Consider the following 46591-nt stretch of genomic DNA (forward strand, 5'->3'; position numbering starts at 1 on the left):
GCGGCGGGCATCGTGTCGCCTCATAATTAACACCAGAAACACAAGTAACATCAGCTGGTGTCGTCCCGCAGTCGCGCGCCCACGACGTTGCTCACCGCCATCGCGGCGACGGTCGTCATCGTCTCGTGGGTGGGCGAAGCGACACACGACCGCGGCGCGCCGCAGCCGCCGCGGGTACAGGACACCCAGCTGGCCGAGCAGCCGCTGATCGGGCTCGCGGGCGGCGTCACGGTTCGCGAACTCACGCAGGCCACGCCGTTTTCGATGGTCGCGCTCACCGGCGACCTCGCCGGCACGTCGACCCGCGTCCGCGCGAAACGCCCCGACGGAAGCTGGGGGCCCTGGTACCAGACCGAGTATGAGACCTCGGCACCCGACGCCGGCCCGGCCGGCGACGACGAGTCGGCCGGGCCGTCGGAGGGGCCGCGCAGCACCGACCCGGTGTTCGTCGGCGCGACCACGACGGTGCAGGTAGCCGTCACCCGCCCGATGGACGCGCCGCCGACGGGCTCGAACCCCCCGGCGGCCCACGACGGGTTGGGATACAAGCCGGTGAGCAGGGAACAGCCCTACGGGCAGAACATCTCCGCGATCCTCATCTCCCCGCCGCAAACGCCGGCCAGGACGCACTGGACGCCGCCGAGCGGGGTGATGATGCCCGGGCAACCGCCCCCCATCATCAGCCGGGCCGAGTGGGGCGCCGACGAGTCGCTGCGCTGTGGTAGTCCGCAGTACGACAACGGGATTCGCGCCGCGGTGGTCCACCACACCGCCGGCAGCAACGACTACTCGCCGCTGGAATCGGCCGGGATCGTCAAGGCGATCTACACCTATCACGCCAAGACCCTGGGGTGGTGCGACATCGCCTACAACGCGCTGGTCGACAAGTACGGCCAGGTGTTCGAGGGCAGCGCCGGGGGGCTCACCAAGGCCGTGGAGGCCTTCCACACCGGCGGATTCAACCGCAACACGTGGGGCGTGGCGATGATCGGCAACTTCGACGACGTGCCGCCCACGCCGATCCAGCTGCGAACCCTGGGCAGGCTGCTCGGCTGGCGGCTGGGCATGGACGGCGTCGACCCCAAGGGCACGGTGGCGCTGGAGTCGGCCGGCAGCCACTACACCACCTTCGCGGCCGGAACCATCGCCAACCTGCCCACCATCTTCACGCACCGCGACGTCGGCAACACCGACTGCCCGGGCAACGCCGCCTACGCCTTGATGGACGAAATCCGGGACATCGCATCGCATTTCAATGATCCGCCCGAGGAGCTGATCAATGCGCTCAAGGGCGGGGCAATTTACGATCACTGGCTGGCGATGGGCGGGATGAACAGCCCCCTGGGCGCGCCCACGTCTCCGGAAGACAGCGCCGAGGGCGGCGCCCGTTTCGTCACCTTCGCCAAGGGCGCGATGTACTGGTCGCCTGAGATCGGCCCGCAACCGGTGACCGGTGCGATCTACGACGCCTGGGCGTCGCTGAGCTACGAGAGGGGCCCGCTCGGATTGCCGACGAGCGCGGAAATGCAAGAGCCGCTGCAGATTACGCAGAACTTCCAACACGGAACCCTGAACTACGACCGGCTTACCGGTAACGTCACCTCGGTCATCGACGGCGTCACGACGCCGCTGTCGACACAATCGCCGAGCGGCCCCGAGGTGCCACCCGAACACTTCTCGCTGCCGAGTCACCCCACCGCCACCTGACGGGTTTCCGGGCGTTTCGCGCTCGGTGTGTCCGCCGTCACAGTAGGCTCGACCTGCCTGGGGTTGGGATCGAGGGGAGGCGGTCGTGTCATTTGTGATCACAGAACCGGAGCTGGTAACGGCCGCGGCCGAACAGCTGGCGGGTATCGGCTCGAATCTGGGCGACGCGACAGCGGCGGCCGCGGGTCCCACGACCGGTGTGGCCGCGGCGGCGTCCGACGAGGTGTCGATCGCGATCTCCGAGGTGTTCGGCAGGATCGGCCGGGAGTTCCAAGCTCTGGGCGCGCAAGCCGCGGCGTTTGAGGACGAATTCGTCGCGCTCTTGAACGGTGGCGCGACGGCGTACCTCGGCACCGAGATCGCCAACGCCGAGCAGAGCCTGTTGTCGACCGGATTTCCGGCCGCGTCCGGCCTGGCCGCCGCGTCCCCGGGCGGCGCGTACGGGCAACTGATCGCCACCACGTCGGCAAACCTGCAAACCCTCTTCAACGCCTGGTCCGCGGACCCGTTCCCGTTGCTGCGCCAGGTGCTGGTCAACCAGCTGGGTTACTGGCAGCAGGTCGCGACGTCGCTTACCAACACCATCGAAAACTTCCCCACGTTCCTGGCGGGCCTGCCGGCGGCCATCCGATCCGGCATCCAGCAACTCCTGACATTCCCCGCCGCGTACTACGTGCAGCAGTTCATCACCACACAGATCGGCTTCGCCCAGCAGTTCGCCACCAACCTCTACGCCGCGACAACCGGCATCGTGGCCGGCCTGCCCGCGTTCGGCGCTCAGCTGCAGGTGGCCCTGCAGGCCGTCCTGGCGGGCAATTATTACGGCGCGGTGCAGGACGTCGCGCAGGCCTTCGCCAATCTCGTTGTCACGGGGGCCAATCCGGGCACTCCGGTGGTCACCATCACGGGTGGCCTACTCAACCCCACCTTGAATGCCACGGTCACCCCGACACTGCTCGGCCCGCTGGGAAATCTCTTCGCCCTCGCGAACATCCCCGGGCAGGAGGCGCAGTACTTCACCAACCTGATGCCGCCGTCGATCCTTCGACAGATGTCGCAGAACTTCACCAATGTGCTGAATGTGCTTACGATTCCGAGCATTTCGGCGACCGCCACTGTCCCGATCCTCAATCCCACGACCGGATCGCTCAGCGCCTTCTTCGGCTTGCCATTGGTGGTCACCTACGCCGTGGCGGGCGCGCCGCTGGCGACGCTGGGCGGGATGGCGAACGCGGCGACGGCGGTTCAACAGGCGCTGTTGGCCGGCAACGGCGTCGGAGCGCTTGGTGCACTGATCAACAGCCCGGCCGTCGTGGCCAACGGGTTGCTCAACGGCGAAACCATCGTGGATATGACGATCCCGGTGCCCGTCAACGTCACCATTCCGGTCATCGGCCCCGTCAGCACCACCGTGCCGATCACGTTGCACCTGCCCTTCGACGGCATTCTCGTTCCGCCCCACCCGGTGACCGCGACGATAGATCTGAGCGGCATCGTCCCGAATACGCAAATCCCCGTGACCATCTTCGGCACGCCGTTCATGGGACTGGCGCCCTTGATGCTCAACTACCTGCCGCAGCAGCTGGCGGCGCACATCGCACCCGCGGGTTAGCTAAAGCCACCAGCGTTCCAGCACCCGGCCCACCCCGTCGTCGGTGTTGGGCGCGGTGACTTCGTCGGCGGCGGCCACGACGTCGGGATGCGCATTGCCCATCGCCACGCCGTGGCCGGCCCACCGCAGCATCGGGATGTCGTTGGGCATGTCGCCGAACGCCACCACCTCGTCGCTGGTGATCCCCTGGGGTTTGGCGATCTCCTCCACCCCGCTGGCCTTGCTGATCCCCAGCGGCACGATCTCGACCAAACCGTTATTGGTGGAGTAGGTGATATCGCCTTCGATGCCAACGTGTTTCGCCAGTGCCGCCGCCATGTCCGCGCTGCGGGCGCCGGTCTTGCGGATCAGCAGCTTGATCGCAGGCGCACTCAGCAGGTCTTCGATCGACACCTCGGTGTTGTCCGGATTGAGCCAGGCATGCTCGTAGCCCGGCGAGCTGATGAATTGCGGCGTGGCCGTGTCATGGGCACGTTCGCCGATCCGCTCGACGGCCAGACCCGCGCCGGGGATGACGCGCGTCGCGAGCTCGGCCAATTCGGCCAGGGTGTCGACGGCCAGCGTTTGCGACGACACCACACGATCGTTCGCGGGGTCGTAGAGGACGGCGCCGTTGGCGCACACCGCGATCGGCGCGAAGCCGAGCGCCTCGACGACGGGACGGATCCAGCGCGGCGGGCGGCCGGTCGCGACGACGAATTGCGCGCCGGCGGCGACGGCCGCGCGCACGGCGTCGCGCGTGCGCGGGCTGACGGTCTCGTTTTCGTCGAACAGGGTGCCGTCGACGTCGCAGGCGATCAGCGCCGGCAAGGTCATGGAGGCGATCCGCCCTCTGCAGTCGTCAATGCAATCCGCTTTGGCCCTGCCCCGGTCGGGTCACGCCGTCGCTACCGTACCTTTGCACCCGCTCCTGCAGTTCGGCCAACCGGATCGCACGGGAGTCGTCTTGGCTCGGCGCGGTGCCGCCCAGCCGCCGCGGCACCCAATACTGGCCCTCGGGGTGCGGATACTCCTCCTGCACCCGGTACAGCAGCGCATTCATCGCCTGCCGCAGCGTGGCGTTGAGCTGATCGGCCGTGCCCTGCGGCTGCAGCGGGCGGCCGACGGCCACGGTGATCGGAACCTTGTTGCGGAAAACCTTCTTCGGGTGGTCCTTCGGCCAAATCCGATGGGCGCCCCAGACGACCACCGGGATCAGCGGCACCTGCGCCTCGACGGCCATCCGCGCCGCCCCGGTCTTGAATTCCCGGAGCTCGAAGCTGCGGCTGATCGTCGCCTCGGGATGCATGCCGATGAGCTGGCCCTCGCGCATGCGCTGCACGGCCACCTCGAGCGCGCCGTGTCCCGCCCGGCGATCCACCGGGATGAGCCGCGCGTGCTTGATCACGTAGTTGACCGCCTTCACGTCGGCCATTTCGGCCTTGATCATGAAGTACATCCGCCGACCGCGCTCCTTGACGGCCAGCATCGTCGGGAGCCAGTCGAGGTAGCTGGTGTGGTTCTGGGCCAGCAGGGCACCGCCGCGCGTGGGGATGTTCTCCAGCCCGTGGTAGGTGAATTTCGTTCCCTGCATGGCGACGACCGGCGGAACGACCCACTCCGCAAACCGGTAGAACGGCTCTGCCATCTCCTTGCTCCTTCCCCCTAACGCGACTGATGCGGAGTGCGGTTGGCGGCCTTCCTCGCCGACCGTGCCGCGACCTCGTCGGCCTCTATCCGGGCCGCCTCGGCCAAAGTCGGTGCGCCTCCGCCCAGCCGGCGCGGCACCCAGTAGGCGCCGGCGGGGTGCGGATAGGCGTGCTGCGCCCGGTGCAACAGCGCGGTCATCGATTCGCGCAGGGCGGCCGTGGTGGACGCGACGTCCGCGGCCGCGCGCAACGGCCCACCCACCTCCACCGAGATCGGCACCTTCTTGCGGCCGACGTTGCGGGGATGGTCCTTGGTCCAAATGCGGTGAGCCCCCCACACGACCACCGGCACGATCGGCACGTCCGCCTCGACGGCCATCCGGGCCGCGCCCGTCTTGAAGTCCTTGAGCTCGAAACTGCGGCTGATCGTGGCCTCGGGATAGACGCCGACCAGCTCGCCCTCGCGCAGGCGTTGGACGGCGACCGCATAGGCGTCCGCCCCGGCGCCGCGGTCCACCGGAATGGTGCGGGTGCGCTTGATCAGGAAATTGACCACCTTCACCTGTTGCATCTCGGCTTTGATCATGAATCTAAGCCGACGACGTCGCCGATGCACAGCCAATGCGGCGGGCAAAAAGTCGACGTAACTGGTGTGGTTGATCGCGATCACGGCGCCGCCCCGATCGGGGATGTTCTCCTCGCCCCGGTAGGTGATGGGGGTGCCGGTGGCCAGCACCACGAGGCGGGCCAGGATCTCGAGGGCGCGAAAGGTCGGCTCCGCCATCGGCTACTGCTCCGGCGGCCCGGTGGCTCTGGCGCGACGGGCCGCCCGCTCGGCGGCCTCCTCGGCGTCCATGCGGGCCGCCTCGGCGAGCGACGGTGCGCTGCCGCCGAGCCGTCGCGGCACCCAGAACTCACCGGCCGGATGCGGCCCATACATTTCTTGGGCCCGTTCCAGCAGGTGCTGCATCCGCGAATGCAGCAGCCCCTTCAACTCCTCGACGGCCAGCGTGGGTTCGATCGGTTCACCCGCCAGGACGACGATCGGCACCTTGGGGCGCAGCAGCTTCTTGGGGTGGCCCTTGGTCCAGATGCGCTGCGCGCCCCAGACGATGTGCGGAACGATCGGCACCCCGGCCTCGACCGCCATCCGGGCCGCACCGGACTTGAACTCCTTGATTTCGAAGCTGCGGCTGATCGTGGCCTCGGGGTAGACGCCGACCAGCTCGCCGTCCTTGAGGTTCCGCACGGCGGCCTCGTATGACGCGGCCCCGTCCTGGCGGTCCACGGGAATGTGCCGCAGGCTGCGCATGATCGGCCCGGTGATCTTGTCGTCGAACACCTCTTGCTTGGCCATGAACCGCACCTTGCGCCCCAGGCCCTGCTTGTACGCGGGCAAACCCGCGAAGGTGAAGTCCAGGTAGCCGGTGTGGTTGATCGCGATGACGGCGCCGCCGCTTTTCGGTAAGTTCTCGACGCCCGAGACAGTGATCTTCAGACCCTGAATGCGCCAGACCAAGCGGGCGAGCTGAATGACTGTCCCGTATACCGGTTCCACAGCACTTCAGCCTAGTGCTCCCGACTGTGAGCCGCCCGAAGTGCCGGAAGTGCCGAGGAGAGGCCCCGTGTCCGTCCCCGATCCCCCCGCCACCCGTGCCGGCGGTCGTGGGCCGCTTCGCCGCGGGCAGGCCCGTGCGCGCGGTCTGGGTCAACGAGCTCGGTGGGGTCACCTTCCGAGTGGGCGCGGGGTCCACCGGGGCGGAGTTCATCAAGGTGGCTCCCGCCGAAGTCGCCGACTTCGGCGGTGAAGCGCAGCGGCTGTGCTGGGCGGGCCGCTATGTGACCGTGCCGCCCGTCCTGGGCGGGGGCGTCGACGGGCACCGCGCGTGGCTGCGCACCGACCCGGCGCGCATCGGGTTTTACCGGCGGTTGTGGCGGGCCGAGGATGCGGCCTCGCGCTAAGCTCGGGGGCTGGCAAGCCGTCAACCGGCGGCGGGCCCCGATTTCCCAGGAAAGGCATCAGTGCAGGTCACGAGCGTCGGCCACGCCGGATTCCTGATCGAGACCCACGCGGGCAGCATCCTGTGTGACCCCTGGGTCAATCCGGCCTACTTCGGGTCCTGGTTTCCGTTCCCGGACAACAGCGGGCTGGACTGGGACCGGCTGGGCGACTGTGACTACCTGTACGTGTCGCACCTGCACAAGGACCACTTCGACGCCAAGAACCTGCGCGAGCACGTCAACAAGGACGCGGTGGTGCTGCTTCCCGACTTCCCGGTGCCCGACCTGCGAAACGAGTTGCAACTCCTGGGCTTTCACCGGTTCGTCGAGACCACGGACTCGACCAAGCACCGGGTCGGCGGGCCCAAGGGCGATCTCGACATCATGATCATCGCCCTGCGCGCCCCGGCCGACGGCCCGATCGGCGACTCCGCGCTGGTGGTGTCCGACGGCACCACCACGGTGTTCAACATGAACGACGCACGGCCGGTGGAAATGGAGGTGCTGGCAACGGAATTCGGCCACGTGGACGTGCACCTGCTGCAGTACTCCGGGGCGATCTGGTACCCGATGGTCTACGACATGCCGGCCCGGGCCAAGGAGTCGTTCGGGATCCAGAAGCGGCAGCGCGGGATGGATCGCGCCCGCCAATACATCGCCCAGGTGGGGGCGCGCTGGGTGGTGCCGTCCGCGGGGCCGCCGTGCTTTCTGGACCCGGAGTTGCGCCACCTCAACGACGACCACGGCGATCCGGCCAACATCTTCCCCGACCAGGTCGTCTTCCTGGAGCAGATGCGCACGCACGGCCACGACGGCGGCCTGCTGATGATCCCGGGGTCGACCGCCGACTTCACCGGCGCCACGCTGAACTCGCTGCGCCATCCGCTGCCCGCCGACGACGTGGAGGCCATCTTCACCACCGGCAAAGCGGCCTACATCGCCGACTATGCCGACCGGATGGCCCCCGTGCTGGCCGCGGAACGCGCCGGCTGGGCCCCGGCGACCGGCGAGCCACTGCTCGACCAGCTGCGCGCGCTCTTCGAGCCGATCATGCTGCAGAGCGACGAGATCTGCGACGGCATCGGCTACCCCGTCGAGCTGGTCATCGGGCCCGAGACGGTGATCCTCGACTTCCCGAAAAGATCAGTGCGCGAACGGATTCCCGACGAGAAGGTGCGTTACGGCTTCGCGATCGCGCCGGAGCTGGTGCGCACTGTGTTGCGCGATCACGAACCCGACTGGGTCAACACGATCTTCTTGTCCACCCGCTTCACCGCGTGGCGGGTCGGCGGCTACAACGAATACCTGTACACGTTCTTCAAGTGCCTGACCGACGAGCGGATCGCCTACGCGGACGGGTGGTTCGCCGAGACCCACGACGACTCCGCGTCGATCACGCTGGACGGCTGGGAGATGCAACGCCGTTGCCCCCACCTCAAGGCCGACCTGTCGAAATTCGGCGTGGTGGAGGGCAACACCTTGACCTGTAACCTGCACGGCTGGCAGTGGCGGTTGGACGACGGCCACTGCCTGACCGCGCGGGGCCACCAACTGCGCAGCTCGAAGAAATGACCGCGACCTACGATGACGGCTTGGTTCAGCTGGACCGGGCGGCGATCACGTTGCGCCGCTACCACTTTCCGTCCGGCACGTCGAAGGTCATCGCGCTGGAAGCGATCCGCGGTTACAGGACCGAGTCGCTGGGCATGTTCGTGCAGCGCTTCCGCATCTGGGGCAGCTCCGACCTCCGCCGCTGGCTACCCCTGGACATCCAGCGGCCCTTCAAGTCCAAGCTGATCACCCTGGACGTACCGGGGACCTGGCCCAGCCCCGCGTTGACCCCGGCCCGCCCGGACGAGTTCACGGCGTTGCTGGACGAACTGCTGAGCCAGCGCGGTTAGCGCCCCAGGTCACGCAGCGCCGCGCGGGCGGCGTTGTAGCCGGGGATGAACGTGATCCCCGGCCCGCCGTGGCAGCCCGCCCCGCCGAGGTACAGCCCCTCGATCGGGATGGGCTGGCCGCGAAAGCCTTTCGGGCCCGGCCGGTTCGGCCCGATCTGATCCGAGCTCAACAGCCCGTGGCAGTAGTCGCCGCCCGGGGCGCCGAACATCACCCCCATGTGCCTGGGCGTGAAGGTGGTGTGCCGGATGATGCTGCGCTCGAAGTTCGGCGCGAGCCGGGTGATCTTGTCGATCACCCGCTGGCCCATCTCGACCTTCGTCTGGCCATAGTCGGCACCGCCCTCGATCGGGAACCACAGCGCGAACGCCGATGCGGCGTGCTTGCCCTCGGGCGCCAGGTCCGGATCGTTCTGTGACGGGATCTGCAGCACCACCGTCGGGTCGGCCGGCACGATCCCGCGCCGGGCGTTCTCCCACTGCTGCTGGACTTCCTCCGGCGTGCAGAACAGGCCGATGGAGGCCTGCATGGCCGGCTCGTTGAGCGCCTCGTAGGGCGCGGCGAACTGCGGCGCCTCCTCCAGCGCGAAGTGCATCTGCAGGTAGCTGCCACGATGGTCGATCCCCGCGTAACGCTCGCGGATGTCGGCGGGCAGCGCGGCGGGATCGACCATCTCGTTCAGCGTGACGTCGGGCGCCAGGTTGGAGACGACGATCGGCGCGGTTAGCGTCTCGCCGGCCTCCGTGCGCACGCCGGTCACCCGGCCCCCGGCGACCAGGATTTCGGTGACCTTGGTGCGCAGCCGCACCTCACCGCCCAGGCTCTCCAAGAGTTCGGCCAGGTGCGCGGTGAGCGCGCCGATGCCGCCGCGCAGCTTCTTCATCTGCATGGTGTCGCCGTCGGGAACGCCGAGCCCGAAGGCGAGTGCCGCGGCGCTGCCCGGCGTGGCCGGCCCGCGGTAGAGGGTGTTGACGGCCAGCACGGTCATCGAGCCGCGCAACGCGCCGTGCTTCTCGCGGTCGGGCAGGTAGCGGTCCAGCACATCGGTGACCGAACCGAACAGCATGTCGTCGATGGCCGAGCGCTCGAATTCATTGGTGGCGCAGGCGTACATCTCGTCGAAAGTCTTGGGCTCGGTCCCCGCCTCGAACCGGCCCAGGGCCCGGGTCGGCGCCTGGCTCCAGGCCATCAGGCCCGCCATCCCGTTGACGGCGTCCGCGCCGTGCACCTCGTTGAGGTGCGTGAACAACTTGATGGGGTCGCTGTACTGGATGAGCGGATCGTCGCCGACGCCGCGCACCGCGACCGACATCACGTCCAGGTCGATCGTCTCGAGGGTGTCGAGGCCCAGCTCCTCGACCACCACCGACGCCGTCGGGAACTGCACCGAGCCGGCGATCTCGAAGCGATAGCCGTCGAAAAGCTCGACCGTGGAGGCCATCCCACCGGCATACAGCTTGGCGTCCAGGCACACCGTTCGCAGGCCGGCCTTCTGCAGCAGTACCGCCGCGGCCAACCCGTTGTGTCCCGCACCGATGACGATCGCGTCGTATTCAGTCATGTCCCTGCCCTCCGGAAAGGAGGCTGACACGGCCGCGAAGTTTTGTCAATTATGACGAAACGCGGCGTCAGGCGCCGGCGGCCCAGGCGTCGGTGATCCCGGCGCGCAACGACTCGAGCGCCGTGTGGCACATCCGCGCCAGCTCCCCCAGCGAGCGATCGTCGCCGATCATCCAGAGTTCCATCGCGCCGAACACCGCGGCCGCGACGCAGCGGGCGGTCACCGCGGCGCGCAACCGCGCGTCCGGGTCGTGCATCGCCGCGCAGCTACGCCGTTGCAGTTGCTCTTGGATGGCGTCGGCGAAGTCGGCCTGGACTTCCTGGATGTGGCGCACGATGCGGCCGGGGTCGAGCTCACCGCCCCGCAGCGCGGCGATCTTCGTCACGGCCTCAACGTCATAGGGAAACGAGAAGACCGCCGACTGCACGGAATCGATGATCGGCTCCGCGGCGGGCCGGGCATCCAACGCGGCGCGGAACCAGGTCAGCCCGGTGTAGTCGGCAAACAGCAAGTCGTGCTTGGACCGGAAGTGGCGATAGAAGGTCCGCAGCGACACCCCCGCGTCCGACGCGATCTGCTCGGCCGACGTCTCCTCGACGCCCTGGGCCAGGAACCGCACCAGCGCGGCCTGGATCAGCGCCTCCCGGGTGCGCTCGCTGCGCGCCGTCTGCGCGGGCCTGACCATGGGAGTAAGGTACCTCAGAATCTTTTGTCACTATTGACAGAACTTTGGCCGGGGGGTGAGACTTCGCCCATGATCTGGCTTTACATCCACGCAATACTCGGGATCGCCGTCGTCGCCTGGATTATCGCGTCGAACCCGAAGATCTACGCCAAACCGGCCGACGGGCCGTGGCTGTCGGCGCTGGAGTGCGTCTACTACGCGGCGGGCATCGCCTCGGTCGTGCTGGGCTGGTATTTCAACATTCACTTCGTGCTCGCCGCGCACGGCGAGGGCAGCATCGTGTCGGGGCCGGCCAGTTATCCGCACTTCCTGGCGGAGCAGTTCGCCAACCCGGCCGCGGGTTCGGGCGACCAGGACTACATCATCGCGAATGTCATTCTGTTGCCGGTCTTTACGATCGTCGACGGCTACCGGCGCGGGATCCGGCGGCCGTGGCTGTTCTTCCTCGCGAGCTTTTTCACCAGCTTCTCGTTCCCGCTCGCCTTCTACTTCGCGACCATGGAGCGGATGCGCCGGCACGCGAAATCCACGCCGACACCCGCGACCGTGGACGCGTAGGCCGGTCTCAGGCCGCTCTCAAGCCGGCTTGGTGACGCGCCAGCGCTGTCGCCCGCCGCTGACGTCGACCGCGACGTGGACGAATCCGGCCGCTTGAAGCCGCCGACGCAGGTCCGCCGGTGGAATCGGGTTGTAGGTGTCGGCGATGTGGAGGAGCCGGAAGGACAGCGACGGCACGCCGTCGCTGCCGGCGAACACGCCGCCGGGCCGCAGCACCCGGAACGCCTCGCCGAACAGCCGATCCTGGAGCTCTGCGTCGGGGACGTGATGCAGCATCGTGAAGCACACCACCGAGCTGAAGTGGTCGTCGGGCAACCCGGTGTCGGTGCCGTCGCCGTGCATGATGCGGGCCCGATCGCCGTAGCGGCGATTCAGCCGATCGGCCATCGCGGCATCGACCTCGACGGCCGTAAGTGCCTCGGCCCTGTCCAGCAGGGCGCGCGTCGTCGCCCCGTAACCGGGCCCGATTTCCAGTGTGCGAGAACCCAATTCGACGTCGCCCAGCACCCAGGGCAGCAGCCGGTCCGCCACCGTCTCCTGCCAGCCCGTCGAACTGCACCGCCACCGGTGCAACAGATTCATCGCCATCTCGCCAACGCTAGGCGCCGAGCCGCCTTGCGGGCTTCCGATATTCTGCCTTGATATGTCGGAAAGCGGCCACAACGGCCTGGCGACCTCGTCCCAGTCGCTGCCGCCGGGCGCGCGGATCCGGCGGCACCGGCATCGCCTGCACCAGATCGTCTACCCGTCCGCGGGCGCGGTCTCGGTCACCACGCCCGCGGGCACCTGGATCACGCCGACGAATCGGGCCATCTGGATACCGGCGGGCGTGTGGCACGAACACAGGTTCCACGGCCACACCCGGTTCCACGGCGTCGCGCTCGACCCCGGACGCTACCGTCGGGGCCCCGCGACACCGACGGTGCTCGCCGTCAATCCCTTGATGCGAGAACTGATCATCGCGTGCTCGGAATCCGAGGCGCTCGACACCGGCGAACACCACCGGATGCTGGGCGTGCTGCACGACCAGTTGCAAACGACGAGCGCCCGCGAGCCACTGTGGATCCCGACCCCCGCCGACAGCCGGTTGCGGCAGGCGTGCACCCTCATCACCGACAACCTGGCGGCCCCGCTCACGTTGCGCCAGCTCAGCAACCGGGTCGGCGTCAGCCAGCGCACCCTGAGCCGCCTGTTCGGCGACGAGCTGGGCATGACCTACCCGCAGTGGCGCACGCAGGTCCGCCTCCAGCACGCGCTGATGCTGCTCGCCGAGAACCGCGGTGTCACCGCGGTGGCGCTGGCGTGCGGCTGGGCCACGCCCAGCGCCTTCATCGACACCTACCGGCGCGCCTTCGGCCACACCCCGGGCGCCCGCCGTCTCTAGCCAATGATGGCGACCCGTCCCCCAGCTCCGCGGGGGTACCCCCAGCGCCCGGCTACGCCGCGCTTGCGATCGCCACTAGCCGGCCGGCTCCAGCAGGTCGGTGCCCACGAACGGCGCCAGCGCGGCGGGCACCCGCACGCTGCCGTCGGGCTGCTGGTGGTTCTCCAGGATCGCCACCAACCACCGGGTGGTGCCCAGGGTGCCGTTGAGCGTGGCCGCCACCTGAGGCTTGCCGTTCGCGTCCCGGTAGCGCGTGGCCAGCCGGCGCGCCTGGAACGTGGTGCAGTTCGACGTTGACGTCAGCTCGCGGTAGGTGCCCTGCGTGGGAACCCATGCCTCGCAGTCGAATTTGCGCGCGGCAGACGAGCCGAGATCGCCCGCGGCGACGTCGATCACCCGGTACGGCACCTCGATGCGGGCCAGCATCTCGCGCTGCCAGCCCAGCAGCCGTTGGTGTTCGGCCTCGGCGTCGGCGGGCGCGCAGTAGACGAACCCCTCCACCTTGTCGAACTGGTGCACCCGGATGATGCCACGGGTGTCCTTGCCGTAGCTGCCGGCCTCACGCCGGAAACACGACGACCAGCCCGCGTAGCGCAGCGGCCCGCCGGACAGATCGAGGATCTCGTCGGCGTGGTAGCCGGCCAGCGGCACCTCCGACGTCCCCACCAGGTACAGGTCGTCGGCCTCCACCCGGTACACCTCGTCCGCGTGCGCGCCCAGGAACCCGGTGCCGGCCATCACCTCCGGGCGCACCAGCACGGGCGGGATCATCGGGATGAAGCCGTTGTCGACGGCCAGCCGCAGGGCCAGCTGCAACAGGCCCAGCTGCAGCAGCGCGCCGCGGCCGGTGAGGAAGTAGAACCGCGAGCCGGACACCTTGGCACCGCGTTGCATGTCGATCAGGCCCAACGCCTCCCCCAATTCCAAATGGTCCCTGGGGTTTTCGATTGCCGCGGGCTCGCCGACGGTGTCGAGGACGACGTAGTCGTCCTCCCCGCCGGCGGGCACGCCGTCGACGACGACGTTCGAGATCGCCATGTGCGCCGCGGTGAACGCCGCCTCGGCCTCGGCCTGGGCGGCCTCCGCGGCCTTCACCTGCTCGGCGAGTTCCTTGGCGCGCGCCAGCCTGGCCGGGCGCTCGTCGGGTGACGCGGCGCCGACGCTCTTGCTGGCGGCCTTCTGTTCGGCGCGCAAGTCGTCGGCGGCCGAGATCGCCGCGCGGCGGTTGGCGTCGGCACTCAGCAACGCATCCACCAGCCCCGGGTCTTCGCCACGGTTGACTTGGGAGCGGCGCACGGCGTCGGGGTCTTGCCGGAGCAATTTCAGGTCGATCACGCGCCTGAGACTACTTTCGCGGACCGCCCCGGCCGTCAGAGCACCCCACCGCGTTGATCCCAGAAGTTGACATCCGCAACTTTCGTCACGCCACTTCGCCGGCCCTGTCAGAATGGAGCCGATGTCGGAAGCGCCCGAGAAGGAAGTTCCGGAAGCCGGTACCCCCGCCGGCTCCCCCGACGACCCTCGGAAACGGGCCGGCTTCGCCTGGCCGCGCGGGTTGCAGGCGACGGCGACCAGGCGCGCGCTGCTGCTCACCGCGCTGGGCGGCCTGTTGATCGCCGGGCTGGTCACGGCGATCCCGGTCGGCAGCGGGCCGGGGCGGCTGGCCGGCTACATCAACAGCGAACCGGTGCCCAGCACCGGCACCAAGAGCGACGCCGCGTTCAACCGCGCCAAGAGCGGCGACTGCCTGACATGGCCGGACGCCACCCCGGAGTCGGCCACCATCGTCAACTGCGCCGACGACCACAAGTTCGAGGTCGCCGAGTCCGTCGACATGCGGACGTTCCCGGGTGCCGAGTACGGGCCCGGCGCCGCTCCGCCGTCGCCGGCGCGGGTCCAGCAGATGACGCAGGAGCAGTGCGAGCCCGCGGTCCACAACTATCTGGGGCCCAAGTTCGACCCGGCCAGCAGGTTCATGGTCAGCCTGCTGTGGGCCGGCGACCGGGCCTGGCGCCAGTCCGGTGACCGCCGCATGCTGTGCGGCCTGCAGTTGCCGGGGGCCAACAATCAGCAAGAGATCTTCAAGGGCAAGGTCGCCGACGTCGACCAGTCCAAGGTCTGGCCCGCCGGCACCTGCCTGGGCATCGACTCGACGACCAACCAGCCCACCGATGTCCCGGTCGACTGCGCGGCGCCGCACGCCATGGAGGTCACCGGCACGGTGAACCTGGCCGAGAAGTTTCCGGGTGCCGTGCCGGCCGAGCCCGACCAGGACGGCTTCATCAAGGACTCGTGCACGAAGATGACCGACGCCTACCTCGCGCCGACCAAGTTGCGCACCACCACCCTGACGCTCATCTACCCGACCGTGTCGCTGCCGAGTTGGTCGGCGGGCAGCCGCCAGGTCGCCTGCAGCATCGGCGCGACGCTGGGCAACGGGGGCTGGGCCACGCTGGTCAACAGCGCCAAGGGGCAGCTGCTCATCAACGGTCAGCCCCCGGTGCCGCCGCCCGACATTCCGGAGGAGCGGCTGACGATGCCGCCGATACCGGTCCAGGTGCCGAGCCAGCAGAGCCAGGCCGGCAACCCGCCGGACGCCATACCGCCCAACAACCAGCACCTGCCGGGACAGCAGCCGGTCGCGACGCAACCGCAGGCGCCGGCCCCGCAGCAGCCTCCGGCCCCCCAAGCGCCGCAGGACGTCCCACCGCCGGCCGACGCCGGCGCACCGCCGGCGCCGCCCGCACCTGAAGCGCCCCCGCCTCCGCCGCCCCCGGGCGGCTAGCCGGGTGGCCGTGCGGATGGACCCGCAGCGGTTCGACGAGCTGGTCTCCGACGCGCTCGACCTGATCCCGCCCGCGCTGGCGGCCGCGATGGACAACGTCGTCGTCCTCGTGGAGGACCGCCACCCGGACGACGCCGAACTGCTCGGCCTCTACGAAGGGGTGGCGCTCACCGAACGCGACTCCGACTACGCCGGGTCGCTGCCCGACGCCATCACCATCTACCGCGAGGCGCTACTGGACGCCTGCGACTCCGCCGACGACGTCGTCGAGGAGGTGGCGATCACGGTCATCCACGAAATCGCCCATCACTTCGGCATCGACGACGACCGGCTGGAAGAACTGGGCTGGGCCTGACGCCCCTGAACCCCTTGTGCGGGCGCGGCAACCCCATTATGTCCGGGCCGGGTGCTATGAACGGCTTATGAGCGCTGAATGCCGCGAGTGCCGGGCGGGCTTGGATCACTGCCACGGCACCATCATTCGTCATTCGCTGCGCCGGTGGGAATGCACGGAGCCGGACTGCGACAGCCCCGAGCTGTTGGTACACACCTTCGTGATCGACTGCGATGCCGTCGGCTGCGCCTGTGCCGACGAGTCGCTAGCCCATCGGATCGGTGCCTGAGCGCACGGCGTCGGCGACGGGCGTCGCGTCGGCCTGGGGGTAGAACGGCGGCGTCAGGTTTCCCCACCGCACGCAGCTCCACCTCCCGTCGGTGATCGGGGCCAACACCACCGATTCGGCGTTGTCGAGATGGTTGTCCAGCGCGAAGTTGCCGTCCACCCCGGCCAGCACCGCCGAGGCCAGCCGGATCGCCGCGCCATGGCTCACGACGACGATGTCGCCGTTCCACTCGTCGTCGTCGAGATAGCGCATCCGCAGTTCGGTCAGCGCCGGCACGTAGCGGTCCAAGACGTCGTTGCCGGTCTCCCCGCCGGGCAGGGGCACGTCGAGGTCCCCGCGGTGCCACTGTTCGTAGATCGCGTTGAACTCGGCGACCGCCTCGTCGTCGCTGCGGTTTTCCAGCCGCCCGACCTGCACCTCGTGAATCCCGGCGACTTGCCGGGCGCCCAGTTCGACTTCCACGCCGATCACCTCGGCCGTCTGCCACGCCCGGGTGGCCACCGAGTGCGCCAGCAGCGCCGGGCGTCCCGAATCGCGGGCGAACGCGCGGGCCTGGTCACGGCCCAACGGCGTCAGCTCCGCGCCGGGAGGCCGGGTGTCCAGCCTGCGCTCGACGTTGCCGTAGGACTGCCCGTGCCGCAACAGCACCAAACGACCGCCCATCGCTCCCTACCCCCCCGCCCCGGACGTCTGGTCCGGTTTGCCTTCCCGCAGTCGCGCCAACCAGCGCGAGGCCTCGTCCGCCGGCGGTGGCGGCACCCCGACGGCCGACCCCGTCGGCCAGGAACCCAGATATCTCACATCGGCACAACGACGGTGCAACGCCTTGAGTGCCTCGGCGACGGCGCCGTCGTCGACGTGGCCGACACAGTCGGCGAAGAACAGATAGGTTCCGAGTTCGGTTCTGGTCGGCCTGGACTCGATTCGGGTCAGGTCGATGCCCCGAATGCCGAATTCGGCCAGCGCGGACAGCAGCGCACCCGGCACGTTGTCGATCCGCAACACCACCGCGGTGCGATCGGCTCCGGTGCGGGCCGGGGGCGGACCCGGCAGGCCGATCAGCACGAAGCGGGTGCGGGCGTTGGGTTCGTCGACGACGCCTTCGGCCAGGGCGGTCAGTCCCCAATGCGCGGCGGCCAGCGGGGAGGTCACCGCGGCGTCGGCCTGGCCCTCGGCCACCTGCCGCGCCGCGTCGGCGTTCGAGTACGCCGGCCGCAGCTCGACGCCCGGCAGCTGGGCCGCCATCCACTTGCGCACCTGCGCCACCGCCACCGGGAAGGCGGCCAGCGTGCGCACGTCGCGCGCGCCCAGGCCCGGTTTGACGACGATGCTGAACGCCACATCGAGGGTGGTCTCGGCGAACACCTGCAGAGGCGAACCGATCGCCAGGCTGTCCAGCGTGGGGCTGACCGAGCCGTCGATCGAGTTCTCGATGGGCACGCACGCGTAATCGGCGTTGCCGTCGCGGACCGCGTTGAGCGCCGCCGGGGTGCTTTCGAGCGGGATCCGCCGCACGGGCCCCGGCTCCTGACCGGGCACCAGGCCGGCGGCGGTGATTTGCAGGAGCGCCGCCTCGGTGAAGGTCCCTTCGGGACCGAGGTATGCGATGCGGACCACGCCCCAACCCTAACGGCGCTCGACGCCGCACGAACCTTGCGACGCGGGCGACCGTAAGTTAACTTAGGCTTACCTAATTAGCGGAGGAGAACTATGGCACTGCCGAGCGGCCGGGCACCGACGACCCCGGAACGCATTCGCAGCGCCTGCGCGCGGGCCGGTGGCGCGCTGCTGGCCTTGGAAGGCGGGCCGGCGCGACGGGACCCGTTCGCTTCGCCGGTCCACCACCTGCTGCCCGACGGTTCCTTTGCGCTGGCCATCCCCGTCGACGCCGGCGAACCCGTCGCCGGATCGCAGGCGCTGCTGGAGCTGACGGACTACGCCCCACTGCCGTTGCGGGAACCGGTGCGTTCCCTGGTGTGGGTGCGCGGCCGCCTGCAGCGGGTCCCGGCTGACGCCGTGACCGACACGCTTGACCGGATCGCCGCCGCGTACCCGAACCCGGCGTTGCTGCAGGTCGAGACCCCGCGGTCGGGGCCGTCCGGCGGAGAGCCGCGGTACGCGCTGTTCCGGCTGGAGATCGCCTCCGTCGTCGTCACCGACGCCACCGGCGCCGAGCCCGTCAGCGTCGCGGACCTGCTCGCCGCCCGGCCCGACCCGTTCTGCGACGTCGAGGCGAGCCTGCTGTGGCACCTGGACACCGTGCACAACGACGTGGTCGCGCGGCTGGTGTCGAAGCTGCCGGCGCCGCTGCGGCGGGGGCAGGTGCGCCCACTGGGGCTCGACCGGTACGGCATGCGGTTCCGCGTCGAAGCGACCGACGGCGACCACGACGTCCGGCTGCCTTTCCACAAGCCGGTGGACGACATGACCGGGCTGAGCCAGGCGATCCGGTTGCTGATGGGTTGCCCGTTCATCAACGGACTACGAGCCCGCAGGTAGCCCGCGTACGTTAGCCGGGTGAACGGCGACCGAGCACCGCACCGGCGCGCGCCCCGACCGCCGCGGAGGCCGGAGCCGCCGCAGGTGATCGCCCGGGCCGATCCGCCCACCGCACCGCTGCGACGCCCGGTGCCCACACCACCAGCGCCGAAGCCGCCGCCGCCCCCGAGGCCCGTCGGCCCGAGGGCGCGCCGCAACCGCCGCTGGGTCCGGGCGGTGGCGCTCACGACGTTGATCGGCGCGCTGCTCGCCGGCGTCGGTGTCGTGGCCGGGGCGGCTTGGTTCGACGCCGAGCTGCACCGCGAACAGGCGCTGACCGACTATCCCGACCGGCCCGCGGCGGGCCGCGGCACGAATTGGCTGATCGTCGGCTCCGACAGCAGGCAAGGCCTCACCGCCGAGCAGCAGCGCGACCTGGCCACCGGCGGCGACGTCGGCAACGGTCGCACAGACACCATCCTGCTGGTGCACGTGCCCGCGCCCGGATCGAGCACCCCGCCGACGGTGGTGTCGATCCCGCGGGACTCGTACGTACCGATCCCGGATCACGGCAAGGACAAGATCAACGCCGCGTTCGCGATGGGCGGCGCGCCGCTGCTGACCCGGACGGCGGAGCAGGCCACCGGGCTGCGCCTCGACCACTACGTCGAGATCGGCTTCGGCGGCTTCGCCGGCCTCGTCGACGCGCTGGGCGGGATCACCGTGTGCCCGGCCGCGCCCATCGACGACCCGTTGGCCGGCATCGACCTGCCGGCCGGCTGCCAGAAACTCGCGGGCCGCGACGCCCTGGGCTACGTCCGGACGCGCGACACACCGCGCGCCGATCTGGATCGGATGGTCAACCAGCGCGAGTTCCTGTCGGCGCTGCTGCACCGCGCCACCAGCCCGGCGGTGTGGCTGAATCCCCTGCGCTGGTACTCGGTGCCGCGCGCGGCGGCCGACGCCATGACCGTCGACCGGGGCGACCATGTGTGGGATCTCGCCCGGCTCGGCTGGGCGCTGCACGGGTCCACGACCTCGATCACCGTTCCGATCGGCGAATTCACCGATAGCGACGTCGGCTCGGTGGTGGTGTGGAACCACCAGGTCGCCGGCAAGTTGTTCGACGCGCTCGCCACGGACGCGCCCGTGCCCGCCGCCGCCCTCGAGGGGCCGCGATAGCGCGTCTAACCGCTGCCGTCCCCGGCCCGCGCGTTCTGCAACCACGCCTTGGTGCGACCTGGGTGATGGGTGGCGAGCCAGGCCACGCCGACGTCCCGGCAGAAGTCGATGTCCTCGTACTCGTCGACGTTCCAGCAGTAGACGGCCCTGCCCTGCGCGACGGCGCGGTCCACCAGTTGGGGATAGTCCTTCAACGTCGCCAACGAGGGTCCGACGGCGGTGGCGCCGACGGCGGTGGCCGCGCTGCTGGCAAGATAGCGAGCGGTCTTGCCGAGCAGCACCGTCGGCAGCAACGGCGCGGCTCGCCGGATCCGCCAGACCGCGGCCGCCGAGAACGACATCACCACGGCGCGGGACCGGTCGGCCGAGGCGGGCGCCGCGATGCCGAAACGATGCAACGACGCGAGGAGCTTGCTTTCCACCAGGGAGCCGTAGCGCACCGGGTGCTTGGTTTCGATGAAGAGCTTCACCGGCCGGTGCCAGTCCAGAACCAGCGACACCAGGGCGTCCAGGGTCAGCAGGCTGGTGTCGCCGTGCGTGCCGTCGGCGCGCCAGCTGTCGTGCCACGCACCATATTCGAGCTCGCGCAACTCGGCGAGCGTCATGGTGCTGACCAAACCGGCGCCCGTCGATGTCCGGTCCAGACGGCGGTCGTGCACGCAGACCAGGTGGCCGTCGCGGGTCAGGCGCACGTCGCATTCCACGCCGTCGGCGCCCTGTTTGAGCGCGAGATCGTAGGCAGCCAGCGTGTGTTCGGGCCGAGCGGCCGAAGCCCCTCGATGGGCAACGACATAGGGATGCCCGGCGAGCACCTCGTCGGCCCACGTCATATCCCTATGCTGCCGGTTCCTGCCCCTCCAGCTCAACCGGACCGCCGGATGCGCGGCCGGCGCCGCGGTCCGGGCCGTCCCGCTCGACCACCACCCAACGGTGCGCGGGCCGCTGCACCGGTTTGCGCTCGAAGCCCTCGAACACCCGGGCGACCGCGGCCACCGTGACGGCGGCGAGCAGATAGGCGAACACCATCAACACGGTGTTGTTGGCGATGCCCTGGGCATCAGTGGCGAAGCCGGTGAAGATGGCGAAGATCGAGACCAGGTAGCTGAAGACCCACGCGATCCACCACTCGAGGATCGGCCGTCGCAGCCGCGCGTAGTGCTCCTCGACGGTTGCCAGCTCGATGACGTACACGGGAGCCCACAGCAGGTTTGCCAGCGGCACCACGCATCCGGCCCACAACGCGCGAACGGAACGCGACTCCGGCAGGCCGTGATGGGCGAAGACCGCGGCCCTGCGTGCGATCAGCCACCGGATCAACATCACGCCGGAGGTGAACACCGCCGCGATCGCCCCCACGCTGGCCAGCACCCCGATCCAATCCGCGACGATGGCCACGACCGAATTCAGCAGCGTGTTCCGGTTGAACACCAACAGCGCGTATCTCACGACATACACCAGGGCGGCCATGCTGAGGATCAGCACGGTCAGGAACAGCGTGGTCCGCAAGACCGGCGCGGAAGGCCCGGTCTGGGAAGGCTTTTCGGCCGCCGTCGGGGTCTGCTCAACGCGGTCGGCCAAACCCCAGCGCGGAATCACGGCGTAGCGCGGGGTGGGGCCCAGGGACCGGTGACCTCGGCGCGGAGGCGGCGCTGCGCCCGGGCGCACCGCGATCCACCGGAAGCCCGGCGGCAACCGCGGCGCGCTGCGCTGCCAGCCGGGGCCCGCGGGTCCGGCGGTCTGCCCGGCCGGTGCGTTCCATCGCGGGTCTGCCACCGGCATGTCGGGCAGAGGAGCCATCAGCGCCCCGCGGCAGCGGGGACACCAGTCACGTCGCCGCTCGCGCACGTTCCACCGCGTGCCGCACTGGGAGCACACCTGGATCACCGGACCAGCCTAGCCCCGGCGACGAGGCGGGCCGCGGTAAGCGGCCCGGTGAGAAGCGGGGCAATCCGGCACCGCCCCGGCTTGGCGGCGGTCCGCGCTAAGCGACGAGGCGGCCCGCGGTGTGCGGCGCGGGCCCGCGCATCCGGCGGTCCGGCAACCCAACACTTTCTCAGGGCTATCCACAGTTTGCACAGGTTTATCCACAGTTGCTGAGCGGGTAGCCACCGCATCAACACAGCCTCTTCGAGTCACCCGGTCCGCAACTGTGGATAACCCCCGGGTGGTACGGCTGTACCATAAACAGCCCTAACTGGTACACGAGCGAAATGAATTGCCTCGCTAACTGCTCGCAGCTGAGCCCGCCGGGACACCTGACACCGGCCGGATCCCGCCTACGTCGGTGTCGCGCGGCAATCTCCGGAAACCCCGCGCCGGCGCGCCGTCAGCCAGCGCATTTTCCAACCTCGGCGCGAGGGGTTATGATCACCGTCACGAAAAATCGTTGTGACTCACCTCACTCGAGCGGGGTGGGCTTGCAGGTGAAAGGCGCTTGATGGCCACGCATTCGTTCGGTCCGGGTTCGCCGGCCGCGTCGAACTCGTATTCCGGCTCGCCTGCCTGTAACCACAGCTATAGCGTCGCCGCCCTTCGCGCCGCCCTGATTGCGCTGGCGTTGCTCGCGGTTCTCGCCATCATCATCCTGTACTGACACTCACACCCCGGCGGGTATCCCCTCACGGCGGTCGTCCTTGCGGCGCGCGCGCGCATGGAGCAGGGTTGATTATGGCTGGCCGCCGCGTGGCAGCCCCGCGCGATGAGCGTCCGATCATCACCAACGATGCACCGAAGAAAGGAATGCTGTGGCTGTATACACCCTGCCCGACTTGGACTGGGACTTTGGAGCGCTGGAACCGCACATCTCCGGCCAGATCAACGAACTGCACCACGACAAGCACCACGCCACCTACGTCAAGGGTGCCAACGACGCCCTGGAGAAGCTGGAGGAGGCACGCGCCAAGGAGGACCACTCGGCGGTGCTCCTGAACGAGAAGAACCTGGCGTTCAACCTCGCCGGCCACGTCAACCACAGCATCTGGTGGAAGAACCTGTCCCCCAACGGCGGCGACAAGCCGACCGGTGAGCTCGCCGCGGCCATCGACGACGCCTTCGGTTCTTTCGACAAGTTCCGTGCGCAGTTCCACGCCGCCGCCACCACCGTGCAGGGTTCGGGCTGGGCGGCGCTCGGCTGGGACAGCCTCGCTCAGAAGCTGCTGATTTTCCAGGTGTACGACCACCAATCCAATTTCCCGCTCGGAATCGTGCCGCTGCTGCTGCTCGACATGTGGGAGCACGCGTTCTACCTGCAGTACAAGAACGTCAAGGTCGACTTCGCCAAGGCCTTCTGGAACGTCGTCAACTGGGCGGACGTGCAGGACCGTTACGCGGCCGCGACATCAAAAACTCAGGGATTGATTTTCGGCTGAAACCGTCTTTTTCCAGGCTGGGGCGTCACGCGTATCGCGTGGCGCCCCAGCTGTTTGCGCTGCGCAAAATCGGGGCATCTTGAGAACATGTGCGTCAGTGGCCGTGTCGGGTTGCACGGCGCCTAACCCGCAGGCATGCTTAATCATTCGAGCTACCAGTGTGGTTAGGCGAAGCCAGGCGTCACACGGAGGTCGAGATGGAAGCTGGGTCCGACCGCCCCATCGGGGTTTCCCCCTTCCATGCCCGCGGTGCCCTGAAAGGGTTTGTCATCTCGGGGCGTTGGCCGGATTCGACGAAAGAGTGGGCCCAGCTCCTGATGGTCGCGGTCAGGGTCGCGTCGTTGCCCGGATTGCTTTCCACCACAACGGTCTTCGGGGCGCGCGAGGAGTTGCCCGACGAGCCCGAGCCCGGCACCGTCGGCCTGGTGCTGGCCGAGGGCACTGTCTTTGGTGAATCGGCAATCCAGCCAGGGTATTTCGCCGACCATCAACCGCCCGCGCTGCTGATGCTGCATCCGCCGTCGGAAACCATGCCCTCGTTGCCGGAGTGCACCGGGGCCGCGTCCGGGTGCGTTCTGCTGCCGGGGCTCCCGTATCTGGGATTGGAGCACCGGGCCGCGTGGGTCGAAGCGGAGGCGGACGGGACGATCACCTCGATGGTGAGCCGCGTCGGCGTCGACCCGATCAGCCACCCCGACACGGCGATACTGGCTATGCTGCTTGCCGCGTAAGGGAATTCAAACGCGCTGATTCGGACGGCGAATCTACAGATACGGGCGTCCGAACTTGCCCGGTCGCCTGGCGCGCGGCCTCCCCACCCGTTAGCGTTGGCACCGTTAGCGAAGGGGAGTAGCCCCGAATCGCCGAGTCGACACACTGGCGCACAGCCCGGCCGGCGAACCGATCCCGACAGGGGCGGTGGGCGAGACCTTCGACCGGGTCCGGTGACCGATGCGGTCACGGACGACGTGTCGAAAGGTCGCCCGCCATGCTCGCCGCCACACTCCTCACCTTCGGGGTGGTTTTCCTCGCCGAGCTCGGCGACAGGTCCCAGCTGGTCACCATGACCTATGCGCTGCGCTATCGATGGTGGGTGGTGTTGGCGGGGGTGGCGGTGGCCGCGTGCCTGGTGCACGGGGTGACGGTGTCGATCGGCCACTTTCTGGGCGCCACGCTCCCGTCGCGTCCGATGGCCTTCGCGTCGGCGATCGCTTTCCTGGCCTTCGCGGTGTGGGCCTGGCGCGCGGACGCCGGCGGCGACGAGGGAGCGCCGACCGATCGGCAACCGCGCTTCGCGCTGCTGACCGTCGTATCCACCTTCGTCCTCGCCGAGCTGAGCGACAAGACGTCGCTGGCGACGGTCACGCTCGCCAGCGACCACGATTGGACGGGCGTGTGGATCGGCTCCACGCTGGGCATGGTGCTGGCCGACGGATTGGCGATCGGTGCGGGCACGCTGCTGCATCGGCGCCTTCCGCAACAGCTGCTGCACGTCATGGCCAGCCTGCTCTTCCTGATCTTCGGGCTGTGGATGCTGCTCGACGCCGCACTGGGGTTGCGCTCGGTCGCCGTCGCGGTAACGGCGGCGGTGCTGCTGACCGCCGCGACGGTGGTGGCCGCGCAAACTCGGCGCCGGCGCAAGCAGGAGGCTGCGCCCGCCCGGCGGTTAACCGACATCGGCTAGAGTGCCGTCGGCACCCCCCTTCTTCCCGCCGTCTCGACCCGACGTCGCCCCCGGGGTATCTCCGGGGGCCATTAAGTGCACCCCGAGCCCGTTTTCCGGGCGTGTCTCCGACCTGACAGCAAATGTTGTCGCGGACAGCCGTTCGTTGCCTGCCAGTTGCGGTGCAAGTGCCCAGCATCCTCCCCCGAATCGAGGCGCCTTTCCTGATCCCAGTCGCCCGCCACCCTCGCGGTGAACCCGGATTCTGCGGATAACCTGTGAAGTTGGCCGATTTAGTGGACACCTCAGCGAATTAGTTAGACGCTCGTTCAGTGGGTATTCGGCAGTCGCCAGCAACGTCGGCCCCGAACCACAGCGGGTTTGCACCTGGTTGCGGACCCGATCCGTCGCTACCATTGTCAGCAAATACACCTCGGCAACAGTTCACTTCTACAGCCCAGTGGAGGTCATATCGATGAGCACGACGTTCGCCGCCCGCCTCAACCGCTTGTTCGACACGGTGTATCCACCGGGGCGCGGGCCGCACACCTCGGCGGAGGTGATCGCGGCGCTCAAGGCGGAGGGCATCACGATGTCGGCTCCCTACCTGTCCCAGCTACGTTCGGGCAACCGCACCAACCCGTCGTCGGCGACCATGGCCGCCTTGGCCAACTTCTTCCGCATCAAGCCGGCGTACTTCACCGACGACGAGTACTACGAAAAGCTCGACAAGGAGTTGTCCTGGCTGGCGACGATGCGCGATGACGGCGTGCGCCGCATTGCCGTGGCCGCCGTCGGATTGTCTCCCCAGGCGCAGCAGGACGTCGTGGAGCGGGTCAACGAGCTCCGCCGGGTCGAGCGCCTCGACGCCTAGCTTGCCCGCCCCCACCTGACCGGCTGCCTTCGGTGCATTCCGATTAGGGTTGGCTCTCGGAGAGCGATCGTCCACGAGAGACCGGGAGGCGGCCGGGAATGGGCCTGTTCCGCAAGCGAAAGAGCCGCGCGACGCGTCGGGCGGAAGCCCGCGCGATCAAGGCCCGCGCCAAGCTCGAGGCCAAGCTGGCCGCCAAAAACGATGCTCGCCGGCTCAAGGCCGATCGGCGCGCCGCCGAAAAGGCTCTCAACGCGCAGATCAAGTCGCAGCGGGACAGCGACCGGACGGCCCTGAAGGTCGCCGAGGCCGAGCTCAAGGCGGCGAAGGAGGGCAAGTTGCTGTCGCCGACACGGATTCGCCGGGCGCTGACGGTGTCTCGGCTGCTGGCCCCGGTCCTCACGCCGTTGATCTATCGCGGCGCCATGGCCGCCCGCGCGGCGATCGACCAGCGGCGCGCGGACCAGCTCGGCGTTCCGCTCGCCCAGATCGGCCAGTTCTCCGGGCACGGCGCCCAGCTGTCGGCCCGGATCGCCGGGGCGGAGAAGTCGTTGCGGGTCGTGCAGGAGAAAAAGCCCAAGGACGCCGAGACCAAGCAGTTCGCCGCCGCCATCAGCGAACGGCTCGCCGACCTGGCGGCGGCCGTGACCGCCGCGGAGAACATGCCGGCCGCGCGCCGCCGGGCGGCACACGCCGCGATCACGTCGCAGCTCGACGGTATCGAGGCGGACCTGATGGCCCGCCTCGGATTGACGTGACCGCCGTACGCGTCCTGATCGCGGCCGTCGCGCTGTATCTCGGTTCGGCGCTGGGCATCCCGACGGCATGGGCGCACGTGCACGCCACCAGCGACAACCCCGTGCGCGGCGCCATGGCCATCGTCACCTTCCAGGTACCCAACGAGTCCAACACCGGCGCGGCGACCACCGCGCTGAGTGTCGGCCTGCCCAACGTCGCCGCGGCCAGCACCGAAGCCATGCCCGGGTGGACGGCCAAGCTCGACCGTGACGCGGCGTCCGGCAGCGTTCGCTCGGTGACCTGGACGGCCGCGCCGAACGGCGGGATCGGGGTGGATCAATTCGGGCTGTTCCGGGTAGCGGTGCAGTTGCCCGACACCGAGACGGTGAGCTTCCCGGCCACGCAGACCTATTCCGACGGGACCGTCGTGAAGTGGGACCAGCCGCCGTCGCCCGGCGGCGGCGAGCCGGAACACCCGGCGCCGGCGCTGACCCTCACCGCGGGGGGCGGGGCGCCGCATGAGCACCATCCCGGCGGCGGCGCGCAATCACCGAAGCCGCCGGACAACACCGCCCGTCTACTGGGCGGGGCTGCGCTGGTGGTGGCCGCCCTCGGCATCGCGCTGGTGCTGTTGCGCCGACGCGGATGAGGCGCGTCCCGGTCGCCGCGGCGGCGGGCCTGCTGCTGGCCGCGATGGTGTCGGCCGCGATCCTGCACGCACAACCGGCGTGGGCACATGCCGCGCGGGTTTCCACCGACCCCGCCGACAACGCGGTCCTCACCACCGGTCCCGACCGGGTCAGCGCGACCTTCAACGAGAGGCTGCAGACCACGTTCGCCGCCATGACGGTCGTGGGGCCCGACGCCAACGTGTGGTCGGCCGGGGCGCCGACGGTGCAGGGCGCGATCGTCGGCGTGGCCCTGCGCCCCCTCGGCCCGGCCGGCACCTACACGGTGAACTACCGCGTCACGTCGGCGGACGGCCACGTGGTGTCGGGGTCCTGGTCGTTTCGGCTGACGGTCCCGGGCACCGGAACCCCCGGACCGCCGGCCGCCGGGCCCGGCGGGGACGGCGGCGTCCCGGTCTGGCCGTTTGCGGTGGTGGCGGTGGCGCTGGTCGCCGGGGGCGGCTGGTGGGCGCTGCGGCGCAGGCCCTGAGCGCCCCGGTCGCCGGGAGCCCGCCGCGCCTCCTGGCATGATGGGACGCGAGGAAACGGCGCGCGAGACGCACCCGAGACAGCTGCAAAGGAGCGGCCGCATGGCAGACCCGCAGGACCAACCCGACCGCGAGCCCGACGGCCCACCGCCCCCGCCGGAGAAGAAACCTCCCGGCGAGGCCGCCAAGAAGGCCGCCAAAGCGCCCGCCAAGAAGGCACCTGCGAAGAAGGCCCCCGCCAAAAAGGCGCCCGCCAAGAAGGCCCCGGCCAAAAAAGCGCCCGCCAAGAAGGCGCCGGCCAAGAGCCCTGCGCCCGCGCCCCCCAGACCCGCCGAGCCGCCGCTGGGTATCCAGCAACGCATCGAAACCAACGGTGAGCTCGCCGCGGCCGCCAAAGACGCTGCCGCACAAGCCAAATCGACCGTCGATGCCGCGCCCAACCCGGTCTCACCCGAGGTCGCGCCGGCGGCATCCGGGCAGTCGCCGGTGCCGCTGATCGTCGCGGTGGCGCTCAGCCTGTTGGCGATCGTGCTGATCCGGCAGCTGCGGCGCCGCTGAGGTGGCCGTGCCGTTCCGGCCGACCGCCGACCTCGTCGACGACATCGGCCCCGACGTACGCAGCTGCGACCTCCAATTCCGTCAGTTCGGCGGCCGCCCCGAATTCGCCGGTCCGATCAGCACGGTGCGCTGCTTCCAGGACAACGCGCTGCTGAAATCGGTGCTCTCGGGCCCCGGCGACGGCGGCGTGCTGGTGATCGACGGCGCCGGCTCGCTGCACACCGCGCTCGTCGGGGACGTCATCGCCGAATTGGCCCGATCCAACGGCTGGGCGGGAGTGATCGTCAACGGTGCGGTGCGTGACGCCGCCGCGCTGCGCGGCATCGAGATCGGCATCAAGGCGCTGGGCACCAACCCGCGCAAGAGCAGCAAGACCGGCTCCGGCGAGCGCGACGTCGAGATCAGGCTGGGCGGCGTCAGTTTCGTGCCCGGCGAGATCGCCTACAGCGACGACGACGGCATCGTCGTCGTGCCGTCCGTCAACCCCTAAGCGGCAACCGCCGCACGCTTTTTCGCGAACCGCAACCCCTCGTCGGCGATCTTGCCGCGCCGGATCAACTGGATGTCGCGCAGGTAGTTCTGGTTCAGCCGCCACGGCTTGCGTGAGCCCTGCTTGGGCAGCTCGTCGAGCGAGCGCAGCACGTATCCGGGCGTGAATTCCATGAACGGGCGTTCGTCGACCTCCGAGCCGGGGTGGTCGACCACGACCGTCTCAAAGTCGTTGTCGTCCATGTAGTTCAGCAGGCGGCACGCGAACTCCGAGACGAGGTCGGCCTTCAGCGTCCAGGAAGCGTTGGTGTACCCGACCGTGTAGACCATGTTCGGCAGCCCGGACAACATCATGCCCTTGTAGGCCATCGTCTTGGTCAGGTCCACCTGCTGCCCGTCGACGGTGACCGTCGCGCCGCCGAACAGTTGAAGGTTCAATCCCGTTGCGGTGACGATGATGTCGGCCGGAACCTCCCGGCCTGAGGCCAGCCGGATGCCGGTGGGCGTGAACCGGTCGATCGTGTCGGTGACCACGTCGGCCTTGCCGTGCCGGATGGCGCGGAACAGGTCGCCGCTGGGCACCAGGCACAGCCGCTGGTCCCACGGATTGTAGTGCGGGCCAAAGTCTTTCTCGACGTCGTAGCCCTCGGGAAGCTGGCGCTGCACGTAGCTCAGCAGGATCTTGCGCATCCGCTTCGGCCACTTCTGGCAGGCGCCGTACAGCGCGGCCTGGCGCAGCACGTTCTTCCAGCGGATCGCGAAGTAGGCCATGTTGTCGGGCAGCCAGCGGTTGAGCTGCTCGGCCAGCTTGTCCCGCTTGGGCTGCGAGACGATGTAGGTCGGCGATCGCTGCAGCATCGTCACGTGCCCCGCACCCGATTCCGCCAGGGCGGGAATCAACGTGACCGCGGTCGCGCCACTGCCGATGACGACAACGTTCTTGCCGGCGTAATCCAGGTCCTCCGGCCAGTGCTGCGGGTGGATGATCGGGCCCGCGAAATCCTCCGAGCCGGCGAACGTCGGCGCGTAGCCCTGCTCGTAGTTGTAGTAGCCGCTGCACAGGAACAGGAATGTGCAGGTGAGTGTGGTTGGGGTGCCGTTGTTTTCGATCTGCAGGGTCCAGCGGTTTTCCGCATTCGACCAGTCGGCGCTCACCACCCGCTGGTTGAGCCGGATGTGCTTGTCGATGCCGTACATCGCCGCAGTGCCCTTGACGTAGTCGAGAATCGGGCCGCCGTCGGCGATGGCCTGGCGCTCGGTCCACGGGCGGAACCTGAAGCCCAGCGTGTACATGTCCGAGTCGGACCGGATGCCGGGGTAGCGGAACAGGTCCCAGGTGCCGCCCATCGCCGCCCGCTTCTCGAGGATGGCGTAGCTCTTGGTCGGGCAGCGGTCCTGCAGGTGCCAGGCCGCGCTCACGCCGGAGATGCCGGCGCCCACGATGACGACGTCGAGGTGCTCAGTCATGTGGCCCACGCTATCAACGCAGTGTCGAACGAGTCAACGGGCTGTCGAAACTTTCAACAACGTGTAAAGTAACGTGCCGTGACGACCGCCGGCCCTACTCGCGCCCTTCGCGGCCGCCGCGCACTGCGCCCCTCCGGTGACGACCGCGAGCAGGCGATCCTCGCCACCGCCGAGCGACTGCTGGAAGAGCGTGGTTTTGCCGGCATCTCCGTCGACGACCTCGCCAAGGGCGCCGGCCTGTCCCGGCCGACCTTCTACTTCTATTTCAAGTCCAAGGAAGCGGTGCTGCTGTCGCTGCTGGAACCGGTCATCGCGCGGGCCGACTCCGAGTTCGACGGCGCGGTGCAGCGCCTGCCGGAGGACCCGCGTCGCGTGTGGCGCAACGGCATCAAGGCGTTCTACCGCGCGTTCAGCTCGCACCGCACGCTGGCCCGCGCCGCCACAGAGGCGCTGGCCACCAGCTCCGAGCTCCGCGCGGTGTGGCTGGGATTCATGCAGAAGTGGATCGACCAAACCGCGGCCATGATCACGGCCGAACGCGCGCGCGGCGCCGCCCCGGAGACCATCCCGGCCGCCGACCTGGCGACGTCGCTGAACCAGATGAACGAACGCACGATGATGGCCGCGCTCGCGGCCGAGGCCCCGGCGGTCGACGAGGACCGGGTCGTCGACACCCTCACGCACATCTGGGTCACCAGCATCTACGGCGAATCGGGCTAGGCTGTCGCAGCCGCATGGGAACATACGTTCGTGCGGTGTGAAGCGTCCATCCTGCACGCGGACCTGGATTCGTTCTATGCGTCCGTCGAACAGCGCGACGACCCGACCCTGCGGGGGCGTCCGGTGATCGTCGGCGGCGGGGTCGTGCTGGCCGCCAGCTACGAGGCCAAGGCCTACGGCGTGCGCACCGCGATGGGCGGCGCGCAGGCCCGCCGCCTGTGCCCGTCCGCCGTGGTGGTGCCGCCGCGGATGAACGCCTACTCCCGCGCCAGCGACGCCGTGTTCGAGGTCTTCCGCGACTGCACCCCGATCGTGGAGGCGCTGTCGGTGGACGAAGCCTTCCTCGATGTCGGCGGCCTGCACCGGGTCTCCGGCACGCCGGTACGGATCGCGGAACGGCTGCGCGCCGACGTGCGCGACCGCGTCGGCCTGCCCATCACCGTCGGCATCGCCCGGACTAAGTTCCTCGCCAAGGTCGCCAGCCGGGAAGCCAAGCCCGACGGGCTGCTGCTGGTGCCGCCCGACCAGGAGTTGGCGTTCCTGCGTCCGCTGCCGGTGCGCCGGCTTTGGGGCGTGGGCGCGAAGACCGCCGAGAGGCTGCACGCGCACGGCATCACGACCGTCGCGGACGTCGCCGAGCTCAGCGAGTCGACGCTCGCCTCGATGCTGGGCGGGGCGATGGGCCGCCAGCTGTATGCGCTGTCGCGCAACATCGACCGCCGCCGGGTGAACACCGGCGTGCGCCGCCGCTCCGTGGGCGCGCAGCGGGCGCTGGGCCGCGCCGGCAACCGCATGTCGGCGGCCGAGGTCGACGCGGTGGTGGTGAACCTGATCGACCGCATCACCGCCCGGATGCGCGCCGCCGGGCGCACCGGTCGCACGGTGGTGCTGCGGCTGCGCTTCGACGACTTCGGCCGGGCGACCCGGTCACACACTCTGCCGTGGGCCACCTCGTCGACACAGCCGATCCTGGCCGCCGCGCGGCAGCTCGTCGCGTCCGCGGCGCCCCTCATCGCGGAGCGCGGCCTGACCCTGGTCGGCTTCGCGGTGTCGGGCATCGACCGCAGCGGCGCGCAGCAATTGATGCTTCCGTTCGGTGGGGGTAGGCCGACCGTCGATGAGGCAATCGATCAAGTGCGCCGTCGCTACGGCAGATCCGCCCTCACGCCGGCGGTGTTGGTCGGCAGGGACCCGGGCTTCGAGATGCCGCACCTCCCCGACTGACGCAGCCGCACCCGGTCCAGCACGCCCGCGCTAGATCGCCTCGCCGGTCAGCGCCTCCTCGCTGGCGAAGCAGGTCATCGGCACCCGGCGTCTGAACAGCAGTGACTCCATGGCGCTGCCGGTAACCGGGCGCGAGAACAGAAAACCCTGCGCCCGATGACATCCGTGCTCCAACAGGGTCTGTACGGCGGCCGGCGTCTCGACGCCCTCAGCGACCAGTTGCAGGCCGAAGGCCTCCGCGAGGCCGATGATGGCGCGAACGATGGCCAAGTCGCTGGTGTTGGTGTCCAGGTCGCGGACGAATCCGGCGTCGATTTTCAGCATGTCGACCGGAAGGGATTTCAGGTGCGACAGCACCGCATACCCGGTGCCGAAGTCGTCGATGGCGATCTGGACCCCGACCTCCTTCAACTCCGCGAGGGTTCGCCGAGTGGTTTCGATGTCGCGAACCACGGCGCGCTCGGTGATCTCCAGGCACACCGATCCGCCGTCGATGCCGAACTCCTCGATGGTGTCGGCGACGCTGCGGACGAAATTCGGGGTGATCAGCTGAACGGGCGACACGTTGATGCGCATTGTCGCGCCGTGTCCCACCCCGTTGGATTGCCACCGGCTGAACTCGGCGCAGGCGCTTCGCATGACCCATCGGCCCAGGTCTGCGGCGAGGTTGGTCGATTCGGCCACGCCGATGAACGAATCCGGTAGCAACAGCCCGCGCGTCGGGTGCCGCCAACGGACCAGCGCCTCGGCGCCCAGGATTTCGCGGGTCAGCAAGTCGACTTCGGGCAGGTAGTGCAGCAGCAGGGCATCGCTGTCGATGCCGGCCTGCAGATGGAACTCGATATCGTTGCGGAAGACGATATTGCGAGAGATGTCGCTGGTGCACACCACGACCTGGTTGCCCCCCGCGCGCTTGGCCGTCAGGGCGGCCTCGTCCGCTCGGCGAAGTAGATCCGCGGTGTTGTCGTGTCCCGGCTTACCCACCGCCATCCCGATGCTGACGGAGGGAGTGATCACGTCGTCGCCGATCTTCAATGGCGCGCACAGCGTCCTCTGAAGCCGCTGCGCGAGTGATTCCGCGCTCCTGGTGAGCATCGCCCGGTCCGAGAAGACGAGGAACTCGTCCCCGCCGATCCGACCGATCGTGCCCTGGTCGCCCAAGCTTGCCTGAAGCCGTTCGGCGAAGACCTTGAGGAAGTAATCGCCGGCGGGGTGGCCGAAGTAATCGTTGATCGCTTTCAGCCGATCGAGATCGAAATACAAGACCGCGACGGGTCCGGGGCGTCCCGCCGCGAGTCTGTCGGAGAGGCGCGCGACAACCGATCGACGATTGTGCAGGCCGGTCAGATCGTCATGCTCAGCCAGGTGCCGAAGCCCTTCTTCGGCGGCGATGCGGGCCTGAAGCTGGGCGAACAGAGTCGCCACCGCCCCCAGGGTGCCCAGCTCTTCCTGCTTCCACTTCTTGCGGCGATAGTTGACGAAGCCGAGTACACCCGTGGTCACCCCTCTGGTAACCAGCGGAGCGGCCGCCATCGACGGTGTCGCGATGCGGCGTCTTCCCGTTTGGCGCTGAAAGGCCTTGTACGCATAGGTCGTCGCGGCCGACGGCCGGATCACCACCGGTTCCGTGGGCTGTACCGCGAGCGGTTCCTTGCCGTGCGCGCAGGGGCCGAAGACGTCGTCGGCGCTGGTGAAGTCGACGATCGGCAAGAGATCCGCTTGTGGGCGGTCGGGTCGCGACGGCCATTCCGCGATCAATTTGGAGGCCGCGATGGCCGGGTCGTTGTGGCGTAAGAAACCGGTGTCCGCGTCGAACATGCGAACAAGCCTCGCCAGTACCTGTTGGCTCACCGTCGTGGCGGTGTACGCATTCGCCTCCATCAGTTGGGCGGCAACGGAGTTGACGAATCCTAGACCGCGCGACACGGTGCCTCGATCGCCGTCCTGCGGACAGTCTCACCAGGTTCACGCACGTCACCAGGCAAGTCGGGCCATGCCGACCAGGGCCGGAGCGGTGGCCCGGTCATCGTCGGACCACCGACGACATCCAGGTTTTGCCGCTGACCCGCCGGCGAATCGGATGGTCTCTTCGGCGCCGGCAGTTCGGGCCGCCGCCTACCGAGCGTGTGCCGGGTGGCGCAAGCCTTCCGCAGGGTGGAGCGTTCGCCAGCATCTGCTCGATCTGGTTCCACGCCACATTCCTTCTCGTCCGTTTCGCTGACGACGCCGTGGCCGGCGCACGCTTCTTGCCGGCCGGCGTCCCTGTCCGCCGGTGTGACGATCCCGCGCACGGATCCCCAAGCGTGTCGAGGCCGGCGGGCTCGCCATACCTAATCTACAGTCAATGACGCATAAACGGTACGTCGAGTTTGGATTTGACCCATTTTTATTATGTGTCGTACGTCACTGGCGGTCTGACGCGTGAGTGAAACGGCCCCCCGCTGCCTCACCTACCCGAGCGCTGCCGTCCACTCCAGCAGCTGGTCGGCCGGCCAGGTGTTGACGATCCGCTCGACCGGCACGCCCGCGTCCAGCGCGCGCTGGGCGCCGTAGCCGAGGAAGTCCAGCTGGCCGGGCGCGTGCGCGTCGGTATCGATGCTGAACACGCAGCCGATCTCGAGCGCCAGCTGGAGCAGCCGGGTCGGCGGGTCCCGGCGTTCGGGACGGGAGTTGATCTCCACGGCCGTCCCATGGTCGCGACAAGCGGTGAACACCGCCTCGGCGTCGAACTTCGATTCGGGCCGGATGCCGCGCCCACCCGCGACCAGCCGGCCGGTGCAGTGGCCCAGCACGTCGGCGTGCGGATTGGAGACGGCGCGCAGCATGCGCCGCGTCATCGCCGGCGCATCCATCGACAGCTTCGAGTGGACGCTGGCCACGACGACGTCGAGGCGCTCGAGGAGCTCGGGTTCCTGGTCCAGGCCGCCGTCCTCGAGGATGTCGACCTCGATTCCGGTGAGGATGCGCATCGGCGCAAACTGGTCGCGCAACCGGTCGATGACGTCGAGTTGCGCGCGCAGCCGCTCCGGCGACAGGCCGTTGGCGATGGTCAGCCGCGGCGAGTGGTCGGTCAGCGCGCAGTACTCGTGGCCCAGCGCCGACGCGGTGGCCATCATCTCGTCGATCGGCGCCGACCCGTCCGACCAGTTCGAGTGCAGGTGCAAGTCGCCGCGCAGCGCGGACCGGATGTCTCCGCCACCGAGATCTTCAGCGGCGGAACGCAATTCGACCAGGAGGTCGGGTTCTCGACCCGACCAGGCCTGGTCGATGACCTTCGCGGTCTTGGGACCGATGCCCGGCAACGTCTGCCAGCTGTTGGCCTGCCCGTGCCGCTCCCGCGCCGCGTCGTCAAGCGCTTCGACGATGTCGGCGGCGTTGCGGTAGGCCATCACCCGCCTGGGATCGTGGCGGCTGCGGTCCTTGTAGTAGGCGATCTGCCGCAGCGCCGTTACCGGGTCCATGGCTCCAGTGTGCCCAGGCGGTGACTGCAAGCGCGGCCGAGCCTGGCGCCGCGGCTCCCTGCCCGTTTTGCAGTGGGTCGGCTGGCCCAGGTTCTAGTGTTGTAGCCGGCAAACGTCGGCGCAGGGATCAGGTGTCGCGTTCGCAGCGTGCGACGAGGTGAGGAGTCGGCGATGAGCGACGCCGCAGACACCACAATGGGGTCGCGCGCGGGGTCGATGTTCGGGCACTATCGGCTACACCGACTGCTTGGCCCCGGCGGGTTCGGCGAGGTGTATGAGGCCGAAGACACCGTGCTGCATCGCCTGGTGGCGCTGAAACTGATCGCCGCCCGCTACTCGCACGATCCGGTGTTTCGCGAGCGGCTGTTTCGTGAGGCCCAGCACGCGGCGCGGTTACATGATCCGCACGTGGTCCCCATCCACGGCTGCGGAGAGATCGACGGGCAGCTCTATATCGACATGCGCCTGATCAAGGGCATCAACTTGCAGGCCCTGCTGGCCCGCGAGGGGCCGCTCGACCCGCCTCGTGCGGTGGCCATCGTGCGTCAGATCGCGTCGGCGCTCGATGCAGCTCATGCCGATCAGGTGACGCACCGCGACGTCAAACCCGGCAACATCCTCGTCAACCGGGACGACTTCGCCTGCCTGGTGGATTTCGGGTTGGCCAACGCGGCGGGCGAGGCGAAGTTGACCAGCACCGGCACCACCATCGGCACGTTCGCCTACATGGCCCCAGAGCGGTTCGGCAACGCTGAAGTGACCGCCCGGTCCGACATCTACGCACTGGCGTGTGTGCTCTATGAATGCCTGACCGGCTCGCAGCCCTACGCGCCGGGTGATCTGCCCGCCTTGATCACCGCGCACCTCACGGCCCCTATCCCGCGTCCGAGCCAGTGTCGACCAGACATCCCCGCCGCGTTCGACGAAGTGATCGCGCGGGGCATGGCCAAAGACCCCACGCAGCGCTACGCGAGCGCCGGGGATCTCGCCCTCGCCGCCCAACACGCCCTGGGCAACCCCGACCGAGACGACGCCGACACCATCCTCATCGGTAGCGGCGCCAGCCCGGCATCCGAGACCATTGCGGCGCCAACACCGTTGGCGCCCGCCGACACCCTCGTCGTCACACCACTGGCCGCAGCACAGACAGCGGAGGTTCCCTCGACCGACACGCCGACGCGGCCGACTGCGCCGAACCTGGTGCCATCAGCAAAGCCGGAGCGGCCTCAACGCCCCAGTCCCGCAAAGAGATTCAGCGGCAAGCGGCGGCTGGCGGTCGCGGTGGGTGCCGTCGCGCTGACCGCCGCCGCCATCGTCGGCATAGTGATCATGGTCGGGCAGAGGTCGGCGCCCCCGGCGACGCCGCCCCCGGCGCCGCCGCCGCCGGCCGCCAAGCCGTCCCAGGCGGTGCTGCTCGCCGGTGTCGAGGATCCCCGGGGTGTCGCGGTGGACAGTGGCGGCACCGTCTACGTCGCCGAAAGCGGCAACGACAAGGTGCTGACGCTGCCCCCAGGATCCACCACCCCGACGGTGCTGCGGTTCACCGGCCAGCGCGACACCCTGGGGATCGCCGTGGACGGCCGGGGCACGGTCTACTTGACGGACTCGATCGACAACGAGGTGGCGGCGCTACCCGCCGGATCGACGATCCCCACGGTCCTGCCGTTCACCGGCCTCGACTATCCGTCCGGGGTCGCGGTGGACGGCAACGGCACCGTCTACGTCGCCGACACGGGAAACCACCGGGTGCTGGCGCTGGCCGCGGGATCGACGACCCAGCGAACGCTGCCGTTCACCGACCGGCCTGACGCGTGCGGGGTGGCGGTGGACGGCAAGGGCGCCGTCTACGTCACCGACACGCGTAACAACCAGGTGCTGATGCTGCCCCCGGGCTCCAACACTCCGACGGTGCTGCCGTTCACGGGGCTCGGCTATCCATCCGGTGTCGCGGTGGACAGCAGCGGCGCCGTCTACGTCGTCGACTCGAACAACCACCGGGTGCTGAAGCTGCCCGCCGGATCCACCACCCCGACGGTGCTGCCGTTCGCCGGCCTCAAAAGCCCCTGGAGTGTGGCACTGGACGGCAAGGGGGCCATCTATGTCACCGACTCGCAGAACAACCGGGTGGTGAAGCTGCCGGCGTCCTGATCGCGTTGAGTTCCCCGACACCCATGCGCCAGAACGCAATTCGACCAGCAATCGGGTTCGCGACGATCCGACCGGGCCTGGTCGATGACGTTCGCGGCGGCATCGACGATAGGCGATCACCCGCATGGGGCCGTGGCGGCGAGCGCGGCGCAGCGGGCGCTGCAGGTCCCCGCCGGCAGCGGCCGGGTCAGAAGAACTGGCCGGCGATGAACCCCGCGAGCAGCACGGCGAACCCCCCGATTTCGCCGCCGATGAGCAAGGCCATCGCGATCGCGATTCCCCGGTTGGGCCGCTCGAATTGGTTGACGGTGTCGCGCCGCGCCCCGTGGCCGATGTAGCTGAGGATGGCGCCGACGAAAAAGAAGACGACGACGCCCGCCGCGGTGAGGTTGACCCACGCCGGCCAGGCGCTGAGTTCGACGAAGGCCGCCAGCAGCAGCGTCGCGAACGAGTAGAGCAGCGCCGCGCGGTGCGCGATGTCGACGTACGGGTGCGCACGGTGATCCTCGGCGGCCATGATCTGGCGGTACTTCCACACACCGAGCACCAGCGCGAGCAGGAAGATCAGGCCGGCCGCCAACAGGGTGATCCTGGTGTCCGGGCCGAGGGTGTGGGTCATCGTCTGACGAGTTTAGTTTCCCTTAATAAACCCGGACTACCGTCGGGGTCATGCGATTCGCGTTCAAAACCTCACCCCAGAACACCACTTGGGCCGACATGCTCGCCGTCTGGCAGGCCGCCGACGACATCGACGTCTTCGAGTCCGGCTGGACCTTCGACCACTTCTATCCGATCTTCTCCGACAGCAGCGGACCCTGCCTCGAAGGCTGGACGACGCTGACCGCGCTGGCCCAGGCCACCCAGCGGTTGCGGCTGGGCACCCTGGTCACCGGCATTCACTACCGCCACCCGGCCGTGCTGGCGAATATGGCCGCGGCGCTGGACATCATCTCGAACGGACGCCTCGAACTCGGCATCGGTGCGGGCTGGAACGAGGAGGAGTCGGGCGCCTATGGCATCGAGCTGGGTTCCATCAGGGAACGCTTCGACCGATTCGAGGAAGCCTGCCAGGTGCTGATCAGCCTGCTGAGCGAGGAGACCACGGACTTCGCGGGCAAGTACTACCAACTCAAAGGCGCCCGCAACGAGCCCAAGGGCGTGCAGCGCCCGCACCCGCCGATCTGCATCGGCGGCAGCGGCGAGAAGCGCACCCTCCCGATCACCGCGCGCTACGCCCAGCACTGGAACTTCGCCGGCGGCCCGCCCGAATTGTTCGCACAGAAGCGCGACGTGCTGGCCGCGCGGTGTGCGGACATCGGTCGGGACCCCAAGGAGATCACCATGTCGGCTCATCTGCGCCTCGAGCCGGACCTGGACTACGGGAAGGTGATGGCCGATGCCGCCGCCCTGGGCGCCGAGGGACTGGACCTCGGCATCGTCTACCTCCCCCCGCCGCACGACCCCGCCGTCCTGGAACCGTTGGCGGAGGCGATCCGGGATTCGGGGTTGTGGGACGGCTGATCCCGAGCAAACTCCGCCGGAATCGTGAGGTGGCGCCTACACCCCGAACAGCATCAGCTCTTCGGCGGTGATCAGTCGTTCTTGCTTAGCGGGGAATTCGCGGCTCTTCACCGGGTGACGTAACCACGACCAGGCGATTCGCCCCATCCGCGACCGAGGTACCGGGTTGACATTCACAGTGACCACTCCTGCGATCGGTCCGTTCTGGCGGGACTCCCCCGTGACTACTCTGTGACAGAGCCCACAACGAACCATTAGACAACAACCGCCTGGCAAACGTGGGCAGAAACGCCGAATTGAATTCTTCTGTTTCTGGTGTGACCGATGTGACTAAGTAAGGGGCGTCGCGGTCGGCTTGATGGGCGCCGGCAAGGCCGTCGAACCCATCAGGAACCGGTCCACGCCCGCCGCGGCGGCCCGGCCCTCAGCTATCGCCCAAACGATCAATGACTGGCCACGACCCATGTCACCGGCAACGAAAACGCCGGGCACCGAGGTGTCGAAGTCGGCGCCGCGCGCGACGTTGCCGCGATCGGTGAGCTTGACGTCGAGGTCGGTGAGGAGCCCCGGCTTCTCCGGACCGACGAATCCCATCGCCAGCAACACCAGATCGGCCTCGAGTTCGAAGTCGGAACCCTCGACTTTGACGAACTTGCCGTCCTGCATCGTCACCTCGTGGGCCTTCAGCCCGGTCACGTGGCCGTCCTTGCCGACGAACTCCTCGGTGTTCACCGAGAACACCCGCTCGCCGCCCTCTTCGTGCGCCGACGAGACCCGGTACATCAGCGGGTAGGTCGGCCACGGGGTCGATTCCGCGCGCGCGTCCGGCGGGCGCGGCATGATCTCGAACTGGTGCACCGCGATGGCGCCCTGCCGGTGCACGGTGCCCAGGCAGTCGGCCCCGGTGTCACCGCCGCCGATGATGACGACCCGTTTGCCCTTGGCGGTGATCGGCGGCTGGCCGTCCTCGTCCAAGACGTCATCGCCCTCCTGCACGCGGTTGCCCCACGGCAGGAACTCCATCGCCTGGTGGATCCCGTCGAGCTCGCGGCCGGGAATCGGCAGATCGCGCCAGGCGGTGGCTCCCCCGGCGAGCACCACGGCGTCGAAGTCGGCGCGCAGCTGTTCGGCGGTGACGTCGACGCCGACGTTGACGTTCGGCCGGAACTCCGTGCCCTCGGCGCGCATCTGGTCCAGCCGCCGGTCCAGGACGCGCTTTTCCATTTTGAATTCCGGGATGCCGTAGCGCAGCAGGCCGCCGATGCGGTCGTCGCGCTCGAAGACGGTCACGGTGTGGCCCGCGCGCGTCAGCTGCTGGGCGGCGGCCAGCCCGGCGGGCCCCGAACCGACCACGGCGACCGTCTTTCCGGTCCGCTGATCGGGCGGGAGCGGCACCACAAAGCCTTCCTCGAAGGCCCGGTCGATGATCTCCAGCTCGATCTGCTTGATCGTCACCGGATCCTGGTTGATGCCCAACACGCACGCCGGCTCGCACGGCGCCGGGCACAGCCGGCCGGTGAAGTCCGGGAAGTTGTTGGTGGCGTGCAGCCGTTCGATCGCGTCGCGCCAGCGGCCCCGGCGCACCAGGTCGTTCCACTCCGGGATCAGGTTGCCCAGCGGACAGCCGTTGTGGCAGAACGGAATACCACAGTCCATGCAGCGGGTCGCCTGCTCGCGCAGGGTCTCTTCGCCGAAGTCCTCATAGACCTCGTGCCAGTCCTTCAGCCGCAGCGGGACAGGGCGGCGCTGCGGCAGTTCCCGATGCGTGTATTTCAGGAAGCCGGTCGGATCAGCCATGCGCGGCCGCCATGATCGCTTTGTCGACATCGACGCCGTCGCGCTCCGCCTCGGCGATGGCCTGCAGCACGCGCTTGTAGTCCCGCGGCATCACCTTGACGAAGTGGCGGCACTGGCCGGGCCAATCGGCCAGGATCCGCTGGCCGACAGCCGAATCGGTGGCGTCGATGTGCGCCTGGATGGTGGCGTGCAGGTATTCGGCATCGTCCTCGTCCGGTGTCTCGAGCTCGACCATTTCGGCGTTGAGGTTCTGCGGCAGCTCACCGTCCGGGTCGTACACGTAGGCCACGCCGCCGGACATGCCGGCGGCGAAGTTGCGCCCGGTGCGGCCGAGGATGACGACCTTGCCGCCGGTCATGTATTCGCAGCCGTGGTCCCCGACGCCCTCGACCACGGCATGCGCGCCGGAGTTTCGCACCGCGAACCGTTCGCCGACCACGCCGCGCAAGTAGACCTCCCCGCTGGTGGCGCCGAACAGGATCACGTTGCCGCCGATGATGTTGTCCTCGGCGACGTAGTCCTGCGGCGCGTTGTCCGACGGCCGCACGACGATCCGCCCGCCGGACAGCCCCTTGCCGACGTAGTCGTTGGCGTCGCCGTAGACGCGCAGCGTGATCCCCCTCGGCACGAAGGCGCCGAAGCTGTTGCCGGCGGATCCGTCGAAGGTGATGTCGATGGTGCCGTCCGGCAGCCCTTGTCCGCCATAGGCTTTCGTGAGCTCGTGGCCGAGCATGGTGCCCACCGTTCGGTTGACGTTGCCGATCGTGGTGGAGAACCGGACCGGCTTGCCCGAGTCCAGGGCCTCGCGGCTCATCACGATCAACTGCTGATCGAGCGCCTTGTCCAGGCCGTGATCCTGGCGCGAGCTGCAGTACAGGTCCTGGTTCATGAACGCCGACTCGGGCTCGTGCAGCACCGGCGCGAGGTCCAGCTTGTGGGCCTTCCAGTGCGCCCGGGCCAGCGTGGTGTCCAGTGACCCAACCTGCCCGACGGCCTCGTTGAAGGTCCGGAAGCCCAACTGCGCCATGTATTCCCGCACCTCTTCGGCGATGAACAGGAAGAAGTTCTCGACGAATTCGGGCTTGCCGGTGAACCGCTCCCGCAGCACCGGGTTCTGGGTGGCGACGCCGACCGGGCAGGTGTCCAGGTGGCACACCCGCATCATGATGCAGCCCGCCACCACCAGCGGGGCGGTGGCGAAGCCGAACTCCTCGGCGCCGAGCAGCGCGGCGATCATCACGTCGCGTCCGGTCTTGAGCTGCCCGTCCACCTGGACCACGATCCGGTCACGTAATCCGTTGAGCAGCAACGTCTGCTGCGTCTCGGCCAGCCCCAGCTCCCACGGAGCACCCGCGTGCTTCTGCGAGGTCAGCGGCGTCGCCCCGGTGCCGCCGTCGTGTCCCGAGATGAGCACCACGTCGGCGTGCGCCTTGGAAACCCCGGCCGCGACCGTGCCCACCCCGTTCTCGGACACCAGCTTGACGTGCACGCGCGCCGCCGGGTTGGCGTTCTTCAGGTCGTGGATCAGCTGCGCCAGGTCCTCGATGGAGTAGATGTCGTGGTGCGGCGGCGGCGAGATCAGCCCGACGCCGGGCGTGGAGTGCCGCACCTCGGCCACCCACGGGTACACCTTGTGGCCCGGAAGCTGGCCGCCTTCACCGGGTTTGGCGCCCTGGGCCATCTTGATCTGGATGTCGGAGCAGTTGGTCAGGTAGTGCGAGGTGACCCCGAACCGGGCCGAGGCGACCTGCTTGATCGCGCTGCGGCGCCAGTCGCCATTGGGGTCGCGTTCAAATCGCTTGACGTCCTCGCCGCCCTCGCCGCTGTTGGACCGGCCGCCCAGGCGGTTCATCGCGATGGCCAAGGTCTCGTGCGCCTCCGCCGAGATCGAGCCGTAGCTCATCGCGCCCGTGGAGAAGCGCTTGACGATCTCGCTGGCCGGCTCCACCTCGTCCAGCGGAACGGGGGGACGGACGTCGCCGCGGAACTTGAGCAGCCCGCGCAGCGACGCCAGCCGCTCACTCTGGTCGTCGACCAGGCGTGTGTATTCCTTGAAGATCTTGTACTGCCCGGTGCGGGTCGCGTGCTGCAGCTTGAACACCGTCTCCGGGTTGAACAAGTGGTACTCGCCCTCGCGCCGCCACTGGTATTCGCCGCCCACCTCGAGTTCGCGGTGGGCGCGCTCGTCGGGCCGGTCCAGGTAGGCCAGCCTGTGGCGGGTCGCGACGTCGGCAGCGATGTCCTCGAGGGTGATGCCGCCGGTCGGGCAGCTCAGCCCGGTGAAGTACTCGTCGAGCACGTCCTCGGAAATCCCGACCGCCTGGAACAGCTGCGCGCCGGTGTAGGAGGCCAGCGTCGAAATGCCCATCTTGGACATGACTTTCAGCACGCCCTTGCCGGCGGCCTTGACGTAGTTGTTCAGGGCCTTGCTGCGGTCTTGCGCGCTGGAGAAGCCGTCGAAGGCGCCGCGATCGAGCATGTCTTCGATCGACTCGAACGCCAGGTACGGGTTGATGGCCGCCGCGCCGAAACCGATCAGCGCCGCCATGTGGTGCACCTCGCGGGCGTCGCCGGTCTCGACCACCAGGCCGACGTGGGTGCGGGTCCGGTCGCGCACCAGGTGGTGGTGCACCGCCGACACCGCCAGCAGCGACGGGATCGGGGCCAGCCGCTCGTCGGACTCGCGGTCGGACAGGATGATGACCCGGGCGCCGTCGGCGATCGCCGCCGACGCCTGCGCGCGCACGTCCTCGAGGGCCGCGGCCAGGCCGGAGCCGCCCTCGGTGACGGGGTACAGGCAGCGAATCACCTTCGACCGCATGCCGTGTGGGCGCCCGTTGACCTCGTCGTCGGGGTTGAGGTTGATCAGCTTGGCCAGCTCGTAGTTCCGCAGGATCGGCTGTTGCAGCACGATCTGGTGACAGGAGTGCTCGTCCGGGTTGAGCAGGTCGCGCTCGCCGCCGGTGGTGCCCTGCAGGCTGGTGACCACCTCCTCGCGGATGGCGTCCAGCGGCGGGTTGGTCACCTGGGCGAACAGCTGCTGGAAGTAGTCGTAGAGCATCCGCGGGCGCTGCGACAGCACGGCCACCGGGGTGTCGGTGCCCATCGAGCCGATCGGCTCGGCGCCGGAGCGGACCATCGGCGCCACCAACAGGTTGAGTTCCTCGTAGGTGTAGCCGAAAGTCAACTGCCGCTTCACGAGTCGCTCGTGGGGCATCCGGACGTACTTGCCCGCCGGCAGGTCGTCCAACGGAACCAGGCCCTTGTCGAGCCATTCCTGATACGGGTGCTCGGCGGCGAGTTCGGCCTTGATCTCCTCGTCAGAGACGATGCGGCCCTGGGCCGTGTCCACCAGGAACATGCGGCCGGGCTGCAGCCGCATCCGGCGCACCACCCTGGCCGGGTCCAGGTCGAGCACGCCGGCCTCGGAAGCCATCACCACCAGGCCGTCGTCGGTGACCCAGATCCGCGAGGGGCGCAAGCCATTTCGGTCCAGCACGGCGCCGATGACGGTGCCGTCGGTGAACGTCATCGACGCCGGGCCGTCCCACGGCTCCATCAACGAGGCGTGGTACTGGTAGAACGCCCGCCGCGCGGGGTCCATCGACTCGTGGCGCTCCCAGGCCTCGGGGATCATCATCAGCACCGCGTGCGCCAGGCTGCGGCCGCCGAGGTGGAGCAGTTCGAGCGCCTCGTCGAAGCGCGCGGTGTCGGAGGCGCCCGGGGTGCAGATCGGGAACAGCTTCTCGACGTCGTCGCCGAAGAGGTCGGTCTTGATCAGCGCCTCGCGGGCCCGCATCCAGTTCTCGTTGCCGTTGACGGTGTTGATCTCGCCGTTGTGGGCGATGCGCCGGAACGGGTGTGCGAGCGGCCAGGACGGGAAGGTGTTCGTGGAGAAGCGGGAGTGCACGATGCCCAGCGCACTGGTCAGCCGATCGTCTTGCAGGTCAAGGTAGAACGCCTTGAGCTGCGGAGTGGTCAGCATGCCCTTGTAGATAAAAGTCTGGCCGGAAAGGCTTGGGAAATATACGGTTTCGCGACCGGGGCCGTCCTGGCCGGGGCCCTTCGTGCCCAGCTCGTGCTCGGCGCGCTTGCGGACCACGTACGCGCGGCGCTCCAGCGCCATCCCCGAGGCGCCGGTCATGAACACCTGCCGGAAGGTGGGCATCGCGTCGCGCGACAACGCGCCCAGCGACGAGTCGTCGGTTGGCACGTTGCGCCAGCCGATGACCTGCAGGCCCTCGGACTCGGCGATCTTTTCCACCGCGGCGCACGCGGCCGCGGCGTCCCTGGAGGACTGCGGCAGGAACGCGATGCCGGTGGCGTAGCTGCCCGGCGGGGGCAGCTCGAATTCCACGACCTCGCGCAGGAAAGCGTCCGGGACCTGAATCAGGATGCCGGCGCCGTCACCGCTGCGCGGCTCGGCGCCCTGGGCACCGCGGTGTTCGAGGTTGAGCAGGGCCGTGATCGCCTTATCGACGATGTCTCGGCTGCGACGGCCGTGCATATCGACGACCATGGCTACCCCGCACGAATCGTGCTCGAACGCGGGGTTGTACAACCCAACGCGCTTGGGCGTCATATGCACCTGACCCTTCAACCAGAACGTTCTTCGCTGCCGTTACGAGCGGCTCCGACGGGGCCGCAACCGGGGGCCCCGTCGGCGTCTTGCCGATCGGCTGTGCCCCAGGTGGAGGCGAACCGTCAAGGATTCGTCCGTGCAGCGCTGAACGGTGGCCTGGAACCGGCTTCGACAAGTCGTAAAACGATATGACAATACCCGCCTGACATGCCAACTTCGTTAAGTCTAACCGCCCGCTGGCAGCGGCGTAAATTCGCTGCAGCGAACGATCGGCGACGTCGCCGACATGGACGTTTTCGGTTGATATGTTCCCGACCCCAGCGTCGATCCTACCGAACCGCTCGGCATATCCGCCAATGACGCGAGTTTGCTGTGATCACGCACACGCCCGTCGCCCCCGGTGCCGGAGCCGGCCACGCCGCGTGCTCAGCGGACAACGGGGCGAGTCGCGTCCCGGCCGCCGGCTGCCCCGGCGAAGTTTGCACGTCACGGCGTGACCGATACTGGTCCGGTACTGGTCCGGCACGCGAGGAGCCCATGAACGAGCGCGACGAATTCCTGCGCGACCGTCTGCGGCCCGACCAGCACGCCGCGCCCGCGTTGCGCCCGCCGGGCCCCCCACCCGCGGGTCCCCGTCCGGCGCCGCCGGCGCCACGCGGGCCCGCATCCAGTTCTCGTTGCCGTTGACGGTGTTGATCTCGCCGTTGTGGGCGATGCGCCGGAAC

42 protein-coding genes and 3 pseudogenes are annotated in these 46591 nt (G+C 68.9%); 26 read left to right on the plus strand and 19 right to left on the minus strand.

Annotation, left to right across the window (positions count from 1 at the left end):
• The first annotated feature begins 57 nt into the window (after positions 1-57).
• Positions 58-1707 carry an LGFP repeat-containing protein gene (locus A5705_RS15020; protein WP_197521281.1) on the plus strand — a complete coding sequence of 550 codons (1650 nt, stop codon included), beginning with the start codon at positions 58-60 and terminating at the stop codon, positions 1705-1707.
• An 85-nt stretch (positions 1708-1792) separates the two neighbouring features.
• Positions 1793-3319 carry a PE family protein gene (locus A5705_RS15025; RefSeq protein WP_068278369.1) on the plus strand — a complete coding sequence of 509 codons (1527 nt, stop codon included), beginning with the start codon at positions 1793-1795 and terminating at the stop codon, positions 3317-3319.
• On the opposite strand, the gene A5705_RS15030 is transcribed toward A5705_RS15025, so the two are convergent.
• The 4 genes from A5705_RS15030 to A5705_RS15045 are packed head-to-tail and all read right to left on the minus strand — an operon-like array spanning position 3320 to position 6505.
• The gene (locus A5705_RS15030) at positions 3320-4135 is read right to left on the minus strand and encodes a Cof-type HAD-IIB family hydrolase (protein ID WP_068278370.1); all 816 of its coding nucleotides are present in this window, start codon (positions 4133-4135) and stop codon (positions 3320-3322) included.
• 25 nt (positions 4136-4160) lie between these two features.
• Positions 4161-4946 carry a 1-acyl-sn-glycerol-3-phosphate acyltransferase gene (locus tag A5705_RS15035; RefSeq protein WP_067879497.1) on the minus strand — a complete coding sequence of 262 codons (786 nt, stop codon included), beginning with the start codon at positions 4944-4946 and terminating at the stop codon, positions 4161-4163.
• A 17-nt stretch (positions 4947-4963) separates the two neighbouring features.
• Positions 4964-5731, minus strand: a complete 768-nt coding sequence (locus A5705_RS15040; protein WP_068278372.1) for a 1-acyl-sn-glycerol-3-phosphate acyltransferase — start codon at positions 5729-5731, stop codon at positions 4964-4966.
• A gap of 3 nt (positions 5732-5734) precedes the next feature.
• Positions 5735-6505, minus strand: coding sequence for a 1-acyl-sn-glycerol-3-phosphate acyltransferase (locus tag A5705_RS15045; protein ID WP_067879491.1), 771 nt, complete (start codon positions 6503-6505; stop codon positions 5735-5737).
• 26 nt (positions 6506-6531) lie between these two features.
• Between A5705_RS15045 and A5705_RS15050 the strand changes: the two are divergent.
• The 3 genes and pseudogenes from A5705_RS15050 to A5705_RS15060 all read left to right on the plus strand — a co-directional run.
• Positions 6532-6888, plus strand: a pseudogene (locus A5705_RS15050) (hypothetical protein); the annotation flags it as partial.
• A gap of 81 nt (positions 6889-6969) precedes the next feature.
• On the plus strand, positions 6970-8520 hold the full coding sequence (locus A5705_RS15055; protein WP_068278376.1) for an MBL fold metallo-hydrolase: 1551 nt from the start codon (positions 6970-6972) through the stop codon (positions 8518-8520).
• Positions 8517-8849: a hypothetical protein gene (locus A5705_RS15060; RefSeq protein WP_067879482.1), complete on the plus strand. Its 333-nt coding sequence runs from the start codon at positions 8517-8519 to the stop codon at positions 8847-8849. The genes A5705_RS15055 and A5705_RS15060 overlap by 4 nt, the downstream gene beginning before the upstream one ends.
• Here A5705_RS15060 and A5705_RS15065 read toward each other — a convergent pair.
• Positions 8846-10408: an NAD(P)/FAD-dependent oxidoreductase gene (locus A5705_RS15065; RefSeq protein WP_067879477.1), complete on the minus strand. Its 1563-nt coding sequence runs from the start codon at positions 10406-10408 to the stop codon at positions 8846-8848. The genes A5705_RS15060 and A5705_RS15065 overlap by 4 nt on opposite strands.
• A gap of 67 nt (positions 10409-10475) precedes the next feature.
• Positions 10476-11093 (minus strand): TetR/AcrR family transcriptional regulator, encoded by a 618-nt coding sequence (locus A5705_RS15070; RefSeq protein WP_067879474.1) that lies wholly within the window; start codon positions 11091-11093, stop codon positions 10476-10478.
• 69 nt (positions 11094-11162) lie between these two features.
• Between A5705_RS15070 and A5705_RS15075 the strand changes: the two genes are divergently transcribed.
• Positions 11163-11651, plus strand: coding sequence for a DUF2834 domain-containing protein (locus A5705_RS15075; protein ID WP_067879471.1), 489 nt, complete (start codon positions 11163-11165; stop codon positions 11649-11651).
• An 18-nt stretch (positions 11652-11669) separates the two neighbouring features.
• Here A5705_RS15075 and A5705_RS15080 read toward each other — a convergent pair whose 3' ends face one another.
• Positions 11670-12239: a class I SAM-dependent methyltransferase gene (locus tag A5705_RS15080; protein ID WP_068278377.1), complete on the minus strand. Its 570-nt coding sequence runs from the start codon at positions 12237-12239 to the stop codon at positions 11670-11672.
• Between the two features lie 55 nt (positions 12240-12294).
• Between A5705_RS15080 and A5705_RS15085 the strand changes: the two genes are divergently transcribed.
• Positions 12295-13035 carry a helix-turn-helix transcriptional regulator gene (locus A5705_RS15085; protein WP_068278378.1) on the plus strand — a complete coding sequence of 247 codons (741 nt, stop codon included), beginning with the start codon at positions 12295-12297 and terminating at the stop codon, positions 13033-13035.
• Between the two features lie 75 nt (positions 13036-13110).
• Here the strand turns inward: A5705_RS15085 and serS are convergent, their stop codons facing one another.
• Positions 13111-14370 carry a serine--tRNA ligase gene (gene serS / locus A5705_RS15090; RefSeq protein WP_067879462.1) on the minus strand — a complete coding sequence of 420 codons (1260 nt, stop codon included), beginning with the start codon at positions 14368-14370 and terminating at the stop codon, positions 13111-13113.
• A gap of 112 nt (positions 14371-14482) precedes the next feature.
• Here serS and A5705_RS15095 point away from each other — a divergent pair, with 112 nt between their 5' ends.
• From A5705_RS15095 to A5705_RS28600, 3 genes and pseudogenes are all read left to right on the plus strand, one after another.
• Positions 14483-15820 carry a septum formation family protein gene (locus A5705_RS15095; RefSeq protein WP_068278379.1) on the plus strand — a complete coding sequence of 446 codons (1338 nt, stop codon included), beginning with the start codon at positions 14483-14485 and terminating at the stop codon, positions 15818-15820.
• A gap of 4 nt (positions 15821-15824) precedes the next feature.
• Positions 15825-16246 (plus strand): annotated as a pseudogene (locus A5705_RS15100) (metallopeptidase family protein).
• Complete coding sequence (locus A5705_RS28600) at positions 16243-16443, plus strand: hypothetical protein (RefSeq protein ID WP_082956488.1); 201 nt, start codon at positions 16243-16245, stop codon at positions 16441-16443. The pseudogene A5705_RS15100 and the gene A5705_RS28600 overlap by 4 nt, the downstream one beginning before the upstream one ends.
• On the opposite strand, the gene A5705_RS15105 is transcribed toward A5705_RS28600, so the two are convergent.
• Both A5705_RS15105 and pheA read right to left on the minus strand, forming a co-directional pair.
• Positions 16420-17106 (minus strand): histidine phosphatase family protein, encoded by a 687-nt coding sequence (locus A5705_RS15105; protein ID WP_067879454.1) that lies wholly within the window; start codon positions 17104-17106, stop codon positions 16420-16422. The two genes, A5705_RS28600 and A5705_RS15105, sit on opposite strands and share 24 nt — an antisense overlap.
• A 6-nt stretch (positions 17107-17112) precedes the next feature.
• The gene (gene pheA, locus A5705_RS15110; protein ID WP_068278381.1) at positions 17113-18060 is read right to left on the minus strand and encodes a prephenate dehydratase; all 948 of its coding nucleotides are present in this window, start codon (positions 18058-18060) and stop codon (positions 17113-17115) included.
• A 93-nt stretch (positions 18061-18153) separates the two neighbouring features.
• Here pheA and A5705_RS15115 point away from each other — a divergent pair, with 93 nt between their 5' ends.
• Entirely contained in the window at positions 18154-18942 is a 789-nt protein-coding gene (locus tag A5705_RS15115; RefSeq protein WP_067879448.1) for a DUF2470 domain-containing protein, read from the plus strand.
• Between the two features lie 18 nt (positions 18943-18960).
• Positions 18961-20103 (plus strand): LCP family protein, encoded by a 1143-nt coding sequence (locus A5705_RS15120; protein ID WP_068278382.1) that lies wholly within the window; start codon positions 18961-18963, stop codon positions 20101-20103.
• A gap of 5 nt (positions 20104-20108) precedes the next feature.
• Here the strand turns inward: A5705_RS15120 and A5705_RS15125 are convergent, their stop codons facing one another.
• The gene (locus A5705_RS15125) at positions 20109-20933 is read right to left on the minus strand and encodes a glycerophosphodiester phosphodiesterase (protein WP_067879439.1); all 825 of its coding nucleotides are present in this window, start codon (positions 20931-20933) and stop codon (positions 20109-20111) included.
• 4 nt (positions 20934-20937) lie between these two features.
• Positions 20938-21987 carry a DUF4328 domain-containing protein gene (locus A5705_RS15130; RefSeq protein ID WP_068278383.1) on the minus strand — a complete coding sequence of 350 codons (1050 nt, stop codon included), beginning with the start codon at positions 21985-21987 and terminating at the stop codon, positions 20938-20940.
• A gap of 553 nt (positions 21988-22540) precedes the next feature.
• On the opposite strand from A5705_RS15130, the gene A5705_RS28150 reads away from it, so the two are divergent.
• From A5705_RS28150 to rraA, 10 genes are all read left to right on the plus strand, one after another.
• On the plus strand, positions 22541-22696 hold the full coding sequence (locus tag A5705_RS28150) for a hypothetical protein (RefSeq protein ID WP_197516974.1): 156 nt from the start codon (positions 22541-22543) through the stop codon (positions 22694-22696).
• A 151-nt stretch (positions 22697-22847) separates the two neighbouring features.
• Positions 22848-23471: a superoxide dismutase gene (locus A5705_RS15135; protein WP_068278384.1), complete on the plus strand. Its 624-nt coding sequence runs from the start codon at positions 22848-22850 to the stop codon at positions 23469-23471.
• 197 nt (positions 23472-23668) lie between these two features.
• Entirely contained in the window at positions 23669-24202 is a 534-nt protein-coding gene (locus A5705_RS15140) for a peptidase (RefSeq protein WP_068278406.1), read from the plus strand.
• Between the two features lie 257 nt (positions 24203-24459).
• Positions 24460-25155: a TMEM165/GDT1 family protein gene (locus A5705_RS15145; RefSeq protein WP_068278385.1), complete on the plus strand. Its 696-nt coding sequence runs from the start codon at positions 24460-24462 to the stop codon at positions 25153-25155.
• A 454-nt stretch (positions 25156-25609) separates the two neighbouring features.
• On the plus strand, positions 25610-26008 hold the full coding sequence (locus A5705_RS15150; RefSeq protein ID WP_068278414.1) for a helix-turn-helix transcriptional regulator: 399 nt from the start codon (positions 25610-25612) through the stop codon (positions 26006-26008).
• Positions 26009-26106: 98 nt separating this feature from the next.
• Positions 26107-26763 (plus strand): DUF6474 family protein, encoded by a 657-nt coding sequence (locus A5705_RS15155; RefSeq protein ID WP_067879425.1) that lies wholly within the window; start codon positions 26107-26109, stop codon positions 26761-26763.
• The gene (locus A5705_RS15160) at positions 26760-27392 is read left to right on the plus strand and encodes a YcnI family protein (protein WP_231964322.1); all 633 of its coding nucleotides are present in this window, start codon (positions 26760-26762) and stop codon (positions 27390-27392) included. The genes A5705_RS15155 and A5705_RS15160 overlap by 4 nt, the downstream gene beginning before the upstream one ends.
• Positions 27389-27901, plus strand: coding sequence for a copper resistance CopC family protein (locus A5705_RS15165; protein WP_067879421.1), 513 nt, complete (start codon positions 27389-27391; stop codon positions 27899-27901). The genes A5705_RS15160 and A5705_RS15165 overlap by 4 nt, the downstream gene beginning before the upstream one ends.
• A gap of 100 nt (positions 27902-28001) precedes the next feature.
• Positions 28002-28457 carry a nucleoid-structuring protein H-NS gene (locus tag A5705_RS29190; RefSeq protein WP_068278415.1) on the plus strand — a complete coding sequence of 152 codons (456 nt, stop codon included), beginning with the start codon at positions 28002-28004 and terminating at the stop codon, positions 28455-28457.
• 1 nt (position 28458) lies between these two features.
• The gene (gene rraA / locus A5705_RS15175) at positions 28459-28947 is read left to right on the plus strand and encodes a ribonuclease E activity regulator RraA (protein ID WP_067879418.1); all 489 of its coding nucleotides are present in this window, start codon (positions 28459-28461) and stop codon (positions 28945-28947) included.
• On the opposite strand, the gene A5705_RS15180 is transcribed toward rraA, so the two are convergent.
• Positions 28944-30413 (minus strand): NAD(P)/FAD-dependent oxidoreductase, encoded by a 1470-nt coding sequence (locus tag A5705_RS15180; protein WP_068278386.1) that lies wholly within the window; start codon positions 30411-30413, stop codon positions 28944-28946. The genes rraA and A5705_RS15180 overlap by 4 nt on opposite strands.
• Positions 30414-30491: 78 nt before the next feature.
• Here A5705_RS15180 and A5705_RS15185 point away from each other — a divergent pair, with 78 nt between their 5' ends.
• Complete coding sequence (locus tag A5705_RS15185; RefSeq protein ID WP_068278393.1) at positions 30492-31133, plus strand: TetR/AcrR family transcriptional regulator; 642 nt, start codon at positions 30492-30494, stop codon at positions 31131-31133.
• A 30-nt stretch (positions 31134-31163) separates the two neighbouring features.
• The gene (dinB, locus tag A5705_RS15190) at positions 31164-32357 is read left to right on the plus strand and encodes a DNA polymerase IV (protein WP_068278398.1); all 1194 of its coding nucleotides are present in this window, start codon (positions 31164-31166) and stop codon (positions 32355-32357) included.
• A gap of 30 nt (positions 32358-32387) precedes the next feature.
• On the opposite strand, the gene A5705_RS15195 is transcribed toward dinB, so the two are convergent.
• Together A5705_RS15195 and A5705_RS15200 are read right to left on the minus strand one after the other, a co-directional pair.
• Complete coding sequence (locus A5705_RS15195) at positions 32388-34238, minus strand: bifunctional diguanylate cyclase/phosphodiesterase (protein WP_067879406.1); 1851 nt, start codon at positions 34236-34238, stop codon at positions 32388-32390.
• Positions 34239-34807: 569 nt separating this feature from the next.
• Positions 34808-35818 carry a PHP domain-containing protein gene (locus A5705_RS15200; RefSeq protein WP_067879403.1) on the minus strand — a complete coding sequence of 337 codons (1011 nt, stop codon included), beginning with the start codon at positions 35816-35818 and terminating at the stop codon, positions 34808-34810.
• A 171-nt stretch (positions 35819-35989) separates the two neighbouring features.
• Here A5705_RS15200 and A5705_RS15205 point away from each other — a divergent pair, with 171 nt between their 5' ends.
• A complete protein-coding gene (locus A5705_RS15205) occupies positions 35990-37966 on the plus strand; it encodes a serine/threonine-protein kinase PknD (protein WP_068278400.1) in 1977 nt (658 codons plus the stop codon).
• Between the two features lie 187 nt (positions 37967-38153).
• Here the strand turns inward: A5705_RS15205 and A5705_RS15210 are convergent, their stop codons facing one another.
• A complete protein-coding gene (locus A5705_RS15210) occupies positions 38154-38585 on the minus strand; it encodes a hypothetical protein (protein ID WP_068278402.1) in 432 nt (143 codons plus the stop codon).
• Between the two features lie 50 nt (positions 38586-38635).
• Here A5705_RS15210 and A5705_RS15215 point away from each other — a divergent pair, with 50 nt between their 5' ends.
• Positions 38636-39487 (plus strand): LLM class F420-dependent oxidoreductase, encoded by an 852-nt coding sequence (locus tag A5705_RS15215; RefSeq protein WP_067879396.1) that lies wholly within the window; start codon positions 38636-38638, stop codon positions 39485-39487.
• A gap of 330 nt (positions 39488-39817) precedes the next feature.
• Here the strand turns inward: A5705_RS15215 and A5705_RS15220 are convergent, their stop codons facing one another.
• From A5705_RS15220 to A5705_RS29195, 3 genes and pseudogenes are all read right to left on the minus strand, one after another.
• Positions 39818-41284: a glutamate synthase subunit beta gene (locus tag A5705_RS15220; protein WP_067879394.1), complete on the minus strand. Its 1467-nt coding sequence runs from the start codon at positions 41282-41284 to the stop codon at positions 39818-39820.
• The gene (gltB, locus tag A5705_RS15225; protein ID WP_068278404.1) at positions 41277-45866 is read right to left on the minus strand and encodes a glutamate synthase large subunit; all 4590 of its coding nucleotides are present in this window, start codon (positions 45864-45866) and stop codon (positions 41277-41279) included. The genes A5705_RS15220 and gltB overlap by 8 nt, the downstream gene beginning before the upstream one ends.
• 649 nt (positions 45867-46515) lie before the next feature.
• Positions 46516-46591: pseudogene (locus A5705_RS29195) on the minus strand (hypothetical protein); the annotation flags it as partial.

Source organism: Mycobacterium sp. E787, assembly GCF_001668725.1.
In the GTDB taxonomy this organism is placed as follows: domain Bacteria; phylum Actinomycetota; class Actinomycetes; order Mycobacteriales; family Mycobacteriaceae; genus Mycobacterium.

Excerpts from the sequence above, each read along its gene's own strand:
- A5705_RS15030 (WP_068278370.1), bottom strand. The coding sequence starts at position 4,135 with ATGACCTTGCCGGCGCTGATCGCCTGCGACGTCGACGGCACCCTGTTC.
- A5705_RS15035 (WP_067879497.1), bottom strand. The coding sequence starts at position 4,946 with ATGGCAGAGCCGTTCTACCGGTTTGCGGAGTGGGTCGTTCCGCCGGTC.
- A5705_RS15040 (WP_068278372.1), bottom strand. The coding sequence starts at position 5,731 with ATGGCGGAGCCGACCTTTCGCGCCCTCGAGATCCTGGCCCGCCTCGTG.
- A5705_RS15060 (WP_067879482.1), top strand. The coding sequence starts at position 8,517 with ATGACCGCGACCTACGATGACGGCTTGGTTCAGCTGGACCGGGCGGCG.
- A5705_RS15065 (WP_067879477.1), bottom strand. The coding sequence starts at position 10,408 with ATGACTGAATACGACGCGATCGTCATCGGTGCGGGACACAACGGGTTG.
- A5705_RS15070 (WP_067879474.1), bottom strand. The coding sequence starts at position 11,093 with ATGGTCAGGCCCGCGCAGACGGCGCGCAGCGAGCGCACCCGGGAGGCG.
- A5705_RS15075 (WP_067879471.1), top strand. The coding sequence starts at position 11,163 with ATGATCTGGCTTTACATCCACGCAATACTCGGGATCGCCGTCGTCGCC.
- A5705_RS15080 (WP_068278377.1), bottom strand. The coding sequence starts at position 12,239 with ATGGCGATGAATCTGTTGCACCGGTGGCGGTGCAGTTCGACGGGCTGG.
- A5705_RS15085 (WP_068278378.1), top strand. The coding sequence starts at position 12,295 with ATGTCGGAAAGCGGCCACAACGGCCTGGCGACCTCGTCCCAGTCGCTG.
- A5705_RS15095 (WP_068278379.1), top strand. The coding sequence starts at position 14,483 with ATGGAGCCGATGTCGGAAGCGCCCGAGAAGGAAGTTCCGGAAGCCGGT.
- A5705_RS28600 (WP_082956488.1), top strand. The coding sequence starts at position 16,243 with ATGAGCGCTGAATGCCGCGAGTGCCGGGCGGGCTTGGATCACTGCCAC.
- A5705_RS15105 (WP_067879454.1), bottom strand. The coding sequence starts at position 17,106 with ATGGGCGGTCGTTTGGTGCTGTTGCGGCACGGGCAGTCCTACGGCAAC.
- A5705_RS15115 (WP_067879448.1), top strand. The coding sequence starts at position 18,154 with ATGGCACTGCCGAGCGGCCGGGCACCGACGACCCCGGAACGCATTCGC.
- A5705_RS15125 (WP_067879439.1), bottom strand. The coding sequence starts at position 20,933 with ATGACGTGGGCCGACGAGGTGCTCGCCGGGCATCCCTATGTCGTTGCC.
- A5705_RS28150 (WP_197516974.1), top strand. The coding sequence starts at position 22,541 with ATGGCCACGCATTCGTTCGGTCCGGGTTCGCCGGCCGCGTCGAACTCG.
- A5705_RS15140 (WP_068278406.1), top strand. The coding sequence starts at position 23,669 with ATGGAAGCTGGGTCCGACCGCCCCATCGGGGTTTCCCCCTTCCATGCC.
- A5705_RS15145 (WP_068278385.1), top strand. The coding sequence starts at position 24,460 with ATGCTCGCCGCCACACTCCTCACCTTCGGGGTGGTTTTCCTCGCCGAG.
- A5705_RS15150 (WP_068278414.1), top strand. The coding sequence starts at position 25,610 with ATGAGCACGACGTTCGCCGCCCGCCTCAACCGCTTGTTCGACACGGTG.
- A5705_RS15155 (WP_067879425.1), top strand. The coding sequence starts at position 26,107 with ATGGGCCTGTTCCGCAAGCGAAAGAGCCGCGCGACGCGTCGGGCGGAA.
- A5705_RS15165 (WP_067879421.1), top strand. The coding sequence starts at position 27,389 with ATGAGGCGCGTCCCGGTCGCCGCGGCGGCGGGCCTGCTGCTGGCCGCG.
- A5705_RS29190 (WP_068278415.1), top strand. The coding sequence starts at position 28,002 with ATGGCAGACCCGCAGGACCAACCCGACCGCGAGCCCGACGGCCCACCG.
- A5705_RS15180 (WP_068278386.1), bottom strand. The coding sequence starts at position 30,413 with ATGACTGAGCACCTCGACGTCGTCATCGTGGGCGCCGGCATCTCCGGC.
- A5705_RS15195 (WP_067879406.1), bottom strand. The coding sequence starts at position 34,238 with ATGGAGGCGAATGCGTACACCGCCACGACGGTGAGCCAACAGGTACTG.
- A5705_RS15200 (WP_067879403.1), bottom strand. The coding sequence starts at position 35,818 with ATGGACCCGGTAACGGCGCTGCGGCAGATCGCCTACTACAAGGACCGC.
- A5705_RS15205 (WP_068278400.1), top strand. The coding sequence starts at position 35,990 with ATGAGCGACGCCGCAGACACCACAATGGGGTCGCGCGCGGGGTCGATG.
- A5705_RS15210 (WP_068278402.1), bottom strand. The coding sequence starts at position 38,585 with ATGACCCACACCCTCGGCCCGGACACCAGGATCACCCTGTTGGCGGCC.
- A5705_RS15215 (WP_067879396.1), top strand. The coding sequence starts at position 38,636 with ATGCGATTCGCGTTCAAAACCTCACCCCAGAACACCACTTGGGCCGAC.
- A5705_RS15220 (WP_067879394.1), bottom strand. The coding sequence starts at position 41,284 with ATGGCTGATCCGACCGGCTTCCTGAAATACACGCATCGGGAACTGCCG.
- gltB (WP_068278404.1), bottom strand. The coding sequence starts at position 45,866 with ATGACGCCCAAGCGCGTTGGGTTGTACAACCCCGCGTTCGAGCACGAT.